The organism is uncultured Mucilaginibacter sp. (assembly GCF_913773635.1).
Classification (GTDB): Bacteria; Bacteroidota; Bacteroidia; order Sphingobacteriales; family Sphingobacteriaceae; genus Mucilaginibacter.
This window is the reverse complement of record NZ_CAJYGQ010000008.1, coordinates 1-56998: the sequence shown is the minus strand read 5'-3', so window position 1 is coordinate 56998 and position 56998 is coordinate 1. Positions and strand designations below refer to the sequence as shown.

General features: G+C 41.0%; 60 protein-coding genes and 1 riboswitch (1 of these 61 cut by a window edge). Of the genes, 29 read left to right on the top strand and 31 right to left on the bottom strand.

Going from position 1 to position 56998, the window contains the following annotated elements; genetic code table 11:
* From QZ407_RS09835 to QZ407_RS09820, 4 genes are all read right to left on the bottom strand, one after another.
* On the bottom strand, positions 1-1298 hold the 5' portion of the coding sequence (locus tag QZ407_RS09835; RefSeq protein ID WP_295770352.1) for a DUF5686 and carboxypeptidase-like regulatory domain-containing protein. 1261 nt of this gene lie to the left of the window's left edge; only the first 1298 of its 2559 coding nucleotides appear in the window; the start codon lies at positions 1296-1298; the stop codon falls past the left edge of the window.
* Positions 1299-1577: 279 nt separating this feature from the next.
* A complete protein-coding gene (locus tag QZ407_RS09830; RefSeq protein ID WP_295770350.1) occupies positions 1578-2375 on the bottom strand; it encodes a polysaccharide deacetylase family protein in 798 nt (265 codons plus the stop codon).
* Positions 2350-3309: a glycosyltransferase family 2 protein gene (locus QZ407_RS09825; protein WP_295770348.1), complete on the bottom strand. Its 960-nt coding sequence runs from the start codon at positions 3307-3309 to the stop codon at positions 2350-2352. Before QZ407_RS09825 ends, QZ407_RS09830 begins: the two co-directional genes overlap by 26 nt.
* The gene (locus tag QZ407_RS09820) at positions 3309-4475 is read right to left on the bottom strand and encodes a glycosyltransferase family 87 protein (RefSeq protein ID WP_295770345.1); all 1167 of its coding nucleotides are present in this window, start codon (positions 4473-4475) and stop codon (positions 3309-3311) included. Before QZ407_RS09820 ends, QZ407_RS09825 begins: the two co-directional genes overlap by 1 nt.
* A gap of 126 nt (positions 4476-4601) precedes the next feature.
* On the opposite strand from QZ407_RS09820, the gene QZ407_RS09815 reads away from it, so the two are divergent.
* Positions 4602-4991 carry a hypothetical protein gene (locus tag QZ407_RS09815; protein WP_295770343.1) on the top strand — a complete coding sequence of 130 codons (390 nt, stop codon included), beginning with the start codon at positions 4602-4604 and terminating at the stop codon, positions 4989-4991.
* Between the two features lie 96 nt (positions 4992-5087).
* Positions 5088-5252 (top strand): lmo0937 family membrane protein, encoded by a 165-nt coding sequence (locus QZ407_RS09810; protein WP_157542684.1) that lies wholly within the window; start codon positions 5088-5090, stop codon positions 5250-5252.
* Positions 5253-5333: 81 nt separating this feature from the next.
* Here QZ407_RS09810 and QZ407_RS09805 read toward each other — a convergent pair whose 3' ends face one another.
* Both QZ407_RS09805 and QZ407_RS09800 read right to left on the bottom strand, forming a co-directional pair.
* Positions 5334-5891 (bottom strand): acyl-CoA thioesterase, encoded by a 558-nt coding sequence (locus tag QZ407_RS09805; RefSeq protein ID WP_295770339.1) that lies wholly within the window; start codon positions 5889-5891, stop codon positions 5334-5336.
* 8 nt (positions 5892-5899) lie between these two features.
* Positions 5900-6871: a hypothetical protein gene (locus QZ407_RS09800; protein WP_295770336.1), complete on the bottom strand. Its 972-nt coding sequence runs from the start codon at positions 6869-6871 to the stop codon at positions 5900-5902.
* 244 nt (positions 6872-7115) lie between these two features.
* On the opposite strand from QZ407_RS09800, the gene QZ407_RS09795 reads away from it, so the two are divergent.
* From QZ407_RS09795 to QZ407_RS09785, 3 genes are all read left to right on the top strand, one after another.
* Positions 7116-7493, top strand: coding sequence for a PH domain-containing protein (locus tag QZ407_RS09795; protein WP_295770332.1), 378 nt, complete (start codon positions 7116-7118; stop codon positions 7491-7493).
* Between the two features lie 158 nt (positions 7494-7651).
* Positions 7652-8371: a pirin family protein gene (locus QZ407_RS09790; protein WP_295770329.1), complete on the top strand. Its 720-nt coding sequence runs from the start codon at positions 7652-7654 to the stop codon at positions 8369-8371.
* Between the two features lie 5 nt (positions 8372-8376).
* Positions 8377-8682, top strand: a complete 306-nt coding sequence (locus QZ407_RS09785) for a hypothetical protein (RefSeq protein WP_295770327.1) — start codon at positions 8377-8379, stop codon at positions 8680-8682.
* Positions 8683-8750: 68 nt separating this feature from the next.
* Here the strand turns inward: QZ407_RS09785 and QZ407_RS09780 are convergent, their stop codons facing one another.
* The gene (locus QZ407_RS09780; RefSeq protein ID WP_295770324.1) at positions 8751-8966 is read right to left on the bottom strand and encodes a hypothetical protein; all 216 of its coding nucleotides are present in this window, start codon (positions 8964-8966) and stop codon (positions 8751-8753) included.
* Positions 8967-9262: 296 nt separating this feature from the next.
* Positions 9263-9598, bottom strand: a complete 336-nt coding sequence (locus tag QZ407_RS09775) for a cupin domain-containing protein (protein ID WP_295770321.1) — start codon at positions 9596-9598, stop codon at positions 9263-9265.
* A gap of 115 nt (positions 9599-9713) precedes the next feature.
* Between QZ407_RS09775 and trxA the strand changes: the two genes are divergently transcribed.
* On the top strand, positions 9714-10010 hold the full coding sequence (trxA, locus tag QZ407_RS09770) for a thioredoxin (RefSeq protein WP_295770318.1): 297 nt from the start codon (positions 9714-9716) through the stop codon (positions 10008-10010).
* Between the two features lie 6 nt (positions 10011-10016).
* Here the strand turns inward: trxA and QZ407_RS09765 are convergent, their stop codons facing one another.
* From QZ407_RS09765 to QZ407_RS09750, 4 genes are all read right to left on the bottom strand, one after another.
* Entirely contained in the window at positions 10017-10481 is a 465-nt protein-coding gene (locus tag QZ407_RS09765; protein WP_295770315.1) for a DUF2147 domain-containing protein, read from the bottom strand.
* Positions 10482-10551: 70 nt separating this feature from the next.
* On the bottom strand, positions 10552-11961 hold the full coding sequence (locus QZ407_RS09760) for a DNA/RNA non-specific endonuclease (RefSeq protein WP_295770313.1): 1410 nt from the start codon (positions 11959-11961) through the stop codon (positions 10552-10554).
* 142 nt (positions 11962-12103) lie between these two features.
* Positions 12104-13807 (bottom strand): M3 family oligoendopeptidase, encoded by a 1704-nt coding sequence (locus QZ407_RS09755; RefSeq protein ID WP_295770311.1) that lies wholly within the window; start codon positions 13805-13807, stop codon positions 12104-12106.
* Between the two features lie 207 nt (positions 13808-14014).
* On the bottom strand, positions 14015-14944 hold the full coding sequence (locus tag QZ407_RS09750; protein ID WP_295770308.1) for an NAD-dependent epimerase/dehydratase family protein: 930 nt from the start codon (positions 14942-14944) through the stop codon (positions 14015-14017).
* A gap of 204 nt (positions 14945-15148) precedes the next feature.
* Positions 15149-15265, top strand: a riboswitch (SAM riboswitch).
* Between the two features lie 268 nt (positions 15266-15533).
* Here QZ407_RS09750 and QZ407_RS09745 point away from each other — a divergent pair.
* The 6 genes from QZ407_RS09745 (at position 15534) to QZ407_RS09720 (ending at position 22214) form a co-directional block, all read left to right on the top strand.
* The gene (locus tag QZ407_RS09745) at positions 15534-16862 is read left to right on the top strand and encodes an O-acetylhomoserine aminocarboxypropyltransferase/cysteine synthase (RefSeq protein WP_295770306.1); all 1329 of its coding nucleotides are present in this window, start codon (positions 15534-15536) and stop codon (positions 16860-16862) included.
* Between the two features lie 65 nt (positions 16863-16927).
* A complete protein-coding gene (gene metX, locus QZ407_RS09740) occupies positions 16928-17983 on the top strand; it encodes a homoserine O-acetyltransferase (RefSeq protein WP_295770303.1) in 1056 nt (351 codons plus the stop codon).
* Positions 17983-19197 (top strand): homoserine dehydrogenase, encoded by a 1215-nt coding sequence (locus QZ407_RS09735; protein WP_295770301.1) that lies wholly within the window; start codon positions 17983-17985, stop codon positions 19195-19197. Before metX ends, QZ407_RS09735 begins: the two co-directional genes overlap by 1 nt.
* Positions 19198-19346: 149 nt before the next feature.
* Positions 19347-19847, top strand: coding sequence for a DinB family protein (locus QZ407_RS09730; protein ID WP_295770299.1), 501 nt, complete (start codon positions 19347-19349; stop codon positions 19845-19847).
* 3 nt (positions 19848-19850) lie between these two features.
* Positions 19851-21272, top strand: coding sequence for an SDR family oxidoreductase (locus QZ407_RS09725; RefSeq protein ID WP_295770296.1), 1422 nt, complete (start codon positions 19851-19853; stop codon positions 21270-21272).
* A 30-nt stretch (positions 21273-21302) separates the two neighbouring features.
* The gene (locus tag QZ407_RS09720) at positions 21303-22214 is read left to right on the top strand and encodes a pirin family protein (RefSeq protein ID WP_295770294.1); all 912 of its coding nucleotides are present in this window, start codon (positions 21303-21305) and stop codon (positions 22212-22214) included.
* A gap of 408 nt (positions 22215-22622) precedes the next feature.
* On the opposite strand, the gene QZ407_RS09715 is transcribed toward QZ407_RS09720, so the two are convergent.
* The 3 genes from QZ407_RS09715 to QZ407_RS09705 form a co-directional block, all read right to left on the bottom strand.
* Positions 22623-23402, bottom strand: coding sequence for a DNA-formamidopyrimidine glycosylase family protein (locus QZ407_RS09715; protein WP_295770291.1), 780 nt, complete (start codon positions 23400-23402; stop codon positions 22623-22625).
* A gap of 8 nt (positions 23403-23410) precedes the next feature.
* On the bottom strand, positions 23411-23650 hold the full coding sequence (locus QZ407_RS09710) for a hypothetical protein (RefSeq protein WP_295770289.1): 240 nt from the start codon (positions 23648-23650) through the stop codon (positions 23411-23413).
* A 269-nt stretch (positions 23651-23919) separates the two neighbouring features.
* Positions 23920-24171: a hypothetical protein gene (locus tag QZ407_RS09705; RefSeq protein ID WP_295770286.1), complete on the bottom strand. Its 252-nt coding sequence runs from the start codon at positions 24169-24171 to the stop codon at positions 23920-23922.
* 101 nt (positions 24172-24272) lie between these two features.
* Between QZ407_RS09705 and QZ407_RS09700 the strand changes: the two genes are divergently transcribed.
* Positions 24273-24506, top strand: a complete 234-nt coding sequence (locus tag QZ407_RS09700) for a hypothetical protein (protein WP_157542664.1) — start codon at positions 24273-24275, stop codon at positions 24504-24506.
* Positions 24507-24598: 92 nt separating this feature from the next.
* On the opposite strand, the gene QZ407_RS09695 is transcribed toward QZ407_RS09700, so the two are convergent.
* A complete protein-coding gene (locus QZ407_RS09695) occupies positions 24599-24889 on the bottom strand; it encodes a YciI family protein (RefSeq protein ID WP_295770284.1) in 291 nt (96 codons plus the stop codon).
* Positions 24890-25029: 140 nt separating this feature from the next.
* Between QZ407_RS09695 and QZ407_RS09690 the strand changes: the two genes are divergently transcribed.
* From QZ407_RS09690 to QZ407_RS09665, 6 genes are all read left to right on the top strand, one after another.
* A complete protein-coding gene (locus tag QZ407_RS09690; RefSeq protein WP_295770282.1) occupies positions 25030-26190 on the top strand; it encodes a galactokinase in 1161 nt (386 codons plus the stop codon).
* Between the two features lie 80 nt (positions 26191-26270).
* Positions 26271-26807 (top strand): RNA methyltransferase, encoded by a 537-nt coding sequence (locus QZ407_RS09685; RefSeq protein WP_295770280.1) that lies wholly within the window; start codon positions 26271-26273, stop codon positions 26805-26807.
* A 92-nt stretch (positions 26808-26899) separates the two neighbouring features.
* Positions 26900-27112, top strand: a complete 213-nt coding sequence (locus QZ407_RS09680; RefSeq protein ID WP_295770278.1) for a hypothetical protein — start codon at positions 26900-26902, stop codon at positions 27110-27112.
* Between the two features lie 134 nt (positions 27113-27246).
* Positions 27247-29886, top strand: coding sequence for a DNA mismatch repair protein MutS (gene mutS, locus QZ407_RS09675; protein WP_295770275.1), 2640 nt, complete (start codon positions 27247-27249; stop codon positions 29884-29886).
* 182 nt (positions 29887-30068) lie between these two features.
* Entirely contained in the window at positions 30069-30551 is a 483-nt protein-coding gene (locus QZ407_RS09670; protein WP_295770273.1) for a C40 family peptidase, read from the top strand.
* Positions 30552-30610: 59 nt separating this feature from the next.
* Complete coding sequence (locus QZ407_RS09665) at positions 30611-30733, top strand: hypothetical protein (protein ID WP_262884876.1); 123 nt, start codon at positions 30611-30613, stop codon at positions 30731-30733.
* Here the strand turns inward: QZ407_RS09665 and QZ407_RS09660 are convergent.
* Both QZ407_RS09660 and QZ407_RS09655 read right to left on the bottom strand, forming a co-directional pair.
* Positions 30730-32634, bottom strand: coding sequence for a DUF3857 domain-containing protein (locus QZ407_RS09660; protein ID WP_295770269.1), 1905 nt, complete (start codon positions 32632-32634; stop codon positions 30730-30732). The genes QZ407_RS09665 and QZ407_RS09660 overlap by 4 nt on opposite strands.
* The gene (locus tag QZ407_RS09655) at positions 32631-34607 is read right to left on the bottom strand and encodes a DUF3857 and transglutaminase domain-containing protein (protein ID WP_295770266.1); all 1977 of its coding nucleotides are present in this window, start codon (positions 34605-34607) and stop codon (positions 32631-32633) included. The genes QZ407_RS09660 and QZ407_RS09655 overlap by 4 nt, the downstream gene beginning before the upstream one ends.
* Before the next feature lie 110 nt (positions 34608-34717).
* On the opposite strand from QZ407_RS09655, the gene QZ407_RS09650 reads away from it, so the two are divergent.
* Positions 34718-35749 (top strand): 3'-5' exonuclease, encoded by a 1032-nt coding sequence (locus QZ407_RS09650; RefSeq protein WP_295770263.1) that lies wholly within the window; start codon positions 34718-34720, stop codon positions 35747-35749.
* 62 nt (positions 35750-35811) lie between these two features.
* Here QZ407_RS09650 and queG read toward each other — a convergent pair whose 3' ends face one another.
* A complete protein-coding gene (gene queG / locus QZ407_RS09645) occupies positions 35812-36741 on the bottom strand; it encodes a tRNA epoxyqueuosine(34) reductase QueG (RefSeq protein WP_295770261.1) in 930 nt (309 codons plus the stop codon).
* Positions 36742-36901: 160 nt separating this feature from the next.
* Between queG and QZ407_RS09640 the strand changes: the two genes are divergently transcribed.
* From QZ407_RS09640 to QZ407_RS09615, 6 genes are all read left to right on the top strand, one after another.
* On the top strand, positions 36902-38518 hold the full coding sequence (locus QZ407_RS09640) for an arylsulfatase (RefSeq protein ID WP_295770259.1): 1617 nt from the start codon (positions 36902-36904) through the stop codon (positions 38516-38518).
* Positions 38519-38574: 56 nt separating this feature from the next.
* Positions 38575-39081 carry a helix-turn-helix domain-containing protein gene (locus QZ407_RS09635; protein ID WP_295770256.1) on the top strand — a complete coding sequence of 169 codons (507 nt, stop codon included), beginning with the start codon at positions 38575-38577 and terminating at the stop codon, positions 39079-39081.
* Between the two features lie 75 nt (positions 39082-39156).
* Positions 39157-39528: a hypothetical protein gene (locus QZ407_RS09630; protein ID WP_295770254.1), complete on the top strand. Its 372-nt coding sequence runs from the start codon at positions 39157-39159 to the stop codon at positions 39526-39528.
* A gap of 37 nt (positions 39529-39565) precedes the next feature.
* A complete protein-coding gene (locus QZ407_RS09625) occupies positions 39566-40387 on the top strand; it encodes a DUF393 domain-containing protein (protein WP_295770251.1) in 822 nt (273 codons plus the stop codon).
* Between the two features lies 1 nt (position 40388).
* Positions 40389-41315, top strand: coding sequence for a TIGR01777 family oxidoreductase (locus QZ407_RS09620; RefSeq protein ID WP_295770248.1), 927 nt, complete (start codon positions 40389-40391; stop codon positions 41313-41315).
* A gap of 74 nt (positions 41316-41389) precedes the next feature.
* A complete protein-coding gene (locus QZ407_RS09615) occupies positions 41390-41878 on the top strand; it encodes an SRPBCC family protein (protein ID WP_295770246.1) in 489 nt (162 codons plus the stop codon).
* 9 nt (positions 41879-41887) lie between these two features.
* Here QZ407_RS09615 and QZ407_RS09610 read toward each other — a convergent pair whose 3' ends face one another.
* Positions 41888-42298, bottom strand: a complete 411-nt coding sequence (locus tag QZ407_RS09610) for a lysozyme inhibitor LprI family protein (RefSeq protein ID WP_295770244.1) — start codon at positions 42296-42298, stop codon at positions 41888-41890.
* 182 nt (positions 42299-42480) lie between these two features.
* Here QZ407_RS09610 and QZ407_RS09605 point away from each other — a divergent pair, with 182 nt between their 5' ends.
* Complete coding sequence (locus QZ407_RS09605; protein ID WP_295770242.1) at positions 42481-43236, top strand: oxygenase MpaB family protein; 756 nt, start codon at positions 42481-42483, stop codon at positions 43234-43236.
* A 25-nt stretch (positions 43237-43261) separates the two neighbouring features.
* Here QZ407_RS09605 and QZ407_RS09600 read toward each other — a convergent pair whose 3' ends face one another.
* From QZ407_RS09600 to nusB, 9 genes are all read right to left on the bottom strand, one after another.
* Complete coding sequence (locus QZ407_RS09600) at positions 43262-43876, bottom strand: class I SAM-dependent methyltransferase (RefSeq protein WP_295770240.1); 615 nt, start codon at positions 43874-43876, stop codon at positions 43262-43264.
* Positions 43877-46597, bottom strand: a complete 2721-nt coding sequence (locus tag QZ407_RS09595; protein ID WP_295770236.1) for an Ig-like domain-containing protein — start codon at positions 46595-46597, stop codon at positions 43877-43879. It abuts the gene before it with no gap.
* A 153-nt stretch (positions 46598-46750) separates the two neighbouring features.
* A complete protein-coding gene (locus QZ407_RS09590; protein ID WP_295770234.1) occupies positions 46751-47200 on the bottom strand; it encodes a MarR family transcriptional regulator in 450 nt (149 codons plus the stop codon).
* Positions 47201-47468: 268 nt separating this feature from the next.
* Entirely contained in the window at positions 47469-48407 is a 939-nt protein-coding gene (locus tag QZ407_RS09585) for an MBL fold metallo-hydrolase (protein ID WP_295770232.1), read from the bottom strand.
* Between the two features lie 17 nt (positions 48408-48424).
* Positions 48425-49012 carry a dephospho-CoA kinase gene (gene coaE, locus QZ407_RS09580; protein ID WP_295770230.1) on the bottom strand — a complete coding sequence of 196 codons (588 nt, stop codon included), beginning with the start codon at positions 49010-49012 and terminating at the stop codon, positions 48425-48427.
* A 1-nt stretch (position 49013) separates the two neighbouring features.
* The gene (locus QZ407_RS09575; RefSeq protein ID WP_295770228.1) at positions 49014-49958 is read right to left on the bottom strand and encodes a YbbR-like domain-containing protein; all 945 of its coding nucleotides are present in this window, start codon (positions 49956-49958) and stop codon (positions 49014-49016) included.
* Between the two features lie 109 nt (positions 49959-50067).
* Positions 50068-50397 carry a preprotein translocase subunit YajC gene (yajC, locus tag QZ407_RS09570; protein WP_295770224.1) on the bottom strand — a complete coding sequence of 110 codons (330 nt, stop codon included), beginning with the start codon at positions 50395-50397 and terminating at the stop codon, positions 50068-50070.
* A gap of 22 nt (positions 50398-50419) precedes the next feature.
* Positions 50420-50890, bottom strand: a complete 471-nt coding sequence (locus tag QZ407_RS09565) for a DUF1573 domain-containing protein (RefSeq protein ID WP_295770221.1) — start codon at positions 50888-50890, stop codon at positions 50420-50422.
* A gap of 2 nt (positions 50891-50892) precedes the next feature.
* Complete coding sequence (nusB, locus tag QZ407_RS09560; RefSeq protein ID WP_157542641.1) at positions 50893-51840, bottom strand: transcription antitermination factor NusB; 948 nt, start codon at positions 51838-51840, stop codon at positions 50893-50895.
* A 326-nt stretch (positions 51841-52166) separates the two neighbouring features.
* Here nusB and QZ407_RS09555 point away from each other — a divergent pair, with 326 nt between their 5' ends.
* The gene (locus QZ407_RS09555; protein ID WP_295770219.1) at positions 52167-53972 is read left to right on the top strand and encodes an ABC transporter ATP-binding protein; all 1806 of its coding nucleotides are present in this window, start codon (positions 52167-52169) and stop codon (positions 53970-53972) included.
* A gap of 9 nt (positions 53973-53981) precedes the next feature.
* On the opposite strand, the gene QZ407_RS09550 is transcribed toward QZ407_RS09555, so the two are convergent.
* The gene (locus QZ407_RS09550; protein WP_295770217.1) at positions 53982-54899 is read right to left on the bottom strand and encodes a DUF72 domain-containing protein; all 918 of its coding nucleotides are present in this window, start codon (positions 54897-54899) and stop codon (positions 53982-53984) included.
* Positions 54900-54905: 6 nt separating this feature from the next.
* Positions 54906-55970, bottom strand: coding sequence for a M20 family metallo-hydrolase (locus QZ407_RS09545; RefSeq protein ID WP_295770215.1), 1065 nt, complete (start codon positions 55968-55970; stop codon positions 54906-54908).
* Positions 55971-56085: 115 nt separating this feature from the next.
* Here QZ407_RS09545 and QZ407_RS09540 point away from each other — a divergent pair, with 115 nt between their 5' ends.
* A complete protein-coding gene (locus QZ407_RS09540; protein WP_295770213.1) occupies positions 56086-56763 on the top strand; it encodes a basic secretory protein-like protein in 678 nt (225 codons plus the stop codon).
* The last annotated feature ends 235 nt before the right edge of the window (positions 56764-56998 follow it).

Genomic DNA, 56998 nt, shown 5'->3' with positions numbered 1-56998 from the left:
TTAGCATATACCTTTGATTGCGGCCCGGTAAGCGTATCTTGCCTTTGTTGCGCCCAAAAGTCGTCGCTGCGATGCTTTACTGCATCAGAGGTTATCTCCTGCGTTCCCTGGTAAGTAGTGTCAGGGCGTGGTACGTTGGTAACATAATTATTAAATATTGCCAAACGTTGCCCAAATAAGCCACCTTTTTTGTTCTTGGACATGCCAAAGTCGGCCATGGTATTACTGCGGCTTAAGTAATAGCGTCCATCAGTATTGCGGGCAAAGTCGAGCATAATATGCATTGATTTTACCCAGTTTAAATTGATTTTACGATTAATGGTAAGGTCGGCTTTTTGTACTGCGTAGTTACCATCTAGCGTTATGTATATGCTGCCTTCAAAAAGCTGGTCGTTAGTATTACGCGGTGTAAAGCTTAGCTCAACCACCTTGTTATTATCGACAACAATGGTGTCAGTAATAAAGAATTTATAGCTTGAGGGTGCCGCGTCAGATATAGGACTTAAAAATTCGTTAGTTACCAAAACGGTACTGTTGGCATAAATATCAACGTTTTGATATAGGTGCTTAAAGTAAACGCCAATACCTTCACTATCCAAAAAGCTACCAAAGTTTACTCCTTTTTCTCCTAATACGGTAGTTTTCTTTCTTTCAGGATTTTTGCTGTAGTAATATTGATATACTTTTTCGTTCAGGTAAACGGGTAAGAGGTTTTTGCCTGGTACGGTGGTGGTATCGCGGTTATCGAGCAGAAATTTATACTTGCGGAAAAATTTCTTATCACTAAAATTTTCTGACACGTTAATGAATGAAAAGTTGAGTCGCTCGTAACCTTTGTACTCTACGTAATTGTATGCTTCGGGGCGGTTCTTTTCTTTGTTAGCTATTACCTTTCTTATAAGTTCAACAGCAGGATTGTCATTATTGCTGTACTTCTTTTTTTTGCCGCGTCTTATAAGTACCGCATCAAGTTCAGTGTTATCAGGTTGTAGTTTAACGTTTACAGTTTGCTCTTTGCCCGGAGTGATATCAATAATTGATGTTTTATAACCTACAAAGGAAACCTGCAGCTTAGTATAGCTGCGATTGGATGTGGAAAGGGTATAACGGCCTTTGCTATCGGTATTTATACCTGTGGTAGTGCCCGGAAAGCTAACCGTTACGTACGATAAAGGCTGCTTGTTTGCAGCATCGGTAACAAAACCGGTTACTATAGTATTTTGAGCATTTACAGCTGCAACAGCAGTAAACAGTAATAAAGCAACTAATAAATATTTAAAATAACCTTTGTAACACATTTTAATTTAAGGACGTCGTAACAAACTTTTGAGTAATAACTAACGGGAAAAGTGTAAAATGCCGTGTTCCTAATAATTTTTTAACTTTTACCGGCCGTTTAAACTCTACCTAAGACGCTGTGTATATTATAATGTTACGTAATTATATAACTATTAAGTTTGCTTATATTTTGCAAAAATACGCAATTAAATAGGAGTATTGTGAGCGAAAAGTAAAAAACTAATCATTTGATTAGTTTTTTGATAATCTGATATACTGTTGATTAAGTGACTTGTAGACTATTTTTTCAGATTAGCGTTATCCTTTATAGCTGCAACGAATGCATCTGTTCGTGAAAATTCAAATCCCTTACCCTTTGCCCATGCTATAAAAGCGCTGAGCCGGTTAATAAAGGCCTCGCCGGTATTACGTACTACGTATTTTGGAAAGTTAAAGCGCTCAGGTTGATCCAAATCAGTAAACTCCCATGGATGAAAATATAGATTCAGATACCCGTCTTTACGATGCGTAGCCGAACTAAGCATCTTAATAACTCCCATAGGCAGGTTGTGAAAGCTTAGCCAAAACAACGGAAAACGTATAAGCGGCGATACAGATGACGGCAACTGTAATACGTTGTGATGATAAAACCATGTTCGCGGCTTATTAAAGTTGTTATAACGGCCTGGCAACCATGTTGGGTTTATCGAAGAATTATACACGTAACCGGCCTTTTCAATCTCGCGTTCATCTACAGGCATCATCCTTGCCATGCGGTAACCTTTTACTGCTACACCGCCAATTTCTTCGAGCTTGGCTTTTGATTGTAAAAGATGCTCGGGCTTAAAATCAGAATGATAAAAACCATGTGATGCCAGCTCATGCCCTTCATCAATTATTTGATGCACAATTTGGGGCTTGTGCATGGCATAATTGGCAGTAGTATAAAATGTTGCCTTAACGCCGGCATCTTTCAAAATTTTTAAAATGCTTGAAGTGCCCTGGGTTGATATGGAAAGCTGCTCATCAAAAGGAATGCTTTTGCCATATTCAAAAGGCATGTCAAACTCTTCAATGTCGAAGCTTAGTAATATCATGAGTTATACGTTGTAAGTTTGTTGAACGGATGATGTAGTTGGGGCGCTGTTTGCTTTGCATAAACAGTTTGCCTAGGTACAAGCCAATTATACCCATCACCATAAGCTGAACGCCTCCAAAAAAAACTATAGTAGCCAAAATAGATGACCAGCCCAAAACGGCTTCGCCATCAAAGTAACTTATTAAAATATAGGGTATGTACAGCAAACTGCAGGCAGCAAAAAAGCCACCGATGCCAATAGCCATGTTAAGCGGCTTAACGCTGAACGCAGTAATACCCTGCACGGCAAAGCGCAACATCTTTTTTAAATTATATTTACTCTTGCCCGAAAAACGTGCGTCGCACTGGTAATGTATGCCGTATTGTTTAAAGCCAAGCCATTTAATGAGGCCGCGAATGAACAAGCCATCCTCAGTTAAACTGCTTAGCACATTGGCTACCTTCCGATCGATCAAGCGGAAATCGGCAGTGCCACGCTCCAGTTTAGTGTCAGACAGGGAATTGATAACCGAGTAAAATAAATCTGACGATTTGGTTTTGAAAAAAGTAGCTTCATCTTGGTATTCGCGGCAGGTATACACAACGTCATAACCGGCTTCCCACTTTTCTAAAAATTGCGGAATCATATCGGGCGGGTGCTGCATGTCACTATCCATGCTGATAACGGCATCGCCATCGGCATAGTCATACCCGGCCTTTAGCGCATTTTGATGCCCGAAGTTGCGTGATAACTCAAGGTAGTAGAGATTTTCATCTAACCCGTTTAGTGTTTTCAGGCTATTTAATGTACCGTCCGAGCTACCGTCGTCAACAAAAATTACCTCGTAATCGTAATTTACCTTTTTCAGTACTTCTACCAATTTGGTAGCTAAAACCTCAATATTTCCTTCTTCATTAAAAGAAGGAATCACTACAGAAATCTTTCTTCTCATTATTGACCTACGTAAACCGGTTTGCGGCTAAAATCACGGGTTAAACTCTCGTAAACAATTCGTAACCATATCACAAAGCAAGGTAAAGCCTTAAGTGCATATGGTTTTATATAGGTTTTATTGATGTATTTTGGAAATAAGTCAGATGGCGACAAGCTGGTTATTATGAAAGCAAAAATTAATAAGCCGATTTCAAATTTGGTTACCGGCCGGTCAAGATTAACATACCAAATGGCAACGCCCAAAAAGGCAATGATATAAGTGGGCGACTCAGACCCCGTACTGAAAATAACCGTGAATATTAAGGTAGATGCCAGAACAAGCAACTGAAAGGAGGTTTGCTTAAAACTGTTGAATCTTAAATAAGCTAGCCCAAATAGTATTAATGCAGGCAGCATTACCAGTAAATTTGATAGTTGCGGATAGTTGAATATGCGCCTGATCATTCCCATTACGCATATATCTTGCATGGTTGAGCCCGCATTTTGCATGTTTTTTTCAACAAGGCTCGTGTACCAGTCATAATAACTTTGAATTACAAATGATGGTGATGAAAACGGCATGGGAAGCACAAACAATACCACGCCCCAAAACAAGAGTGATAGTATGAGCTTGATTTTGTGTTCGGAAAAGAAAAAAAATGCTAAACCTACAACACCATACAGTTTTATGTAAGTGCCGGCTACAATAACCAGCGCTGCCCAAAAATCCTGTTTGCGCTTTATAAGTATATAGCTTAGTGCAATGAGCGCCGCCATCATTGGGTTAAACTGCACATTGAATGACGATGTCATGAGTTCATGAGCGCAAATTAGCAGTACCGCTGTGCGTTGCATAGCCGTAAGTGGCAGGCGAATAACAACGGCATAAAGCACCCATGCGTTTACCATAACCCAAAGTATAGCACCAATGCCATCGGGCAAAAGGGTAAAAGGGGCAATAACCAGTGCAAATAGTGGCCCGTAATGGTTGGTATCTAAAAAATATTGGGGTTGCGGTATGTATAAGTTAACGCGGTGAACCAGGTTTACAAATGTGTACTTATAAATATAATAATTGTTAATGTGCTGGTGCAATACCTGTTTGAGAATAGCAAAAAAGCTGAGTGCAAACCAAAGTATGGTAACAAAAATACGGTTGGTAAACAGCTTTATAAGTTTAGACATTAAGGGTTGCCGTCATTAATTTGTTACAAATATAAAGTTTTAGTTGGCCTTTTAGTCAGTTGCAGCAGCATTGCGCAATAAATTGAAAGACGGTTAAAGTTCATCATTTCTTTTTATTTTAGGCACATGGCTCAGTATAGCATTCCGCTCAGGTATCGCAAAATGGAAAACTTGCACATTGTTTTTTGGTTGCTAAAAGATATAGGCTGGTGCCTTATATGGAAACCTCTTGGTTTGGTGATGATTTTTCCTACCCTTTTAATTGCTATACTCATTGCTTACAATACCCGTCAGTTAGTTTCGGAGCTTTGCCATAACCTGGCTATTGCTTTTTGGATAAGTGCCAACTCCTACTGGATGATTAGCGAATTTTTGCACTTTGATGAGTTAATAGTTTTTGCAGGGGTGACCTATAAGCATCTAGCTTTAATACCATTTTTATTGGGCCTGTTTTGTTTAGTGTATTACTACATATGGTGGAAACCACGGCACCCTGATAGTCTTGAAACGATGTAATACAGGTTTAGAATTTATCCAAAAATTTTAGGTGAAACAGTGAATGGCACGATTTTGAATATAGTTAAGTAACATTTAACTAAAAAAACATTCACTATGAGATCACTATTGTATATCATCGCAGTTATCCTGGTAATAGGTTGGGCGATCAGCGTATTTGCTTATTCAGTAAGCGGTTTAGTGCACATATTAATCGTATTAGCAGTTATATCATTAGTGTTGGGTATGTTCAGAGGACCGTCATCAACTACAACTATTTAATAGCTTATTAATTATACATAAAAAAGCGGCTTTAGGGCCGCTTTTTTATGTATACAATAATGTACAAATTTGTTTATCAGGCTAATTATTTTCAAGTTCTATTCTGCAGCGTTCATTGCTGATTAGTTTCAATGCTTCTTCAATTTCTGCATCGTTCTTTATACGTGCCTGCTCGCTGTTGTAGTATCTTGTTAGCTCCTTACGGTGGTATGCTTCGTAAAAGCGTTTAATTTCCACCGGCGACTTTAAAATCAGGCCCGGAACCTGCGCTGGTTTATGATCATCGCCCATAGCAACCATAGTAAAGTAACTGGAATTGGTATGCTTAACTTCTTTTGTACGTACGTTTTCTGTTTGTACGCGTATACCAATTACCATGGATGAATTGCCAACGTAGTTTACCGAGGCCAGCAGCGAAACTAGTTCACCAACCTCAACAGGCGCTAAAAAGTTAACGGTATCAATAGAAACGGTTACGCAGTAATTACCTGCGTGTTTGGCTGCACAGGCGTACGCAACCTTATCCATCAATCCTAATATAATTCCTCCGTGTACCTTGCCGCCAAAGTTGGAGTAGGAAGGTATCATTAACTCCGTTAAAGTAGTTTGTGAATACTGTACAGTTTTATAATCTTCCATTGCTCAAACTAATCTTGAATGCCTTTTACATTAACCCTTATAAAGCTGGGGTGAGCCAAGCCTAAAGTTTTGCCTGGTGTGGTGGATATATAGTAGGTAAGGTAGCCATCAACAACCCCTTTCATTACTTTTTTCCGGTTCTCAATTTCATCATATAGTAAAACGGTGGGTTTATCAAATATAAGCTTGCCATTTTGATCAACTATCAACTGCATGGAGTGATTGAAATTAGCATATGCTTTATGAATTTCAATATCAAACGTAGGTAAAAGGTAATTATCGGCTACGGTAGCATCTTTAAGCGCATTATCACGCGATAGCACCTGCCGTTTTATTTTAACCTGTGGTACCTTGCTGGTTAAAGTAACCGGCTCGGTGGCGGCAAAAGCTTTTTTTGTAACCTGTGCTAATGATTGCCTCACCAGGTTTTTAATGTAAACACTATCGCGGCGGGGCGGCTTCTGTAGTTCTTCAACGGTAGTTTTAAGTTTATCTTTTATATAGCTATTGCTGTAAAGCGTCATGAAAATTTGCCCGGTGGTATCCATAATACGTTTATTGCGCACATACAGTACCTGAAACTTCAGGCTATCGGGGTGAAGTAATTTAACCTTCAACCATGAGTGTGCAACGTTTACCACCGAGTCATGATCATAAATGACCTCGTTTACTATAAAACGCCCAAGTACCGGACTAAATATGCGTACCGAATCTTTACCAGGTAAAAAGGTTACTTTCCATTCGGGTTGTAAATGATAGCCAAGCGGATTAAAGCCAACACCATTTTCGTACTCACGTCGTATTTCGGTATAGGCAATGCCTTCAATAGGTTTAAAGCTTACGCGCTGGTGTTCGCTATCAGGAGAGGTGCCTTGTACGGCTATATCCTTCGGTGGCTTTTGATTGCAGGAGAATAATATGGTGCTAATAGCAATAAGCCTAACATATAAACCAAAGGTAAACGGGCGTTGAAAAATCATACTCCGCCAAAATAAATCATAAAAGGCAATTAAGCAACCAGTTTGCTACCTACAAGGGCTGCGTTGTAGTTTTTAAATATTTTTATTAGGCAGTCTGATTATTTATGCTTACTCCATAATTAATGTAAGGCACGCTGACAATAAACCGTACTTCATCAGGCTATAATTCTTTTAAAAAGACAGTCACTTGTCTTTTAATTGATATATTTAAGCAATTATTTAACACACTCAATCTAAAACCATCATGAGTTTATTTTCTAAGTTGCTTGGCAACGCAGGTGTGGCTAATGAAGCCGAACTAACCAAAGATTATGCACATTTGTTAGCTGAAAGCGAAGCCATTGAAATTGGCTTTAAACTAATACGCGACGTTTTTATTTTTACCAACAAACGTTTAATACTGGTAGATAAGCAAGGCATTACCGGCAGCAAAGTAGAGTACATGTCAATTGCCTATAAAAGTATTTCAAGGTTCAGCATTACCACAGCCGGCCACCTTGATTTGGATGCGGAGCTTAACATTTGGGTATCGGGCGAGTCTGCAGCCAGCATCACCAAAAAGTTTAACAAACAGGTAAACATTTACGATTTGCAAAGAATACTTGCTCAGCACGTATTATAACCAGGTATGTTACTATTGCGTTTGCATAGCAATTGTTAATATAACACAGTTTAAAGGAGGCATTGCCTCCTTTTTTTTATGAAGCAAAATTTCTTAACCTACATTAAGTGTGAGGTAGGGCAGGGTAGCTAACTTTGTTGTATTAATTACAAACAGTCATGTCAAAGACTATCTTACATAAAGCAAATCAACGCGGCCACGCTAATCATGGTTGGTTAAATAGTTTTCACACCTTTAGCTTTGGCGGTTATTATAACCCCCAGGCAATGAATTTTGGTGTGCTGCGTGTATTAAATGATGATACGGTGAGCGGAGGTATGGGCTTTGGCCGTCACCCGCATGATAACATGGAAATTATTTCCATTCCGTTAGATGGCGATTTAGAGCATCAGGATAGTATGGGTAATACCGCAATTATTCGTAAAGGTGATATTCAGGCCATGAGTGCGGGTACAGGTATTTACCATAGCGAGAAAAATGCACATGAAAACCAGCAGGTAAAATTTTTGCAGATATGGATTTATCCAAACCAGAAAAATGTAGAGCCACGCTACGATCAGTTAACATTGAACCTTAACGACCGCCACAACCGGTTACAGCAGGTGCTTTCACCCAATAAAGACGACGAAGGTATTTGGATATACCAAAATGCCTGGTTTCATATGGGTAAATTTGATAAAGGTGTTGCCACCAACTACACAATAAAAGGAGGTAAAAACAATGGCGTATATGCTTTTGTATTAAACGGTGATATAAGCATAAACCAGCAGCAGCTAAATACACGAGATGGCTTTGGCATTTGGGGAGTAGATGAACTTAATATTACAGCCGATAGTGATGCTGAGTTTTTGCTGATGGAAGTACCCATGATATTTTAAAAAGCATGAACGAAAAGGTTAAAATACTGGCCATTGGGCGCAATAAAGAAATTCTGGAAACAGTTGTACGTCTTATTAACGCCAATGATGCCTGGGAGGGCAAAGGTGCCATTACCGATAAGGAAGCCGTTCAGGCGTTTGACCACGAAGTATTTGACCTCATTTTGTTGTGTAATGGAATCAGCAGTGAGTCGGAAGAAAATTTGCGGGCTTATTTCCTGGCCCACCGCCCTGCTACTAAAATAATACAGCATTATGGCGGAGGCAGTGGTTTGCTGACTGCCGAAATTTATGAAGCGCTTGCTGTTTAGCAGCAAAGCAAAAAAGCAGCCGTATTTATATTATTCGGCTGCTTTTTTTGTTTAAATATGCTTTACAATTACATACGGCTTATTGCCCGACGTATAATTTCGTCTCTTATTTGGGCGCATTTTTCATAACGTTCAGAGCGCACGTTTTCGTCAAGCATCATTTCGAGCTCATATAACGAGCGGCTTACAAATTCAAGATTACTGGTATTAAGCCCCTTCAAGGGTTGAAAAAATCCATCGGCACTATAAAAGCCCAACGAAGCAATGTTTGGGTTTTGTTCCATCTTTTAGTTAAATTAATTAAGGTGAACTTAAGTTAGCTAAAAAGATATAGTGCCTCCAAATTTTGTAGAAAATTTCTTACAACTTTTGGATGTAAATGTGGTTAGCGCCTATCTGCTTTACAAAACTTATCAATTTTTATCTTTATTGGTTTGAAAGGTAAATGAGTTGCGCACCTGAAAGACATTACGTTGTTCGGTCAGCTTGTCTTAATAAATCAATGCCGATTTTACTTTATTCTAAGATTGCTTTATCGCGAAACTTCAACAGCCGATTAGAGCAACCGGCGGTTGAATTTTTATAGATCTCTCAAATCTTCCCTTATGGGGCTAAAAATATCCAGCAGCTTGCAGTTGGTTATAGCCCTGCCACCATGTGGTACGTTTGGAGGAATTACTGCAAATGTATTAGCATCCAGTATTTGAGGTTCTCCGTTTACGGTAAGCTCAAACTGGCCCTCTAAAACAAACGCACATTGGTGATGAGGGTGAGTATGTATAGCCGATATGGCACCTGCTTCAACCTCAAGAAAGTTGAGTGTGTTAACATCGGTGTGAATTAGTTGCGCCATATATCCAGGCGACATTTGCTTGGGTGTAATGTCACTGAATTTTTTAAATATAGATTTATCCATTGCTCCTGTTCAAGTGGTAAATATAGCTATTGTGGTGTAAGTGTTTAACGTAAAATGCTACCCGGACAAAACGTATTGTAAAGCACATTGTTAAACTTGTAAATACTTAACGTTTATGGCAACTTTTTCAGACATAATAAATGCTCCGCAACCTGTTTTGATTGATTTTTCGGCAGAATGGTGCGGCCCGTGTAAGGCAATGGCCCCGATTTTAAAGCAGGTAAAAGACGAGATGGGAGACAGGGTAAAAATTGTAAAAATAGATGTAGACAAAAATCCTTCGGTAGCAAGTGCCTATAATGTACAGGGAGTGCCTACGCTAATACTATTTAAAAACGGGCAAAATAAATGGCGCCAGAGTGGAGTAGTTCAAGCCGGGCAATTGAAGCAAATTATTGAGCAATTTGCGTGATTGCATTTATGAAGAAACGCGATTAAAGATCATGCTGCGGCCAATAAACTTAAAGTGCCAGTAACCGGTTACTTTAAGTTTACCCGGGGCTACCAGGTTTGCAGCAGCATTCCATTTTTTGCCTGTTTGTGCATCGTAAATCATTCCGTTTTCCCAGCTGTTGGTTTTAGACTTATAAACCAGGCCCTGTAAAACGTTCATGCCAACAAGCTTGCGGCTGCGCAGTTTTTTATCGGGGTTATTAGTGTCTAAGCGCGATTCCATTGGTTTTGATGGGTCATCAGAGTCGTCAAACCAAACTAAGCGCGCAACATAGTCGTCATCATCATGGCTTACTTCAACAATACAGTTTTTTTTCTCTGACTGCCATTTTCCGCAAATCATGTCGCATGGTTCAACTGCTTTGTTTGCATTTAGCGAAAAGCATGTTAAACAATAAAAAAGCGTGAGTGTGAGAATCCTTTTAGCCATAACTCTACAAAGTGGTAAAGATTCAACTCAATCAACTTTACATTTGTTTGACACAAGTTACAACTAAATACTATAATCGCATGATATAACCATCATCGGGTAATATTCCCTTATCCATTTTAACTTCAATTACGTCCTGAATTTCCTTCGGAACTTTAGACAGCAAGTTGTAGCCTGTTGCCTTTTCAATTTCGCGTACGGTTGTTATGTATTTTGTCCAGTTGGCATCAACATTATTGTTATTAGGGGTTATTACCGCTATAAGTCTTGTTGCCGTATTAATTCGCTTTAAATCGTTATTGCCTTTGGGCAGCACTACAATAACTTTCCATATAAACGCCGGAACAGCTACCCGCCCTTTATCAATAGTGTTATGAAAACCGCTGGTACCATAGCCGCCGGTACCATAGCTGCCCATTACTACATAAACCTCGTTGCCTTGCTTAACCAGCATGCGTTCGTATCCTTCGAGGTTTCCCCAGGTGTGCTGGTTATTAGCCGGTGCCTGTGGTATCATATTAGTCATCAAAAAGGTTGATGAATTTGCTTTTACAGAGCTGGCCCTATCGGCCGATGGGCAATTGTGTCCGCGTTCGAAACCGCTACCCTGGTAACTTGATGTTTGTACGCGGTACCAGCCCTTTGGTAAAGTTTCATCGGGTCTGAAATCGTTACTGCGGCGGGTATTGCCAAGCCACTCTTTACCAACATACCAGCTTACCCAGTTTGGCGTACCCCGGCTACGATTATAGCTAATGGTATAGTAAGGTTTTTCCATTAAAAAGTTGTCAGCATTTGATGTACTTGCGGTTGCGTTGCTGGGGTTGCCCAAAAGTAAATTGGTATTGTCGCCGGCAACTGCACTGTCTTTAAGCAAAGTGGTATCACTTTGAATAGTAGTGCCCACAGGTGCATTGTTATTGAAACTATATATGGCGATGTTATCAATATTTACGCGGTTATTACCTCCCGAGTTTTTGCAGATTTCGAAACGTACAGCACCTTTATAATTTACAATGAAAGTGACAGATTGTAAGTTGCCTTTATTAGCTACCATGCCTGCACCAACTTGGGTAAACGTTCTGCCGCCATCGACGGACATTTTAAGTTGCCAGCCCGAAGTATTATTATCCCCGTAGGCTGCATGTTCAATAGTTACTTTTGATGCTCCATTAACGTCAAATTCCATACGTAAAACGCCTTTACCTTTTAAACGTATAGATTGGTTGCCGTCTTTAGCATCTTTATCTGTTGATGCTATCAAGGCATCTTTTAAATACCACATCCCGCTTTGAAGTTTCACTCGCCCGGTGGCATAAGATGGTTTTGATCCGGTTTCAAAATCTTCATGTAGCTCCAAGGTTTTAGCTTTTTGCTCTCCCGGGTATGATGGAGATTGCTGTTTATTATTTACAGGCTGATTACAGGCGGCAAGTATTAAGGCAACAATCAGAATATAACACTTAAAAAATGACTTCATGGATAAATAAAAATGTCATTTCGACGATAGGAGAAATCTTTTGCAACAACTGATTTGCCAGTTGAAAAAGATCTCTCACTACCGTTCGAGATGACACAAATGTTTTTTGAATTATATTTAAAGCTTAACTCCTGAATCTGTTTTAGTTTATTTTATCCAATTCGCTTTTTACAAATTCTGCCAGCTCTTTTACGTAACCGGCGCTAAAATCAAACTTAATACCGGCCGTTTCGTAAATTTCTTTTATGGTTTTGGTGTACCCTAATTTAAGCGCATCCATATACTGTTGCAGGCCTTGCTGAGGGTTTTCTTTATAGTTTTTCCAAACTGCAATGGCGCCTAACTGAGCCATGCCGTATTCAATGTAATAAAACGGTACTTCAAAAATGTGCAGTTGTTTTTGCCACAGGTTTTGTTCGGCTTCCGTATGTTCGCTCCAATCAATAAAGCCAGCACCAAAGCGCTCGAATATCTGTTTCCATGCTTCGGTACGCTGAGTGTCGGTATGATCGGGGTTGGTGTATAGCCAATGCTGAAACTGATCAACCACCGCAACCCATGGAAGTGTTTTTAATACATCGATTAACTGGTCGCGGCGGGCACGTTTCAGGTCTTCTTCATTATCAAAATACACATTCCAGTTATCCATCGAAATCAGTTCCATTGACATGGAAGCCAGTTCGGCAACTTCGCTTGGGCAGTGTTTAAAATCATTCAGTTCCAACCCGGCAGTAAGGAAGGTATGTACAGCATGCCCCCCCTCGTGTACCATGGTGGTTAAATCGCGGAAGGTATTTGCAGAGTTCATGAAGATGAACGGTGCACCGGTTTCGGCCAGCGGATAATTATACCCTCCGGGGGCCTTGCCCTTACGGCTGTCAACATCAAACAAGCCGTTAGCCTTCATAATTTCCAGGCGCTCACCCAGGTACGGATCAATGGCATTAAAGCACTGTATTGATTTGTTGATTAAATCATCGCCGTTAGCAAAAGGTTTCAAAGCAGGTTTGCCGGTAATGTCTACATCCATATCCCACGGCTTAAGGCTTTCCAGGCCTAAAGCCTCCTGGCGTTTTTGAGCCTGCTCGCGCAAAATGGGCACAATTTCGGTTTCTATAGCCGCATGGAAATCATAGCAATCCTGCGGGGTGTAGTCAAAGCGGCCAAGCGCCTGAAACATATAATCTCTAAAGTTTTCAAAATTGGCGTTCAGTGCAACTTTATGGCGTAATACCAGCAGCAAATCAAAAAGCTCGTTCAATTGCTTTTTGTCCTGCAGGCGTCGGTCTGTTATTTTCTCCCAGGCTTCCTGCCTTCTTGCACGGTCGGTATCTTTTAAAATAGCGCCGGCCTGTTCCAAGGTGAATTCCTTGCCGCCAATTTCAACCGACATAGCCCCGGTTATGGATTGATATTTTTGCTGTTCAACCTGAATTTCGGTCTGTACAGGTATATTTTCCTCACGGAATAACTCCAGCGATTTTTTTATGGAGCGGAGATATACAAAGTATTTGTCTTCGTTAAGCTGGTCTATGTACTCATTTTCAACAAGCTTCTTATTCAGCTCATTGTTATATGGTGCAATTTTAGGCTCAATTTCGGTAGCAAAATATTGAAACTTCTGCAGTAAATCTTCATCTGCTGTATTACACGTCATCCTAATATATCGCCAGGCAAAATCTTCCTCCAAAGCAGCCTCCAGCTCACTACGATCGCGTAACCATTGTTCCAGTTCGGTAACTGAGTTTATTGGGCGCGATGTGAGCTCTTTATATAATGGTTCAAGATTTTCCCAGTTAATTTCAAGCTGGGCAGGAATGTATGTTCTTTCTTTAGTGTTTATCATTGTAAATATGCTATGTGCAAATGTGCAGATGTGCAGATGATAAAGCAAGTGTTAGGATGAGAATTTACATAAGCCCTAGTTTTATCTAGATTTTGCCATTATAGCTTATTATATAAAACATGGGAGTTCCCCCTCCGGGTCGGGCTTTCCGTTGCAAGTCCTCGTTTCGCTACGCTGCACTGTGGGCTTTCCACTGTAATCCCTAAATCATTTTGACTTAAACAGCGTTGGCGCAAACGCTTTTATTCCATCCTCATAACCTGTGGGCTTAACGTTGAACGCTTCCTCAAACTTGTCTGAATTAAAAATATAATCATGACTGTATTGGTAATACATTTCAACCGTGCCTTGTATGGTTTTACTAAACAATCCCATTAACTGAAGCATAAACTTGTTCACGGTCATGTAGCGAGGTCTAGTGTTAAACACGCGGGCCGCTAGTTCGATGAGCTGGCTACCTGTTAATGGTTTGGCAGTGGGCAAGTGCCATACTTGGTTGTCGCTTTCGGGATGCTGGCCTAATAAATACATGGCTTCACCGGCATCAGGCACGTAAGTGAAACTGTGCAGCGTTTTGGCTTTGCCCATCCACATGGCTTTTTCTTTTTTTGCATATTTAGCCAACACCATCATGTCGTAAAAGCTGTTCAGGCTTTCGGCACCATAAAAATCAGCCGCACGAGCAATGGTGGCCCTAATGTTACCTGCTTTTATTTCATTCATTAACTGTTCAGCAACTTTAGCACGTACTTCACCTTTAACGCTAACAGGGTTATATGGTGTGGTTTCAAGCATTGGGCCGTTTACAAGTCCGTACATGTAAACGTTATCAAAAAATATTAAGTGGGCATTAGCTGACTTGGCTGCATTAATGATGTTCTGCATAATTATAGGCCATTGCAGTTTCCATATGTCTTTATCATAAACTAAGCCTGCGCACATGTAAATAACAGTGGCATCTTTAGTTGCCAGCAAAACATCGTTGGATTGTAACAGATCAGCCTTTTGCCAGGTAACCAGAGGATTCTTAAGATCAACCGGCCGCCTGCTTACCAACTTTACAGGGGTATTTGCTTTAATTAAACGGGCGGTAAGTGCATTGGCTACCGGTCCGCCTGCTCCTAGAATGATATGCATAGATTTGTTGTTTTATGTATCACAAAGGTGAGGAAGTGTTGAGAGTGAAAACGTTAACAAAAGATAACTTTTCATTATAGGGCAGTGCCTGGCAGCGACAAGTGAACAAAAGCGAAATATTTCTTGCATAATTCCTCCTTTAGCATTTACTTTGCAACAACGGTTTAAACACCATTGATCAAAAATTCTCTTCTATGAGGTTTTGATTTATAAAGAAGCGGCGAGAGATCAGGCTCACAGACCCGCTGGCAACCCTCCGATGAACGGAGAAGGTGCCAATTCCTGTCCCGGTTTGGATATTACGGCCGGGGAATATAAGTTAATAGCCATGACACAAGTTAACTACTTTACTACTGCTAACGTATTTACTGCCCACACGGGTGCATTTGTAACCTGCAACGCTGCTGACGCTTGCATGTGCATGTGTTGCTGCTGTTAAAGGCAACGCACGTTAGGCATTCCCTGCAACTTACTGCAATAATGTAACGTGTATTTACGCAACGGCCCTTGCTATACCCTGCGCGTAAGCCTACCTCCGCCTGTAGCAACAAGCAAATTAAGGTTTTAAACTTATTTAACATCAAAAAACATGTCAGCATTAAAATTCGAAACTTTACAATTACACGCAGGTCAGGAAGTTGACCCAACAACAGGTTCGCGTGCTGTACCGTTATATCAAACTACTTCATACGTATTTAACAGTGCCGAGCATGGCGCCAATCTGTTTGCGTTAAAAGAATTTGGCAATATCTACACCCGTTTAATGAACCCTACTACCGATGTTTTTGAAAAGCGCATTGCGGCTTTAGAAGGCGGTGTGGCAGCTTTGGCAACGGCATCGGGCCAGGCGGCGCAATTTTTAGCGCTTAACAATATTTTACAGGCAGGAGATAACTTTGTAACCTCACCCTTTTTATACGGTGGTACATACAACCAGTTTAAAGTTGCCTTTAAACGCTTAGGCATTGAAGCACGTTTTGCCAAAAACGATCAGGCAGATAGCATTGAGCAACTTATTGACGATAAGACAAAAGCTATCTACCTCGAAACCATTGGTAACCCCGGTTTTAACATCCCCGATTTTGAACAAATAGCGGCCTTAGCCCGCAAGTATGATTTACCGCTAATTGTGGATAACACTTTTGGTGCAGGCGGTTATTTATTCCGTCCGCTGGAGCATGGTGCCAATGTAGTGGTAGAGAGTGCTACTAAATGGATTGGCGGCCACGGTACCAGTATTGGCGGTGTTATTGTTGACGGAGGTAATTATAACTGGGGCAACGGGAAGTATCCGCAATTTACCGAACCATCTGAAGGGTACCACGGATTGGTATTTGCTGATGTATTTGGTGTAAATGGTCCGTTTGGCAACATCCAGTATATCATACGCGCACGGGTTGAAGGGTTACGCGATTTTGGCGCATCGCAATCTCCGTTCAATTCATTCTTGTTAATTCAGGGTTTGGAAACTTTGTCGCTACGTGTGCAACGCCATGTAGATAACACTTTAGAACTGGCAACCTGGCTGGAGCAACATCCGCAGGTAGAAAAAGTAAATTATCCGGGCTTGCCATCATCACCACACCACACGCTGGCCAAAAAATATTTAAAAAATGGTTTCGGTGCGGTGCTGTCATTTGAGATAAAAGGTAATAAGCAAAATGCTTCGGCATTTATCGATTCGTTGCAACTGGTAAGCCATCTGGCAAATGTTGGTGATGCAAAAACGCTGATTATTCAGCCTGCAGCTACCACGCATCAGCAACTGTCAGCAACCGAACAAGCATCGGCAGGTGTAACACCTACTTTATTGCGCGTGGCAGTAGGTATTGAGCATATTGATGATATTAAAGCCGATTTTGAACAGGCTTTTACAAAAGTTAAACAACAGGAAGCCGCATTGGCCGAACTAAACTGATTTATTTTTTTGATTAATAGTAAAGTCTTCCCGGCGTTTGCAGGGGAGGCTTTCAGATTTTTAGAATGAGTACACAACACTACCGGTATAACGGCACAGTTGAACTAGAATCGGGCGCACAGCTCGAAGGTATAGATATTGGCTACCACACGTTTGGCAAGTTAAATGCTGCTAAAGATAACGTAGTTTGGGTTTGCCATGCCTTAACCGCAAATTCAGATGTGTTTGACTGGTGGAAAGGTATTGTTGGCGAGGGTTACTTTTTTAACCCGGAGGAGCATTTTATTGTATGCGCCAATGTGCTGAGTTCAAATTATGGCTCAACCAATCCGCTAAGTATAAACCCGGCTACAGGACAGCCCTTTCATCTCGATTTTCCGCAAGTTACCATACGTGACATGGTGCAGGCACACTTACGGCTGGCTAATTACTTAGGGATTGATAAAATAGATATTTTAATTGGCGGCTCGTTAGGCGGCCAACAGGCGCTGGAATGGAGCATTATGGAGCCTGAGCGTATCAAACAGCTTATTTTGATAGCCACCAATGCCAAACATTCACCTTGGGGTATTGCCTTTAACGAATCGCAAAGGCTGGCCCTACAGGCCGACGCTACTTTTAACAACGGCACGCCCGAGGGCGGAAGCTTAGGTTTGAAAGCGGCGCGTAGTATGGCGTTACTCTCTTATCGAGGTTATAAGGCCTACAACATTCGCCAGCATGAGGATGACGATAACATTACTGATAACTTCCGTGCTTCAAGTTACCAAAGTTACCAGGGCGATAAACTGGTAAATCGTTTTAACGCCTATAGCTATTGGTACTTAACCAAGGCTATGGATTCGCACCATGTTGGCCGTAATCGTGGCGGGTTAGAGAAAGCATTGGCTTCTATTAAAGCGCAAACACTGGTAATAGGCATTAAATCTGATATTTTATTTCCTGTTGAGGAGCAGCAATACCTGTTTCAGCACATTCCTAAAGCTGCTTACTCTGAATTTGATTCGTTTTATGCCCATGATGGCTTTTTAATTGAAACTGATACCCTGACTAAAATTATTTCCTCATTCATAAAAACCGACGTTAGAGGAAAGATTATTGAATTACAAAAAATAGCTTAATGAGTAAAAAACTGACTATTGGTTTATTTGGCTTTGGTGTTGTTGGACAAGGATTGCATGACATCATCAGAACCAAGAACCTTAATATAGAGATCAAAAAAATTGCGATAAAAAACCCGGAAAAGTCACGTACACTACCTGCCGAACTTTTTACAACCGACCGTAATGAGATACTGAACGACCCGGAAATTAATACCGTTGTCGAACTCATTAACGATACCGAAGCTGCTTTCGAAATTGTATCACGTGCGTTGTCAACCGGTAAAAATGTAGTATCGGCCAGTAAAAAAATGGTAGCTCTTCATCTGCAGGAGCTGCTTGATTTGCAACGCCAACACGGTACATCGTTGCTTTACGAAGCTGCTGTTTGCGGTAGTATTCCTATCATTCGTAATCTTGAAGAGTATTATGATAACGAATTGCTGCACTCCATCAGCGGTATTTTCAATGGTTCATCAAACTACATACTTTCAAAAGGATTTTTAGAGGGGCTTGATTACGATGCTGCCCTTAAACAAGCCCAGGATTTAGGCTTTGCCGAAACCGACCCAACCATGGATGTTGGCGGTTATGATGCCAAGTTTAAACTTATTATTGCAGCTGCCCATGCCTACGGTGTAATCATAAAGCCGGAGGAAGTACTCAATATAGGTATACAAACTCTTTCGGCTTATGACTTGCAATATGCCCGCGAAAAAGGTATCAAAATAAAATTAGTACCTGTTGCCAAAGAGCTTGACGATAAGCGTGTGGCGTTATTTGTACTGCCTAAATTTGTTACAGAAACTGAGTTTTTATACAACGTTGAATACGAGTATAATGGTGTTACAGTACAAGCAGCCTTCGCCGATCAGCAATTCTTTTTCGGTAAAGGAGCCGGAGGCCATCCAACCGGTTCGGCGGTATTATCAGACATTGCAGCACTGCGTTATGATTATGCTTACGAGTATAAAAAAGCCCATGCACAAAACGAATTGAAATTTACCAATAATATAGAGCTTAACGTTTACCTCCGTTACGAAGATGAGTTTTTGGTGCATGATTTAGGCTTCATTCATATTTATGAGCGCTATTACTCGGGTGATTTTAAATATGTGATAGGGAAAATTAATCTTCAAAATCTGATCACTCACCAGCAACGTATATCTGATAACAAGGCTTTCGTAGCCTTTGCCGATCAGCTAACAGGGGTCAGTTTAGCGTCGGCATACTAACCAATAGTTAGGGATTTTAGTAGATTTTTGCTAACTGTTGAATACATTAAAGGCTTTCCGCAAGGAAGGCCTTTTTGTTTTTAAATTGGCGGCAGGCTTAGTTAACAAACCATTGAAGATGACGCGTGTTCTAACTGAAACTGTTGCTTATGAACGATATCACTTTTGCGCAAAGCTATATCTCCGAACTCGAAGCCGAAACAAACGCTACCCGTAAGTGTCTTGAACGTATACCTGTAGAACTTTTTAGCTGGAAACCGCATCCAAAGTCGATGGAGTTAGGCTACCTGGCTTTACTGGTTGCCGAAATACCGTTGTGGATCACGCACATGATATATAAAGATTATATAGATTATGCCACGTTTGAACACCTTAAACCTACAACAACTCAGGAATTGGTAACGCACTTTGATGAAAATGTGAAAGGTGCACGCAAAGCATTAATGAGTGTAGAAAACGGGCAGTTAGATGCAAAGTTTGATTTAAAAGGCAACGGACAAGTGATGTTTACCAGCACAAAAAGACACAGCCTTGAATCAACCATTAATCATATGGTTCATCATCGCGGGCAGCTTACCGTTTATATGCGGTTAAATGATATTGCTGTTCCAGCTATTTACGGACCATCAGCAGACGATAGAAATTTTTAAACTATGAAGATACTGCTTACCGGTGCCACCGGATATATAGGCCGGCGCCTGCTGCCTGTTTTAATTGAACAAGGACATGAGATTATTTGCATGGTGCGCGATAAGCAACGTTTTCCTGTTGATGCTTACCCGGCGGGTAAAATTCAGCTTGCAGAAGCTGATTTGACAAACGCCGGATCGTTGAAAAACTTACCAACTGAAATTGATGTCGCATACTACCTGGTGCATTCCATGAGTATGAGTGGGGGCGATTTTAGTAAAACAGAGAAAGATTCGGCTCAAAATTTTGTTGAATATATTGATGGTACGCAGGCCCAACAAATCATCTATCTTGGGGGTATTACGAATGAACAGCAATTGTCAAGGCATCTATCATCGCGTAAGGCTGTTGAAGATGAGCTAAGGAAGAGTAGCGTTCCGGTTACGGCCTTAAGGGCAGGTATCATCGTAGGCTCTGGAAGTGCATCTTTTGAAATTATCAGAGATTTGGTTGAAAAACTACCCGTAATGGTAGCGCCTAAATGGCTCAACACGCGGTGCCAGCCTATTTCAATACGTAATGTAATTGAGATGCTGGGAGGAGTGCTTATGCAGGAATATACTTACAACAAGCACTTTGATATTTACGGACCTGATACGCTCACCTACAAACAAATGCTGTTGCAGTTTGCAGAAGTACGCAAATTAAAGCGCCGCATATTTACTGTACCCGTTATGACGCCTAAGCTGTCATCATACTGGTTATATTTTGTTACGTCAACATCTTATCCGCTTGCCAAAAATTTGGTGGAAAGTATGAAGGTTGATGTTATAGGAAAGAAAAATGAATTACCCGAAAAGCTAGATATCCACTTAATACCTTACAAAGAAGCCATAAAGATTGCATTTGATAAAATTGAGCAAAATATGGTGCTTTCTACCTGGAATGACTCTGTAACCACCAATATATTTTCAAAAGGACTATCTGAGCGCATTGAAGTGCCCCAATATGGTGTATTTACCGATAAGCAAAGCATGAAAACCAAAGATGAAGGTAAAGCGCTGGAACGCATTTTTGCCATAGGAGGTAAAAACGGTTGGTATTATGCAAACTGGCTTTGGGACTTCAGAGGGTTTTTTGACCGGCTCTTTGGCGGAGTAGGGTTGCGCAGGGGCAGGCGCAATCAATCAGATTTAGCTCCCGGGGATGCACTTGATTTTTGGAGGGTGATATACTCAAGCAAGCAGGAAAAACGGCTGCTGCTTTATGCCGAAATGAAATTACCCGGCGAAGCATGGCTCGAGTTTAAAATTGATGATAATAATTGCGTAAAGCAAACGGCCACATTCAGGCCGTTAGGTTTGCTGGGAAGATTATACTGGGTAAGTATGCTTCCGTTTCATTACTTCATTTTTAGGGGTATGCTTAGCAAAATTACCGGGTGATACTTATATTTAGGCAACCAAACATAATTTATGCTCGATATTGTAATTGAAGCCCGCAAGGCAGCCGTAAGTGAAGCAGTTGCCGTAAAGCGTATACTGCCTTTCCGTTTGCGCCGTATGGTTGGTCCGTTTGTTTTTATGGACCATGCGGGGCCAATAGCCAATATACCAACGCCGCCTTCAGCTATGGATGTTTTACCTCATCCACATATTGGTCTTTCAACCGTAAGCTATTTATTTGGCGGGCAGGTAACACACCGCGATAGCCTGGGTGTGCAGCAAATTATACGTCCGGGTGAGGTTAACTGGATGACTGCCGGAAAAGGCATTGCGCACTCTGAACGGTTTGAAGATCCGGCAGCATTAGCAGGCGGGCTTGAAATGATACAAACATGGGTTGCACTGCCAGAAGAGGATGAAGAGTGCAATCCGGCTTTTGACAACTACAGCGTTGAGCAACTTCCTGTATACACTGATAAAGGCATATGGATGCGACTGATAGCAGGTACCGCCTACGGATTGAAAAACAGCGTAGAAACCCATTCGCCTTTATTTTACCTGCACGTTGAACTTGATGCAGCTACACCCTTTGCATTGCCTCAAGAGCATAGTGAACGCGGACTTTACATTGTAAAGGGGAGCATTGAAATTGCAGGAAATGTTTATTCCGCCGGGCAGCTTTTGGTATTTAACAAAGAGAACGATCCTCTCATAATTGCAAAAACGCAAACCTCTTTAATGATATTAGGTGGTGAGCCCTTAGGCGAAAGGTACATATGGTGGAATTTTGTTTCATCAAGAAAGGAACGCATTGAACAAGCTAAAGAAGATTGGAAGCAAGGATGCATTGTACTGCCACCAAACGATAACCATGAATTTATACCACTGCCTGATGATAAGTATAAAACTGCCGGTGCGCCCAAGCCTAACCCTTTATCATAAGCATCAATTTGTGAATAGCATCAGCTGATTAAGTTTATAAAAGCTAGTTCAGAAAACCCTATAAAACAGCAAAGCCCCCTGATGGGCAGGGGACTTATACTAACCAATTATAAACCTAAATTATGAGAAGAGCTGTAGGAGAAGGGGTCGAACCTTCAAGGAGTGGTTATCTTATTGCTAAGGTTCCCATGATCTCCGCCACCGGGACAAGGAGGTGTGTTTGCCAAAGTTTCACCATCCTACAGTGTATTTGTTTCTCTTTGTTGATACAAATATAATAGTAGTTCAATTATCTTGCAAATATTATATTCATTAATTTTGTTTTTTATGAATATGTTAATTTTAAATCGATTCCATTGATAAAATGATTAAGTGGATTTTAATTTAGCACATCAAAAAATTAAAATCTCAATTATACACTTTTTGCATATCGGTAAAATAGGTTTTTCGTGATGCTAAATCCTTTTGCCTGATTGTTTCGCCCTTAGCTGTTTTGTCTTCTTTAGGTATATGAACGTTGAAAAAGTCTCTTACTTCGCCGCTTATAATATCGGGCTGTGATTTAAGTATTTCTTTTTCGGCGTGCTCAAGCACCTTCTTCAAGGATGCGTTAAACACTTTAATTACCTTATCAGGAATTTTATTAGCGGCAGAGAAAGGCGATATTTTGGCGTGATAAAAAATTTCATCAGCATAGGCATTTCCAATACCTCTTACAATTTTTTGGTCAGTTAATAGTGCTTTAACCGGCTTACGGCTCTTTGCAAATTTTTCTTTCCAAAACTTTAAGTCTACCTCTTCGTCCAGCGCGTCAGGTACATTTGATTTATCGGGGTTTAGAGTAGGCGTGGCTGCTTTTTGAAAATCTGTAAGGGCTAATCCTTTTCCGTTCTCAAAATGCATTTCAAGTATCGTAAACTTGTGCGGGTTTTCAAGCTCAAACCATTTAAGCTGTCCATGCAGCATTAAGTGAATGCCTAGTACATTACTATTGTTGAACCTGAATTGCAATGTTTTCCCATCCCGAATAACATCTTTTAACTTTGCATTGTTCAGCGCTTCACTAAGCTCATCAGTACTTACGTTAAGCTTTTTGGTTTGTATAACAACAACCTTAAGCAAAGTACAGCCTTCTAAAACTTTGGTTATGTTTTGACTGAATACTTGCAAGTCGGGTAATTCGGGCATAATGGCTTTTATTGTTTATTACGTATGCGGTTGAAAGATTTTTTGAGCATTTGCCTTATTTTAAGCCTTAGCTCGCCCGGGCAGTTTTCATCAAACAACAATTTGGGCATTACGCTACGGGTTGAGCTAACTACCGGATGGGGTGGGTGTTGCACCAAAAAGTAATTAGCGTAATTCTGCCTTTCTTTTTTGCTCGCGTCTTTAACCATGTCAGCAAAGTGCGATAGCCTTTCATAAAATGCATTCATATACAATTAGCTTATGTAATTGTAAATCAACAATTTCTAAGCCAGTGTTAATGCCCTTGATATAAAATGTTTCAACACATTTTTAACAGCAATGTAGCAGTTTATTAACAATTACTGTGGATAATTATGAATACATCGAAGCTATAGTATAAGTATCAACAGTGAAGTAAAATGGCCTAGCTACGATAAAGATTGACTCTTAATGATGCTTTTCCACAATATAATTGCAGTTTATCAGGTAAGTAAAAAAGTAGATAAGTTATAATGGATCAGCTTGCAGAACCTTTGTTTTCCCAGTGATCTTTGATGATATTTCCGTCGTTGTCTGTTTTTAATGTTCTGGCAAATCGCTGGCCTTGAACATTTCCATGTACATCTTTTTTACCCATAAACAAAAGTATGGGCCTTCCGGCTTCATCGGTTTTAAAGGCTAAATCGTAGCGTTTAAATGTTTGCTCAACCATTGTAGTTGGCTGGTAGGTTTTGTTTAAAATCTTAAGTATTTCATCGCCCAACTTCATCGTATTCTGGTATTAATGTTATGAATTACCGCTTATTTAGTAACTTATAAAACAAATAATGAGGTTGTTAGTTTAGCCTAAAACTCTTAAAACAAATTACTATGGCTAAGGCAAAAGATACTAAATCAGATTCAGGAGCAATAACAGCTTACTCTGTTAAAACAAAAACTAAAAATGTACCTATGGTTGATCCGGTTATCGACGTAAAATCAGGCAGGTACATTGCAACCGGTAAAGATGCTGATGGCAACAAAATGGCTGCTATCATGAGCAAAGCAACCGCCGAAGAGCATATCAAAAATGGTAATGCTAAAAAAGGTACAGGCTGGAGTTAATCAGCTTTGTAGTTTGAATGCCCGTTATGTAGTTTTTTGCATGCTACGTAACGGGCATTTTATTTTTATGATATCGAGATTGAGGCAATAGATCACACTATGGCTTGTTTAAAAGGTTTGACATCAATCTTCTCCCACACCTGGCCCATAACATAAGGGTCGTTTTTAAGCCATTGCTGCATTAGGTGCTCCGTTTCAAACTGTACAATCATCACCGAACCCACCATTTGATCCTGTTCGTTAAGTATAGCTCCCCCTGCAATAAAGTTATTGTTCTGTTTTAAAACTTTAACTCCCTTCAGGTGCGCCGGTCGCGCCTCCAGGCGCCTGTTAAGTGCATTGTTGTCTGTAAAATCGTAAGCGGTTACAACATATTGTTTCATATACGAGGTGCAGCTTTTAGTGGTGTACAATTAACACAATCGATTTGAATAAATATTTGGTAGTAAACCTGATAAGTATGTGTTAAAATACATTAAAATTAAGCTGCAAATGTAAAGAGCTTTTTTATTTTTGCCACACCATGACAGTAGACCAACTTAAACAACAATTTCAATCGGCATTTAACCAGCAGGCGTTAGAGACTTACTTTTGCCCTGGCCGCGTTAATTTGATTGGCGAACATATTGACTATAATGGCGGGCTAGTTATGCCTTGTGCTATAAACTTTGGCACCTGGATGCTGCTGGCGCCAAATGAAGATAATGTATTTAGGTTCAGAAGTGTAAATTTTGAAGAAACCTATGATATAGGCGTGCAGGACAGCTACGAAAAAACCGGTCGCGAGTGGTATAATTACCCGCTGGGTGTGCTTCATCACTTTGTAATTGACGGTAAGCAAGTGAAAGGGCTTGATGTACTTTATTTTGGTAATGTTCCAATTGGCTCGGGCCTTTCATCATCGGCTTCTATTGAAATTGCGACCGCATTTGCCTTCAACCAATACTTTAAAACAGGCTACTCTAAACTTGAATTAGTTAAAATGGCTAAGTCGGTTGAGAATAATTTTATTGGTCTGAGCAGTGGTATTATGGATCAGTTTGCCGTGGCTTTTGGCGAAGCCGACAAGGCGTTAATGCTTAATTGTGATACCCTTGAATACAAAGCCGTTGATGCTTACCTAGGCGATAATGTATTGGCAGTAATAAACACCAACAAGCCGCGTAAACTGGCCGAAAGCAAATACAACGAACGTGTTGAAGAATGTGCACAAGCGTTGAAAGCTTTACAACAGGAACTTAACATCAGCTACCTTTGTGATATTGACAGCGATACATTTAGCCGTCATCAGCATTTAATTACTGATGAAGTTGTGTTAAAACGTGCTAAACACGTAGTTGAAGAAAACGAGCGGGTAAAGCTGGCCGCAGATGCGCTTGCGCAGCATAACCTTGCCGAGTTTGGCCGCCTGATGTATGCTTCGCATCAATCATTGCAGCACGACTATGAGGTAAGCGGAGTTGAGCTGGATACTGCTGTAGAATATAGCAAAACAGACAGCAATGTTATTGGCGCCCGTATGACCGGTGCGGGTTTTGGCGGATGTGCCATTGCCATTGTAAAAGCAGATGCATTTGAAACATACAGCAAAAATCTGATTGATTATTATACCGCTAAAATAGGTTATGCACCTTCGGTATACGCCACCAATATCAGTAGCGGCGTACACGAGTTGGTAAATTAAAATAGGCTTTTAGTCAACTAAATAATATTTACTTTTAGTAGTCCATAGTTTTACAGCTATGGACTTTTTTATAGAACATAATGCGCAAATTAAAATTAGATGAGCTGAATCGCGTGTCGGTTGAGGAGTTCAAAGGACAATCAAAACTACCGGTTGTTATTGTTTTAGATAGTGTTCGCAGCATGCACAATGTAGGGTCAGTATTTCGTACTGGTGATGGCTTTGCCGTTGGGCATATTTGCTTATGCGGAATTACTGCGCAGCCACCTCACCGCGAAATTGAAAAAACCGCTCTTGGTGCAACCCAATCGGTAGACTGGAGCTATCACGCTGATACTACTGAGGCTATTGCTGAATTAAGAGACCTTGGTTATACCATCATAGCCATTGAGCAGGCCGAAAACAGTGTGATGTTGCATGAGTTTCAACCGGCTGCCCATCAAAAGTACGCGCTTATTTTTGGTAATGAAGTAAATGGGGTAAGCGAGGAGGCTATGGCCCAAATTGATACTTGTTTAGAAATACCCCAATTTGGCACCAAGCATTCGTTTAACATTGTGATATCAGCTGGCATAGTATTATGGGATTTTATGGCCAAAATAAAGCTGAATAAGTAGACATCTGTTAAGTGAAGGCTATTAAAGAAGGCGTTTGAAAACCGTTTGAGCAAATCGGAAAACATATATTAAAAAATTGATGTATTAGTAACATGACAATTCCCTTTATAGAACTAACAGATAAAAATGATCGTCCGGCTTTAATCAACGTAAATAACATTACGTCTGTTGTGGTTTACACCACGCCTAATGAAGAGGTGCATGTTTATGTAATTGGTGACAAAGAATCATACGTAACCGTTAAAGAAAACTATGACGAAGTAAAACGTAAAATTGCTATGGTTACCGGCGGGGGCGTTTATTAGAATTGGCATACTTAATGCCCGCTTGAATAACATAATTAATCACTAAGTCTTCACACTTTAATAAATTTTCAACACCCTCCGCCAAATCGTCGTTAAACGCTTAATTTTACCCTCTTAATTAAAAAGGATAACGCTTGGGCAAGTCTGCAACCAAAGAAACGCCGCTGATGCAGCAGTACAATCAAATCAAGGCAAAATATCCGGGTGCCTTGTTGCTGTTTAGGGTAGGCGATTTTTACGAAACGTTTGGCGAGGATGCTGTAAAGGCCGCCGGTATATTAGGCATTGTGCTTACCAAGCGTGCTAATGGCTCAGCATCACACATTGAGCTGGCCGGCTTTCCACATCATTCGCTCGAAACTTATTTGCCTAAGCTAGTACGCGCTGGCCAGCGCGTAGCCATTTGCGATCAGCTCGAAGATCCCAAGATGACCAAAACCATCGTTAAGCGGGGTGTAACAGAGTTGGTAACGCCGGGTGTAGCCGTTAGTGACAACATACTGCAGCAAAAAAGCAATAATTACCTGGCATCGCTCTATTTTGAGAAAAACAGCCTGGGTATTGCACTGATTGATATTTCAACCGGTGAGTTTTTAACTGCACAGGGTAACGCCGATTATATTGATAAATTACTGCAATCTTTCAGTCCCAGTGAGGTAATCTACCCAAAAAGCTGCAAACGCGATTTTTTTGAAAAATTTGGCGATCGTTATTATACCTATACACTTGACGAGTGGCCTTACAGCGGCGATTATGCCTATGAAACACTTACCAAGCACTTTGGTGTAAAATCTTTAAAAGGTTTCGGTATAGAAAAACTCGGGTTGGGCATTGTAGCTGCAGGTGTGGCACTGCATTACTTGAACGAAACCGAGCACCGCAATTTACAGCATATTAGCGCCATAAGCCGTATTGAAGAAGACCGCTACTTATGGCTCGACCGTTTCAGCATACGCAACCTCGAGCTGGTGGGTTCATCAAACGATAACGCCATGACGCTGGTTGATGTGCTTGACCATACGTGCTCACCAATGGGAGCCCGCCTGCTGCGCCGCTGGATAGTGATGCCTCTAAAGGAACTCAAACCTATCAATGACAGGTTAAACGTTGTACAGCACCTTATTGATCATGAAGAGCTGCGTAATGAATTGCAGAGCTGCATACGTCAGGTAGGCGATTTGGAACGGCTAATTAGCAAAATAGGATTACAAAAAGCTAACCCGCGCGAGGTTTGCCAGTTGCGCAAAGCTTTGCAGGCTATAAGCAATATACGTACGCTTTGCTTAGGCACTGGCAGTGACGATGCTAACGTTATAACCAAGCCAAACGACGCCCTGATGGCCATCGGCAATCAGCTAAACCCTTGCGAATACATTTGCGAAAAAATTGGTAATGAGTTAAACGCAGAGCCACCGGTACAACTGGTAAAAGGTGGTGTGATGGCCGAAGGTATTCATGATGAGCTTGACCGCCTGCGCAAAATCGCTTTCGGGGGTAAGGGTTATTTGCTTGAAATTCAAAAGCGCGAAGCCGAGCTTACGGGTATACCATCATTAAAAGTTGCATTTAACAACGTATTTGGTTACTACCTTGAGGTTACCCACTCGCACCGTGATAAGGTACCAACTGATTGGATACGCAAGCAAACGCTTGTAAACGCCGAGCGCTATATCACTCCCGAACTTAAAGAATACGAAGAACAAATTTTGGGTGCCGAAGAGAAAATACTTGCTCTTGAAACCCAATTATACAATGATTTGCTGTATTCGCTTACCGAGTATATTAAGCCTATACAGCTTAACGCGCAGCTAATAGCCCGTTTAGATGTGTTGTTGAACTTTGCAACAGTATCTATCAGAAACTACTACGTAAAGCCTCAGATGAACGATGGGCTGCTCATTGATATTAAAGGAGGGCGCCATCCAGTAATTGAAAAGAATTTGCCGGTGGGTGAAGAATACATTACCAATGACGTTTACCTGGATTCTGACAGTCAGCAAATCATCATTATTACCGGTCCGAACATGGCGGGTAAGTCGGCTTTATTGAGGCAAACCGGTTTAATTGTATTGTTGGCGCAAATGGGCTGCTTTGTACCCGCAAAGCATGCGCAAATTGGTTTGGTTGATAAAATATTCACCAGGGTAGGGGCATCTGATAACCTTTCATCCGGCGAATCGACCTTTATGGTGGAGATGAACGAAACTGCCAGCATCCTGAACAATTTAAGCAACCGTAGTTTAATTCTTCTTGATGAGATTGGCCGGGGTACTTCAACTTATGATGGTATATCCATTGCCTGGGCTATTTCAGAGTACTTGCATAACCATCCAACGGCCAAAGCAAAAACTCTTTTTGCTACTCACTACCATGAGTTAAACGAGCTTACCAATATGTTTAGCCGTATAAAAAACTTCAACGTTACGGTAAAGGAAGTTGGCAATCAAATCATTTTTTTGCGTAAACTGGTGCCCGGCGGCAGTGAGCATAGCTTTGGTATACATGTTGCAAAACTAGCCGGTATGCCTGCCAAAGTATTAGCCCGAGCTAACGAAATATTGAAAAAGCTGGAAGCCGAACGTACCGGGGGTGAGGATATCAAGGAAAGTATTAAGAAAGTGCAGAAGCAGGCCATGCAGCTGCAAATGTTTTCGATTGATGACCCGATACTGGTTAAAATACGCGACATGCTGAACAACCTTGATGTAAATACCCTAACCCCGGTTGAAGCATTGATGAAGCTGGACGAGATTCAGAGACTGATTAAAAGTTAATTATTCAGGTAAGGCATTGTGCCGCTTTTTGAAGTAACAACAGCTTGTCTTGGTTTCTTGCTCTTGTCTCTTGGTTCAATAATATCTACCTTTAACTTATGCTATTGAAAAATTACTCCCGGTTAATTTGGATGTTGTTATTGGCTTGCGTGGCATTTACCTCTTGTAAATCTAAGAGGGCCGTGCTTAAAGGCTCGCCCGGCGATGTGGTTAAACCGCAAGCATTTATTGCCGATAAGTATGCCGAAATGATGAACGTTGATACCCGCGACATTACCAACGGAAGGCTATACAGTTTTATTGACCAGTGGTATGGTACGCCATACAAATTTGCAGGTCTTGATCATAACGGTGTTGATTGTTCGGGCTTTACTTATTTACTGCAGCAAGAGGTTTATGGCATCAACATACCACGTAACACGGGCAAGCAAATCAATGTAATTAAACGTAAATACGAAGAAGAGTTGCGCGAAGGTGATTTGGTTTTCTTTGATTTTGACGGGCGAAAATTCAGCCATGTAGGCGTATACCTTCAAAACGGGTATGTAGTACACGCAAGTACCCGCCGCGGCGTGATGATTGTAAGGCTTAAAGACCCGTCGATGTATAAATATTTTTCTCGCGGCGGTTCCATTGAAGGAACCAATTTGGCACAAAACGAATAGATACTGCAATGAAAAAGCCCCGCCTGTAAAGCGGGGCTTTTCTGTATATTTGCGTGCTCATGCAAAAGCAAAAACAAGATTATACTTTTTGGACTAAGTACAAGCAGTTTGCAGGTAATGAAATTATGCTTTACGTAATTATGGTTGTGGGAACCATCTTGGGCATAATTATATTCAGTTAATTCTTTACCAGCGCAACTTTATAATTGTCAGCATCGGCAATTGCCTGAAAGAAGTCAACTAACTCCTGGTATTGTTCTTTAGGGTACACACCGTCCAGCACCTCAAGTTTACGCTTATAAACAACCTGGTTACCAACTTTAACGGCTGTTGCCGTAAAAGTTCCGAATGGTTTCTTCAAGTTAACTAATAGTGGTTTACTATCAAGTTTAAAGCCTTCAGGTACGTTATAAGTAATCTCGTCAATATCAGTATACCCGCGGTTTATGTATACGTTAGTTGTTCGGTTTTTAACCTCACGTGGAACATTGGTGCGCCTGTTGGCCAGGTTGGCCATGAAGTAATATGTGTTGCCTGCCTGCGAGGCATAGTCTCTTGCACTAAACTTTATGGTTTCGTTATTTACGGGCTTTAAGTTTTTAACCGCTTTTAGTTGAAGATTTTCAATCTCCAGATTATTTATGCCGTAATTTTTCTTCGTGTTTTTTATCTCCTCGTTTATATCTCCCGGGTTTACAGGGCGGTTATCAAACTTCCATCCATCAAATATGGTGGTCATACTGCCCGCCAATTCGCCATCAGGTTTAAGCTCAAGTACAGCCTTCCTGATCTGGGTACTTTCCTGGGCACTATACTTGGGTGTACGCATCAGCTTTCCACCCTCGGCAGTGCACGCTAAAACTCTACGGTCATCAGTAAAATCACCCAAATAGCCAAACGGACTATCCTGCCTGGTACATTCCAGCCAGGTGGTATCATTTTTAAATGGCAGGCACAGTATAATATGGTTGCCTTGTGCAACGCTTGCAAAGTCGGGCATCAGGTCTCGCTTTAGGTCGCCTGCCTCAACTATGCAATAGTATGATGGTATATCAGCCGCCGCCAGTAAAGCCTGAGTGTAATTTACCAGGCCTTTACAATCGCCATAACTTAAAGCATCTACATCTGCGGCGGTAAATGGCTGCAATCCGCCAATCCCAACCTGTATGCTTACATACCGGCTTTTACGTTGCATGTATTCATAAATGGCCTTTGCTTTCAACTTCTGATCTTTTATAGTATCGGTAAGGCTTTTAATGTTTTGTACTGTTGCAGGTGGTAATGTGGCTCTCCCGGCCAGTAGTTTGTCATAAACCCATTTGCCAAGTTCATTCCAATTTGTAAATGACCCCTCGTACCCTAAATAATTGAATTTTTGAGGCACTACCTTTACTATAGGCTGGTACATCTCGGGGTGAGGCCCAAAGGGCTCGCTACGTATAGCTTTTACGTTAGCTACCTCCCATGTGTAAGTTTTAAGCCCCTTTTCGGTAATGCTTTCTTTAGGTGCTCCGGCGTAGTTTAATTGCTTGTACCGAATAATAAAATCGGGCTTACATATAAAAGTATAAGTACTTTTTTCAATAGCTGTACCAACCTCTGTAATTGGTTTCCAGTCGCCAACATTTAATGATTGCTTTGAAGATATTTCAAACTCATAGTCTATAGTGTAAGGGTAGTTTACAACTGCCGGCTTATAGTACTTAATTCGGTTGTCAGTAAACATTGAAAAACCATCGTATGAGCTGTAATCATTAAAGTTACGTTCACTGAATTGACTTACCGCCTTTCCAAATTCATCATATACGGTGCCTTTTATATTTTTTATACGGCGATTTTTGTCGTACCATATTTCAATACCCGCGTTAGTATCACCGTTTTTGTTCAGCACCGTAACTACCTCGTGATGCTTGTAAATAGAGGTGTTTAAATCTTTCACCTCAGAGGTTATTTCCATATTGCGTATTACAGCGCTTGCATAAGGCAAAAGTTCTTTGGGTATGGTTGAAGCTTCGTACTTGTTTTGGGCAGCACCTGCAAATCCGGTCAATAAAATACCGGTAATCAGTATATACTTAATCATGATTTTTTTCTGAAAATGATATCTGATTTTTGCTCTTGTATTATTTTGTTGAATAATTCTTTTAAATAAGGATACTCATCAGAAGAGTAGATGGCGTTATTAAGCTGTATAACATGCGAGAACGTAAATGTAGTGGACTGTGAATCAAAAGCTGTTAAAAAGCGTCCTCCGCTGTTAGGTAGCCCTAACGATACGCCCTTAGGTGGGTTTTCAATTTCGTACCCTTCAGGCAAATGCATGGTTAGGATAACCTTTGTATCTGATTGTGCACCCCAGTCAACCGGGTAAGTACGTTCGGCAAGTTTGAAAGGGTTTTCTGAAATTTGGTTTAAAAAGAAAGGATTGAACGCCATGCGATTGTTGTTCATGTTGTCAAATAAATTTATCTCCACTTCATAAACCTCGCTTAGTGGCAAATCTAAACTGTCAACATTTAAAACCTCTGCTTTTAAAATTTTGAGCTTGGTGTTTTTTTCATCCAGATTTTCCACATACTCGTCAATGCTGTTGAATTTCTTGATGGCCTTACGTTTGCTAAGCGCTTCATAACCCATCGAAAAGTTTTTGATTACGCCTGTCAGCTTTCCGTTTGGCTGCAGGGTAAGATCCATAGCATAAGTGCGTGCCCATTTCTGCGAAGCCTTCATGTCAATCCAATACGATGGCTTATTTAGGCTCATTACCCTTCCCTGGTCATTAAGGCAGCGTTCGGGCAGCATGCCAAACGGCAAATAAGGTTCTGTGGCATCAAGCAGGTAAGTTTTGTTGTTAACGTTAACTTTGGCCACTACATAGTTAAAGCCGCCCACTACGGGGTAAAGTTTATTAATAAAGCCATGATCGCGCGTGGCAAGTATAACAGCTTCTGTGTTTAAGCCGGCAGCATTAAGTGCTGTAACCAAACCTAAGTTTATATCAGCAACGCTTCCTGAGTGGGTGTCAAGTGCTTTTCTTACGCCATTGTCTGACCATATGCCATAAATGTTATTACACTTTACGTTTTTTTGAAAGTAGGCGTATATAGCCCTGGCTTTTGAAAGGCTGTCAGTAGCGCCGGTTAGTATCAACGGAAGCTTATCTTTAAAAACACCCGATTTTTTAAGCTGACTACCAAAGCTGTCGCTTTGCTTCAAACTCTTATCAATATCGGTCCATGTTTGGGTTTTAACGTGTTTAGTGCCGTCATAAGGGTCAACGTAATCGTTAAGCTCAAAATCAATTGCGGCAATGAAGTTTTTAGGCGACGTCATATGATCTTCCTCAATAAATGCCGGAACATCGGCCATCCCAAATACCAGTTTTGAGCAATCGGACTTGCTGCCTCTCACCTGGAAACATTCACGCTCTAAATCGCCGGTATTTTTTGTGAGCTTTAAAGGGCCGACCAAAGTAGCTTTGAAATTGAAGAATCCGGGTATGTGTACTTCATACTCCGAATTTATTTTAGGTATATCCGTTTGAAAGGTCCAGTCTTTCATGTTAAGCGTGTACGGCGATTCAATAGTATATTTATACTCAATTATACAACCATCGCGCAGACCGGGCATAGCAAACTTTACTACATCCCAATACTTGTTTTTATTTTCCCTGATGATGTTTGAGGCGTTAAATGCCAGGCGTTGTACACCACCGTTATCATCAGTATAAAAGGTTACCGCTTCAATGTCACGTACGCGCTCAAAGCTGTTGTTATCACTTTTATACAGTGGTATTTCGATGTTTCCTTTGTCAAAGGCTTTGCTGTTGAAGATTTTGATTTTAATATGGTATTCGTGAATCAGCGGTATTCCGTCGCCGCTGCTTATCCAGCTTTTTCCAAATTCATTGAGTACAACGGCGTTGGCTGTTTTGTCTTTTTCGTAAGCTTTAAGGCTCATTTCCTCAACGGTAAAGTTGCCAAAAGGAAAATCACTGGCTAAAACGGGCGTATGCATTAATACAACACCCAATGCCAAGAGCAGGAGTTTTTTCATTGTGAAAAGATCAGGTCAATTATTATTGTAAATAAGTTGCCATAAATATAAAAACTTAATGTCGAAACTTTAAAGCTTTTCCCGACCTTTGCCACAAAGCATTTTATATAATGAAGCTGAATTTAAAACGCCCGCTTGCCTTTTTTGATATTGAAGCCACCGGTACCAACTTAGGTGTTGACCGTATAATTGAAATGGCAGTTATAAAATTATTGCCAGATGGAACTGAAGAAAGCAAGGTATGGGTTTTAAATCCGGAGATGGCTATACCGCTTGAGGTGTCATTAATTCATGGCTTTTATGATGATGACGTAAAAGGCAAGCCGGTATTTAAAAGTGTGGCTGCCGAAGTAGCTGAATTTCTTGATGACTGTGATTTGGCTGGTTATAATTCAAACAAGTTTGATATACCTATGCTGGTTGAAGAGTTTTTACGCGCCGGGGTAGCATTTGATTTAAAAGGCAGGCACTTTGTTGATGTGCAAAACATTTTTCATCAAATGGAGCAACGCACCTTGAAAGCTGCTTACCAGTTTTATTGCAATAAAGAAATACAAAATGCGCACTCGGCCGAGGCCGATACACGTGCCACTATGGAAGTATTACTTGCACAGGTTGACCGTTATAAGGATACCGAGTTTATTGATAAAAAAGGTAATAAAACTATACCCGTACAAAATGAAGTAGCTGCGTTACATGAGTTTACAAACTTGCAGCGCGCTGTAGACTTTGTTGGCCGTATGGTTTACAATGAAGCAGGCGAAGAGTTGTTTAACTTTGGTAAGCATAAAGGTAAACGTGTTGAAGACGTATTTGACGTGGAACCGAGCTACTACGCATGGATGATGAACGGTGACTTTCCTTTGTACACCAAGCAAAAGCTTAAGGAAATATATGAGCGCTGGACGGCCACTAAAGCCACCCGCCCGCAGCAGCCTAAATCAACGCAATCTCAACAACAGCCGGCTGGTTCAGGTAATGTAGATAAAAAGCCTTTTCAGCAAAAGCCGTTTAATAAGCAACCATTTAACAATAACCGCCCACAACAGCAACAGCAGCGTCCTTTTAAAAAGGATGAACCAGCCAAACCTGTAGACGGGGATATGTTGCAGGCATTGGCAAATAAGTTTAAAAAGAGTTAAAAAAACAAATATTTAGTATGATGATAATTCTGTAAAAGCATCTTATCATCATACTAATTTAATTATCCCAAAAACTCAATATTTCTTTTAAGTCCCGAGTATTTGGTACGTTTTACCGCTGATTTTTTAAAAACCGCCTGAAATGTCTCCTGGGTAATTTCCTGCCAGTCGCGGCGGCTCATCTCCAAAAGATCGGGGTGTGGCGTAAAGGCCGGTTCGTTATGGGGTAGCGAAAAACGGTTCCAGGGGCAAACGTTTTGGCATACATCACAGCCAAACATCCAATCGTCGGTTTTTCCTTTAAATTCTTCAGGAATGTTATTTTTTAGCTCAATAGTAAGGTATGATATACACCGGCTGCCATCAACCACGTAAGGAGCTACAATTGCATCAGTAGGGCAGGCATCTATGCAACGGGTGCAGGTGCCGCAATGGTCGGTAGTAGGGGCAACGTCATAAGCCAGTTCCGCATCTACAATTAGTTCGGCCAAAAAAAAGAACGAGCCATTTTTTTTGTTGATAAGGTTGGCGTTTTTACCCACCCAGCCAAGGCCCGCACGTTGCGCCCAAGCCTTGTCAAGCACCGGGGCCGAATCAACAAAAGCCCTTCCGCCAACATCACCAATATTTTCCTGAATGAAGTATAGTAGCTCCTTCAGTTTATCTTTAATTACGTCATGGTAATCCATTCCGTAAGCATACTTGGAAATTTTGGGCGCCAGCAGATCGGTCTGCTGCTTATCGGTATAATAATTTAGGGCAAGCGATATTACTGAACGGGCACCATCTACCAGTAAACGCGGATCAAGACGTTTATCAAAGTAGTTCTCCATGTATTGCATCTCGCCATGCCTGCCCTGTTTAAGCCAGTTTTCTAGTCGGGGTGCCTCTTCTTCTAAAAAATCTGCTTTGGCAATACCGCAAAACATAAAGCCAAGGCGTTTTGCCTCATCCTTAATTAATTGACTGTATTTAAGCAAATTTTGATTCACAAATGCAAAGATAAGCAATTAAATATGCGCCGGTATTGTATAAGAGTGTGAGCTGCCACAATACGCTACCCTGATGCCATCCTGCTCTTAACTGCTTTAATTTAAAAGATTATTCAATTGGCTATATTTACACTAAGCCAATTTTCAACTCAACCTTTATATGAACTTTATTAAAGCTACTTTAATTTTTCCTGCATTAGTACTTGGTTTTTATCACGCACATGCGCAAAGAAAGCATGTGGTTGCAAAAAGGCCTAATATCATAATTATACTGGCCGACGATATGGGCTACTCAGACATTGGTTGTTTTGGCTCAGAAACGCAAACGCCCAACCTTGACCGTATGGCTAAAACAGGTTTGGTAATGACGCAGTTTTATAACGCATCAAGATGTTGCCCTTCAAGAGCATCGTTGTTAACAGGGCTATACCAGCATCAGGCAGGAGTAGGTGATATGGTTAACCACCGGGTTGAGCCTGCGTATCAAGGGTGGCTCAACAATAATTGTGTAACCATTGCCGAAGTACTCAAAGGGGCTGGTTACAATACTTATATGGCAGGTAAGTGGCATGTGGGCACAGCACCTAGCAGGTGGCCGGTTAACAGGGGCTTCGATCATCATTTTGGTTTAATTGATGGTGCGGGCAGCTATTTTGATCCAACAAATCCGTACCGGCCGAATCAAAAATTAACTATTGCTTTAGATGATCAGTCGTACGTGCCACAAAAAGGATTTTATGCAACAGATGCATATGCCGATTATGCGGTAAAGTATATTAAAGACAACAAGCAAAGTGGGAAGCCTTTCTTTTTGTACATGGCGTTTACTACCCCGCACTGGCCATTACACGCACTGCCTGCCGATGTTGCAAAGTATAAAGGTAAGTATAAGGCCGGCTGGGATAAGCTTCGCCTGCAACGCTTTAATCGGATGAAGCAGTTGGGCATTATTAATAGTACAACCGCACTGTCTCCCCGTGACAGCAAAATACCTGATTGGAACTCACTTACAGATGCCGAAAAAATGGTTTGGGATGATAAAATGGCGGTGTACGCAGCCATGATTGACCGCATGGACCAGAATATTGGCCGCATTAAACAGGCGTTACGCGAAAGCGGTGAGGAAAACAATACCGTAATTATGTTCCTGTCAGACAACGGCGCAAGCAGTGAAAGCATTAAAGGGCCGGGCTTCACTCCTGAAATGCTTGCTGCCAACCAAAAATTGTCAAGCGACCCATCATCTTTTACCGCTTACGGTTTTGAGGGAGCCAACGTGAGTAACACACCATTAACGCTTTTTAAACACTGGGTTTACGAGGGTGGTACAGCAACGCCTTTTATAGTAAGTTATCCGGCAGTAATTAAAAAGCATATAGAAAGTAAGCAGCCGGGTCACCTTGTTGATTTAATGGCTACCTGTGTTGATTTATCCGGCGCTAAATATCCGTCAACTTACAAAGGCAATTCAATTAAGCCAACCGAAGGTATAAGCCTGTTGCCTGTAATAAAAGGTAAGCCTTGGAAAGGTCATGATGCTCTTTTTTGGGAGCATGAAGGCAATAGGGCGGTTAGGCAGGGCAGTTGGAAACTTGTATCTGATTATCCTGCTAATAAATGGCATTTATATAATATAGCTGAAGATCGCTCTGAGCAAAATGATTTATCAGTAAAGTACCCCGAGAAAGTAAAAAAGCTTGAGCAATTATACAATAATTGGTCAAACCGTATTGGAGTTGTGCCTTTCGAAAAGTTGAGTAAATCAAAAAGTGAATAACTAAAAAAAACTTTCAATAAGTTTTGAAAGTTTAATAAGTATTGATACATTTGACCATGGAATTAGCGGAAGCCAAAAGTAAGTTTATTGAAGCGTGGGGTAAGCTGGGATCGGAGTGGGGAATAAACAGAACCATGGCTCAGGTGCACGCGCTGCTGCTGACATCACCGGTTGCCATGACCACCGAAGAAATTATGGAGGCGCTGAGCATATCACGCGGAAACGCGAACATGACCTTGCGCGACCTGATAGGATGGGGGCTGATAGAAAAGCAGCACAAAGCGGGCGAGCGTAAAGAGTATTTTTTTGCTGAAAAAGATACCTGGACCATTGCAAGGCAGGTTGCTCAGGAAAGAAAGAAAAGAGAGCTCGACCCAATACTTAAGGTATTGAACGAACTATCTTCCGTTAAAGGCGATGAAAAGGACCCTGAATACAAAACTTTTAAAACATCTATAACCAGCATAAATAAACTTGCAGGAAACGTAAATAAAACGCTCGAAACCATGCTGAAAGCCGAAGAGAACTGGTTCTGGGGTTCAATTTTTAAGATCTTCAAATAGATCTTATTTTTTTAAATCAATCTTTCAAAAAATACTGAAAATTCAATAATTATTATACATTTAATTTATCACATCATGAACTACTTCATTTTAACCTACATTGTTTATTTGTTAATCAGCATTGCTTTAACTGTTTGGGTTGCCAGGGTTTTATTTAGTAACGGGCGCATATTTTTGGTCGACATTTTCCATGGAAATACACTCCTCGCCGATTCTGTAAACAAATTACTGGTGGTTGGCTTTTACCTTATCAACGTTGGTTACATATCACTGGTACTTAAAGAAACGGGAGTAATTGCCGATGCCCGTGTACTCATTGAGGTGTTGAGCCGTAAAATAGGCACTATCATTTTAATATTAGGCGCCATGCATTTTCTTAACCTTACCATATTTTTTAAGCTGCGCAGCCGTGCCCAGCAAACAGGTAGCCAGCCTCATAACCAATAGTATTTGTATTTCATTTCATAGCCAAATTGAATAAGCCATGAAGACGCTCGAAAACCACATCATACTTTACGATGCAAATTGCCCTATGTGCAAGCTGTATACTAAAACGTTTGTAAACGCTGGCATGCTTGATAATAATGGCAGGGCAAGCTATCAAAACATGCCCACCGAGGTTTGCCCTGTGGTTGATCTGCACCGTGCAGTAAATGAAATTGCCTTGGTGAATACCAAAACAGGCCAGGTAAGTTACGGCATCGAAAGTTTATTAAAAGTATTCGGGAATGCATGGCCTGTTTTTAAACCGCTGTTTGGTTTTGCCCCTTTCATATGGCTACTTCGTAAAGTTTATGCATTTATATCTTACAACCGCAGGGTAATTATACCTGCGGTTAATAAGGACGATGATCCGTTACAGCCATCATTTAGGTTGGGCTACAGGGTTGCCTATTTGATATTTACATGGTTGGCTGTTGCCTTGGTTTTAACCAGCTATGCAGTACATCTGGCACTCGTTGTGCCAGTAGGGCATATGTTAAGGGAATACTTTATTTGCGGCGGTCAGATATTGTTTCAGGGCGTTGTAATCTCAGTGTTTATGCCTGCTAAGCGCTGGGACTACCTGGGCAATATGATGACTATATCTTTTCGCGGTGCATTGTTGTTACTGCCGGTTTTGAGCCTAGGTGTTTATATAGCGTTGGATGCCTGGGTTTATACTTTTTGCTTTTTGGGCGTAGCAGGTTTGATGTTGCTTGAGCATATACGCCGCACACGGATATTGAAGCTTGGATGGCTGCTTACCATAAGCTGGATGGCCTACCGATTATTGGTTTTAGCACTTATTTATTTAAACAACTAAAATGAAAAAGTACAATAAAATTGTACTTGCTGGAGGTAACGGTTACCTGGGCACAGTACTGGCAAACTTTTATAGACACGAGGCTAACCAAGTGATTATACTAAGCCGCAAGCCGGCTGCGAGCAACGAAAACATAAAAACTGTTTTTTGGGACGGCCAAAATGAAGGCGACTGGACCAAAGTATTGGATAATGCCGATATGCTAATAAACCTTTGTGGCAAAAACGTAAACTGCCGGTATACCGAGAAAAATAAAAAGGAAATAATTGCATCAAGAGTTGTACCTACAGCTTTGTTAGGTAAAGTTATAGGCAAGCTTTCCCACCCGCCAAAACTTTGGATCAATATAACATCAGCAACAATTTATCGCCACGCTGAAGATTGCGCGCAGGATGATTATACTGGCCAAATTGGTAGTGGATTTTCTGTAGATGTATGTAAACAATGGGAAAAAACATTTTTCGATACCGTTACACCTGCCACACGAAAAATTGCCTTGCGAATGGGCATTGTATTAGGTGCAAGTGACGGCGTATTCCCGAGGTTGCACAACCTGGTGAAATTTGGCTTGGGTGGCAAGCAAGGTAACGGAAAACAATATGTATCATGGATACATGAGCGTGATGTTGCCGGCATAACACAATTTTTACTAGAGCACAATGAGCTTGATGGAGTAATTAACTGCACCGCACCACAAGCAATACAAAACTCAGATTTAATGCTTAGCATACGCAAGAGTTGTCGTTCATTAATTGGGTTACCTGCGCCAGGCTGGTTGCTTGAAATAGGTGCGCTGCTTATTGGAACCGAGACAGAGTTAATACTTAAAAGCCGTTGGGTTACTCCAAAACGCTTACTTGATGCTGGCTATACGTTTAAGTATGTGACTGCGCCACAAGCTGTAGATAAGATTATAAGTAGTCAATAAAATGATTTTAACAGAGATGAGGCACCTGCTAATCAATATTTGCTTATGCTGTGACTATTAAACTCAAAACTTGAATGGCAGTAATCAAACTACAAACATTTATTGAAGCACCGGTTGTTAATTGCTTTTACCTTTCGCGCAGTATTGATTTACACGTTAAAAGCATGCATAGCCACAGCGAAAAGGCAGTTACAGGCATTACCAAAGGCCTGATTTGTTTAAATGATACCGTAACGTGGAAAGCCAGGCACTTTTGCATCCCTTTTAAAATGACTGTAAAGATTATTGAAATGAATGCACCGGGATATTTTGTTGACGCAATGACTATTGGTCCGTTTAAATACATGCGGCATTACCATGCTTTTTGGCCGCAACGTAATGGCACGCTTATGGAAGACGAATTTGTTTTCCGTTCGCCTTTTGGCTATCTGGGGAATATGGTTGACAGGTGGCTATTGAAACCTTATCTTACAAAATTACTTCAGCGTCGCAACTCATACATCAAGCAAGCAGCAGAAGAAGTCATAAATAGTCAATCCTTTGCCTTTACCTGCGGCAGGTAATTATAAGTTTTACGGTTGCCCAATTTTTATCGATCCGCTGCAAACATCTCCCTCGGGTATTCCGGTTATCCAGGCGCGTAAGTATTTGGTACGTTCTCTTGTTACATTTTCAAGGTAAAAGGCCTTACACATTGCTGCCGAACTTCCGCCGGCATCAGGGAACCGGGCAGCCAGATCCGCATTCCGTAATTTGATCCACAAGCGCTGCGCTGCTCTCATTTTTCTTACAAAAACCGGTTTTTTCGAATACTCTTTAACAATTTGTGCAAATACGGTATTTAGCTCCTTATCAGCTTGCTGATATTTTTTGTTGGCATCAGCTGTCATAGTTGCTTGTGACTGCGCCACAGCGGTATGGCTGAAGATTGTAAGAATGGCTATTAATATAATTCCCGGGATTAGCTTTGTAAGACTTGACATGATCATCTGAAATTTATTGCAAAGTATAAGTGCTCATACTTCAATAATGTTTTAATACTTGGTAATTACTATGAGTAATTACTAAGGGGTTTTGTTTAGATATTTATATAAGTAATGTGAAATGTAAGTGAGTTAAAACTTAGTTTAATTGATTAACTTTGTATATAAAAGTACTTTTAACTATGAAATATTTTGTGAGTGAGGATTCGATAGTGCGTAGTATATGGGGGAAGGCTGATACCGTTCTTTTCATATTTGCCGGTGCAGCGGCTGAGTTTGCACTTAATAAGGCGGTAGACTGGCTTTACTTTACCGGTAACTTACCTGCCGATCCGTTAGCACGCTTATTTTCAACCGTTGAATATTCCAAGAAAATATTGTTCTCGAAGTATGATGATGCATTATGGGCTATAGATAAAATTACTGCTATACATAAAGGAGTAGAAACTGCAAGGGGTATGGAAATACCTCAATGGGCTTACCGCGATGTTTTGTATCTTTTGATTGATTACTCGGTACGATCATTTGAACTGCTTGAACGTAAACTTACAGACAACGAAAAACGCGAGCTTTATGATGTTTTTTATCGCCTTGGTAAGCGTATGCAAATACAAGACTTACCCCAAAGCTATAGCGAATGGATTGTAATGCGCGAAAATCATTTAAAGGAAAACTTAGTTTGCAGCACCTTTACAATTGACCTGTACAGGCAGTACCGCAAACATTTGGGCACCGGGCGTTACCTATTATTGAAGCAGGTACAAATGCTGCTTGTACCCAACCAGGTTTTTAAGCTTTTAAATTTCAACAGCCTTCAGTGGCTCGGGCCGGTATTGGGGCTGTACAAGTTAGCTAAGCAATTAAAGCTCGACTGGTTGCTTAAAGAAGCCATATTGCCGCCAAAGTACAAACTGCAAATTAAAGGCTTAGATAACTGACAAAAGTTTAATATAGTTGTGGTGTTTACAGTTTTTGCAAACACCAGGTGGTCATACATCGTAAGTTTTGAACGTTTGTAGTTTTGATGGGCTCATGTAAATAGCCGCCTAATTCGGTAGTGTAATTAAGCAATCTTTCTTCATCCACCAAGTACCGCTCCGAACCATCGGGCAGCAAATAACGGCCGCCGCCGGTGTGCTGCACTAAGTTTTCAATACCTATGTTTGATGCCAGCCGCACAAACAAATAGCCGCCATGCTTTAAAACGCGCCACATTGAACGCAGCATGTTATCAAAATGCTCATGATTGTTGGCAAAATGCAAAACGGCGCTGCAAATGAGCAAATCAAAGCTTCCATCTGCAAATGGTAAGTTTTCTGCAACGCCAGTCTCAAAGTTTTGCAAACTGTTTGAGGTGGCCAGGTGAGCAGATAATTGCTTTACATTTTCAATTGCTTCGCGATTAGGGTCGATGCCGTGCACCTCGTAATTGTTTTGCAGAAACCAAATCAGGTTTCTGCCGCCTCCGCATCCTACATCCAGCACCTTCCGGCAATTATCGTAACGGCCCTTCAATAACTGATCGAACAGATAGATATCAATGTTACCGAAAGTTTGCTGCAAGTTGTTAGTCATCATTTACTGCACTTTGTACCGGTAAACCGACCGGCCTATGTTACCGTCTTTATCAAAGCCTTCAATTACTGCGCGGTAGCTTCCTTTGCCATCGGCGTTGTAAAATTCTACGCTTGTAGCACCGGTAGCCTTATCAGTAACTACCCGGGGGTTCCAGTAAATAGTACTGCGTAAATCCATACCTACAGGTTTGGGCACATCGTACTTAGGCATATAAAACTCGCGTGCAATATTATAACCCTTAGGCATTATATTAACAGTATTAGGCTGTGGAATAAGTTCCTGTAACTCTTGTAAGCTTATTTTTGTGCCTTTTGGTGGTGTTTTAGTGTTAAACACCAATACGCCGTTAGTTTGGTTGGCATTGTTAATCAAGCCTAAATCATCGCGCAAAAAGATTTCAACCGATTCAACATCTGTTGATTGCATGCTCGCAAGGTAATTTACATCAACAGGCATACCGCGTACATAAATAGCCATTGGTACCCTGCGGCCCTGGTTGTAATCGCGGGTTACGTAAAACGCATTAGTGCTTTGATCATAAGTTACACCCATAAGCGTGCCTTGTAAGCAGGTTAGCAACATAGGGCAAATAAAGCGGTCGCCGGTTACTAAATGGTCCGGGATACTGCTTAAGCCTGAAAGGGCAGGGTAAGCCGTATGGTTAATTTTAGCAGTTTTAGGCGCACGTACAACTACTTCTTTAAGCACGTGCATACTGTTAAACTGTTTTTTACTGTTTAGCAGGTAAGGGCGCATGGTGCTGTCAATATTGGCAACCTCATCAGGGTAAAGTTGATTTTTGTTAATGGCCGGGTAGGTGATAGGCTCGAGCATCAACATCAGGTTTTTGCCATTATAATTATTTTTAGCAGTAGCAATTATCTTCATGGAATCAGGGAACGACAAATTGCTAAATTTAAAACGACCCTCCGGATCACTCACTGCATTGGCTGAAAAATACTTATCAGGAATGTACAAACGTACATTCCCACCTTTAAAAGGCATGCCGTTAAGCGTACGTAAAGTGCCTGCTATTTCAATGCCTTGCTCAGGTAAATACGTTATTGGCTGTAACCTGCCTGCTATTACATCAGTATATGAGAAACGACGGTATCCCTGTGTTAACATTAATACATCAAGGTCTGACACGGTTTGATCATTAGCCTTGTTAAAGTAATAGTTTGGTTTCTCAATGTAGCCTTTTAAATCAGATGTTAACAGCAAGCTGGTTAGTATGGTTGTTTCACCATCCTCATCAACAGGCACCTTGCTTTCATCTATTACCGATACAGAGAAGTTTCCGTCAACTGGTCCCGTTTTGTTTTTGGCAGTTACATTAAATTTAACCTTTTGCCTTACACCATACGCGGGCTTATCACTGGTTACGTTGAGGCTAAGTTGATCTTTATGCTGAACGAATATTAAACGCTCACTTACTGGTATACCCGTACTGGTAAATAAAGTAAATTGTACAACTCCAGTAGGAAACTTACTTGACGGAATATTGGCAGAAAAAACCTGCTCTTTCAAAGCTGTTTGCGCTGCGAAGCAGACTGTGTTTGAGCTTTGCGCTATGATATAAAAAACTTTACCCTTATTGGCTTCAAAGAAAGCCGGGCTTGCCAGCATTTTAAGCGTTACATTTTGAGCATCAGCTGTTGTCATGCTCAAATTTATGCCTGAAACCTGCACCTTGGGCAGGTCATAACTTGCTTTCAATCCGTTGGCAAATGTAATGTTTGCTTTATACTGTTTGCCGGTTTCGGGCAGCATGGTGAATGAGCCCATGCCAGCATGTTGTGAGCTGATATTGGCAACTGTGGCTCCGCTGTTATCAGTTATAACACCTGTAAAATTAATTCCGCGTCCGTTTGATGATACGGCTTTTACTGCAACACGCGTACGTGTTCCAATGAGCAATTCGCCTCCTTCAGGAAAGAACTGCACATCGGCATTGCCTAATATTGATTTAAGCGGAAAGCTTCGGCCTGCTCTTTTTCCGCTACCTAAATCAATAAATGCGGTGATTGCTGCACCAGTTAAGTCAATCTGCTTATTGTTGGTAAATGTTACGGTAAGTGCGCCGTTCTGATCGGTTGTGCCTTTGCCTTTGGCTACATCATCAACATTGCTGCTAACCTCCCAGGTTACCTTTTTACCGGCTTGCGGGTTTCCATCGGTATCTTTAAATACTATGCGTGATGTAATTTGTAAAGATTTATCTGAACCGGTTTTTGTGGAGGTAATGGAAGTGTTTATTTGCTTGTCAATAGCATTGCCAACAGGCAGCGTTTTAGTAAAGAAGTACGCGGCATCAAAGTTGGCCATCCATTTACTATAAGCACGTATGTGATAGTTATCCTGTCTGAAAGTAAGCTCTGGCAGTGGTATGCTTCCGTAAGCAACGCCCTCTTTTACAGGCAGCTTCAGCATTTGCACCAATGAGTCGCGGCTATTCATCAGCTCAACGTATATTACCTTACTCAGTTGGGAGGGTTGCTTATAGTTGTCTGTTAAGTATGCTTTAAAAAAAACGGTATCATCAACAGCATAGTAAGGTTTATCAAAATGCAGGTACAATTTTTCAATAGGCCGTGAGCTGGCCATTTTGCCTGTTTTTTCAATAATGCTGTTCAGGCTTACACTATCCTGCTTTTGTGCAAATACAGGAGAGCCAAACAGGGATATGATAAGAATAGATAAAGCGTAACGGTATATCATCAGGAAAACTCCAATGGTGTAATGGTGGTAAATATACTATGCTAAAAACATGCTACCTAACTTAAAGGCATTGTTTAACATTTTTTACATTAACCCCAAAATTGAAAGTTTATTGTTTAATAAACCGTTTGGAAAAACGCAACAGGCAAGTTGCTATCCCCTCAGTTTGTCTAATAAGTCGCTAAGCTGCGCTGCCTCGTCTTCAGTAAGGTTATGCCTGAACAAATCTGATGTTTTAAATTCAACATCCATCTTATCTAAAATTTCAAGGCCTTTGTTGGTGATATGTATATCAACCGCACGCCGGTCAATATTATTGGTGCAGCGAGATACCAACTCCTTTTGAACCAAACGATCAACAATACGCGATGCGTCAGACATCTTGTCTATCATGCGTTCCTTAATCATGTTGATGGTAACAGGTTTGGGCCTTTGTCCGCGTAAAATACGCAGCACGTTAAACTGCTGACTGGTAAGGTTATACTTTTCGAAATTTAAGCGTAGCAAATTACTTAGCCAGCCCGAAGTGTATGATATATTAATTACTGCTTTGTGGTAATTATCTTCAAATTTGCTGCTCTGTATTTCGTCTTCTATTTTCATTCAATTACAATTATAACAAATAAGAGGGTAACATTTACCTGCTTAAATTTTGTTTTGGGTTATAAAACCACTTATTATTTTGTATTGAAGATTTATAATACATCAAAAACCTTGTATTTAAACGAGATATCATTTATCAATCTTCGGCGTAAATTTGCTGTTTAATTTATTAAATTCAAATATTAGTTAATTTTTTAGCTAAGGTAAGAGAAGATTTGCGGTTACGCAATTGATAACTTATATATAAAAAGGCGCGTTACAGGTATGTTTACGACAATGATTTAGTAATCAACTTACCGGCGAAGTGATTTTTTAGATGGGAGCCATCACCATGCAAGGTCCATACTTGTTGGGGCTTTACGTGTTCAATGGTTTGTAAAGCATCATCCCAATCGGCATGGTCTGATATATACAGCGAATCTTTTTCATTCACCTGGAGGTTTTTCCACCCTGAAGCAAACAGTCTTGTAACCCCTGTAGCTTTGTAGTAACTGTCAAATGTAAACGGCGGAACAATGTAAACATACTCGTTTTGCGCTTTCATCAGTTTACGACTGTAAAGCTCATAATTTCCTAAATGAATGTCATGTTTTTCATAAATGGCATTTAGGGGCGCAATACGGAAGTGTACAAGTACTTTTTTTTGCGGAACAAAGTCATTTATCATTCTTATTAGCCGTTGTGCTTTGCCTAAGCCATAAGCACCCAGCAAAATGTTCGTTTTAATATTTTCCAGTTTCTTTATCTCGGCAACAGGATCAGGGTGTAGTGTTTGAGGATTGGCAAAGGTGCTTTCGGTGATAAGTACATCGGCATGTACCCATTCAATAGGTTGGCAGGTAGGGTTGGCCTGTAACTTATAGTCGCCGGTGTACAGGTAAGTAACACCTTTGTATTCCATTACTATTTGAGCCGAGCCAAGCATGTGTCCGGCCGATATGAATTTGATTCGTACGCCACCCACCTCAAAATATTCATGCCATGAATGTACTACAAAGTTTTTGCCGGCATTTTTGCCATAGCGCAAGTGCATAAAATCACGTGTGGGTGCTGTGCAGTGTATGTTGCGGTTGCCAGGCACCGCATGGTCGCCGTGTGCATGGCTGATTATTGCATGTTCTACAGGTTGCTGCGGATCTAAATAAAAGTTACCATAACGACAATAAAGCCCGTTAGCATCAAAGGCAATAAAATCTTCTAAAATCATGAATAAACAGTTGGGCGTTATTGCCGGGTAAATAGTTTATGAAGGTTAAGTACCTGCGGAATTACCGGAACTGAGTTATCATTATTAATAATGTAATCAGCCAATTTTTCTTTTTCTTCCTGCGGCATTTGCTTCGAATTACGTGCTTCGGCTTGTTCAATGGTAATATTATCGCGCTCCATTACGCGCTGTAGCCGGGTTGGGGTAGGAGCTGTAACGAGTATAGTATGATCGCAATCTTTATATGAGCCGCTTTCAAACAATATGGCAGCTTCTTTTAAAACGTATGGGGCATCAGTATGATTAATTATCCAGGCATCAAATGCCCTGAATACAGCAGGGTGTACAAGGCTGTTTAGCTTGTTAAGCTCAGCAGCGTTGTTAAATACAATTGAACTGATAAGCTTTTTATTCAAAGCACCATTGTTGAAGTATGCCTCGTTGCCAAAGTGCTGCTTTAACGCTTCAATAAGTTGTTTATCAGTAGTCATCACTTGCCTGGCAGCATCGTCTGAATAGAATACAGGTATGCCTAAAAGCTCAAAAACACGGCATATTGTTGTTTTGCCGCTGCCTATGTTGCCGGTAATGCCAATTTTAAGCATCTTATTTTTTTACAAGGAAGTTAATGTTACGCGGAACGGTTTTTACAATGCGGCAGTAAGCAGGCACACGGGTTATGTTTACAGGTAACACGGTGTAGCCTTGTTCCCACAAGCCAAAATCGGCAGTGGCCTCAAAAAAGTCCTCATCAAGCTCTGTGTACCTACTCAATGGTACCGTAAAAGTAATGTTAACCCTGTGCGGTACCAATTTTACATTATAGTAATGCACGTTGTTGATAAGCTTAACAGGTATGCTAAGCGTCTTCTCAGTAAACTCTTCAACCGGCACTTTAAGTTGAGTGCTTTTAGGATATATGCTAATGTTGCCCTCTTTTACCGGTTGCAAGCCAAGCGTTGTATTAATTGGTTGATTAACGTTATCAAGCTTAAGCGTATCAGTTTTCCATGATGTGATATGTTCAATTACATTACCAGGCCCATTTAAGGTAACGTAAGCCGGTTTGAGCTGAATTTTTTCTGACTGCTGGTACTGCTGCTGGTAAGTTAAATTTAATACAGGTTCAATTGGTACCCTTTTAACTACCCGATTTGTGAAATCAAAATACAACGTATCGGGTGTGAAGGCAATTATTTTGTGACGCGCGTCCATCACTTTGTTAATTTGCGCAATTTGAGTGTTTAAAGCAATGTAATTGCTATGCTCAAGTGTATGCAAATCAACCTTAACAGGTTCGGTAGATGAACTTACCTTTGAAAATAACACCTGCCAGCCGGTGCCCTGCATTATTGCTTCAACCGTATCGGGCTGCAATGCCCTGAAGGCACGCTTTTGTGGTGCGTTTTTAAAGGTTATTGCCTGCTTAACTGTAAAACTATAAGTGCCCGATAAGGTGGCTAAAATCCACGCCACTGTGGCAATAAGGAAGCAGGTAATAAATACCGACAAACGCCTTCTTTCAGATACAGATAGTTTTATGATGGGCATAGGCAAATACTGCTTTTAGTTATACTGTTTTGCGTAGCTTGGTTTACCGCAAAATTAAAATGCCGTTTCTCTTATTAAAAAAGAAACGGCATTTTCAATATTCTGTTTATTAAGCTTTGGCTTCTTTTTCTTTAGCCGGTGCATTAAGGGCTTTTGAGGCATCAAGTGAAATGGCGGCTTTATCAAAGCGAATTCGGCCGTTATCAACTTCAACCAAAAAGGTGGTTTCATTTAGGTCAACAATACGGCCGTGTATGCCGGCTGTAGTAACTATACGATCGCCTTTTTTTAGTTCCTCAACATATTTTTTCTGGTCTTTTTGTTTTTTCATTTGCGGGCGTATCATAAAAAAATAAAACACCACAATAATCAAAACCATTACCACTATTTGCTGAGTAGCCATACCGCCGCCAGCTTCTAATAAAATTGTTCCTAACATTCTATATATTCTTAAATAAGTACTACTTAGTTTTTACCGCATCTTTTGCCAATACTTCGCCAATGAGGCGTACCCGGTTTTCGGCAGGTACAGTGTTAGCTACTACGGTAATAATCTTCTCTTGCATACCAATTTTACCGGCACTGTCAAACGTAACCTTTATTACGCTTGAGGCACCAGGCGCTATTGGTGTTTTGTCAAACTCAGGTACCGTACAGCCACAGGTTGCGTAGGCATCTTTTATTATTAAAGGCGATTTACCTGTATTGGTATATTTAAACTCATAGGTAACCTTATCGCCCTGTTTAATTTTTCCAAAATCATGAGCCTCTGTTTCAAACTTCATAACAGGAGCCTCGGCTGCATTTAAGCTCTTTGCTACTGCCCCATCGGCAACGGCTGTACTATCAGCAGTTTGCTGTGTATTATTGGTTTGGTTGCAGGCGCTAAGGGCAATTGCCAGGCATAAACCTGCGGTAATTTGTTTAATCATTGTTATTCAATAAGTCCGCGGCCTGTTTTACGAACACGGTTTTGCTCTTTTAATTCGAATAAAATTTTATCTAAAATACCATTTATAAACGAGTTGCTTTTTGGTGTGCTGAATTCTTTGGCTATTTCAAGGTACTCATTTATAGTAACCTTAACGGGTACCGAGTTGAAGTTTATAAACTCAGTAATTGCCATTTTCATTAGCAGAGTATCCATCATGGCAATACGTTCAGGCTCCCAGTTCTGGGTTTTCTGGCCAATCATGCCTTGGTAGTCGGCATCATAACGCACGGCCAGCTCAAACAGGTCAACTATAAAGTCCTGGTCTTCTGCCCAGTTACCTGTAACATCGGCCAGTTTATTCTGCTTCGGATCGTCGTATGAGAAGTTTTTGAAAGTTTTAGCTATCAATGCTTGTAATACGTCTTTATCAACCGGCCAGGCAATAAACTTATCTTCAAAAACCTGCTCAGCTAACTGCGACTTAAGAATTACCTTTTTAAAGATAAATTTGATGATGTCTTTATCGGTTTGAAGGGTATCATCAGTTTTTTGAAGGTACGCGCGGTAGTCGTCAGAGTTCTTCAGCGTGATGAATAATGATTTTGCAAGCTCGGGTTCAAAATCCCACGATACTTTGTATTTTTTGATAGCAGCAATGTAATCTTTGTTTACATGCAGCGAAGCAATGAAGCGGTTTTCAAGAATTTTAAGGTTAGGATTAAGATCCTCGGCGGTAGGAAGGTGCTTGTTAGCGCGTTCCTGGGCATCGTTGGCGGCGTATTGTATTACTTCATCAATTAACGACAGCATCCAGATGTACATTTCGAAAACCTTATCAATGTTTTGCAACAAAAGCTTTTCGTGTTGTTTTTTATCTTTCGGCTCAGATTGATGATAAGCGTATAATGCCTGTAATACTTTAACCCTAAGGTGCCTTCTATTTAACATGGGTAAGAACGGTTTTTTTCGGTGCTAATTAATGTTTCGGTTAACGGTTGAATTAAGTTAAGCAGTTGAGCAATTGTTTTGTTGCTGTAATTGCAAAAAAATAAACGCCAGCTTGCTGCTATTATTGCTTTAATAAACCAGTTAACCAATGCTGGTGCAAAAGTAGATATTTTTTTGATTAAACCTAAACGGCGTTGCCTAAATAGGCACTTGCCTGTATGTAAGAATTCTGTTAAATAGAAATGATCATACCAGGCTAACGTATGTTTTGCACAGTGCCGAACATTTAAGGGTGCTGAGTGTTTTTTACTACCTTTGCCAAGCTTATGAAAAGCCTTGCTTACTTAAATAAGTTTTTTTACAAGTACCGCTGGAGGCTGGTGCCGGGTGTGCTGTTTGTAATTATTTCCAATATTTTTGGGGTACTACCAGCCCAGGTTATACGTATATCCTTTAACCTGGTGGCCGAAAATATACAGATATACCACTTGTACGCAGGCTTTGAGCGGCAAGATGTTATTTACGATATATTTGGAGCAAGCTTGTTACTTTTTGGCGTATTGGTATTGGCATTATCGCTTTTAAGAGGCTTGTTTTTGTTTTTTATGCGTCAAACCATCATCCTTATGTCCAGGCATATTGAGTTTGACCTTAAGAACGAAATCTATGAGCATTATCAGCGCCTGTCGCTGGCGTTTTACCGCAGGCATAATACCGGCGATTTAATGAACCGTGTAACCGAAGATGTTAGCAGGGTGCGTATGTATCTTGGTCCGGGTATAATGTATGCCATTAACACGGTTGTATTGTTTGTGCTAACCGTTTACGCCATGATGAGCGTAAATGCCCGTTTAGCTTTCTTTTCATTATTGCCAATGCCTTTATTGGTGCTGAGTATATATTACGTTAATAACATTATTGAGCACCGTAGCGAGAAGATACAGGAACGTCTGTCTGCCCTTTCAAGCTTTGTGCAGGAAAACCTATCGGGTATCAGGGTAATAAAGTCATACGTTCGCGAAGACTTCGTAAACGAGAAATTTAGTCATGAAAGTGAAAACTATAAAACGCAGTCAATGGAATTAACCAAGGTTCAGGCTTTGTTTTTTCCAATGATGTTATTGCTTGTAGGAATTAGCAGTGTGCTTATTATTTACATTGGTGGAGTAGAGGTAATGAAAGGTAATATAACATCGGGCAATATAGCTGAGTTTATAGTTTACTTAGGGCAGCTTACCTTTCCTGTAATGTCATTAGGCTGGGTGTCATCATTAATACAGCGTGCAGCGGCATCGCAAAAGCGCATTAATGAATTCTTGTTTGAGCAGCCCGAAATATTTTCGCCTGCGGTATTGCCAAAACCAGTTACCGGTAAAATTGAGTTTAATAACGTAAGCTTTGTTTACCCTGATACGGGCATTAAAGCACTTCGGTCAGTATCTTTTAGTGTTGAACCGGGGCAACTGGTGGCAATTATAGGCCGTACAGGCTCGGGTAAATCAACCATTGCCAATTTACTTATGCGAATGTATGATGTTACGGATGGCGAAGTTTTGATTGATGGTTACCCTTTAAAGCAATTGAACCTGGAAGGATATCGCTCGCAGGTTGGGTTTGTACCACAGGAGGTGTTCCTGTTTTCAGATACCATTGCTAATAATATAGCATTCAGCGCCGATGTGCTTGACATCAATGCTGTAGAGCAGGCTGCTAAAGATGCTGCCGTCTACAAGAATATCATGGAACTTGAACAGCAGTTTCAAACGTTGATAGGCGAACGCGGTGTAACCCTTTCGGGCGGACAAAAACAGCGTGTTAGTATTGCCCGTGCTATAATGAAACAGCCGCAAATTCTTGTTTTTGATGATTGCCTTTCGGCTGTTGATACACGTACCGAAGAGGAAATTTTAGGAAACCTAGGGCGGGTTATGAAAGGCAAAACCAGCGTAATTATTGCTCACCGTATTTCAACCATTCGTAATGCTGATAAAATACTGGTAATGGATGAGGGTCACATTGCTGAACAAGGCACCCATCAGGAACTGATGGAAAGGCAAGGCATTTACTTTGACCTTTATGAAAAGCAATTGCTGGAAGAAGAGGAAGTTTCCCCGGCTCCTGAAAATAAATAAAACCAGTAATTACTGATTAAACAATGTATTTGGCTCAGGATTGTTGAATGGCCGGGCAATGCTCATATTAAGTTCGTTGTTTATACGCTCAATAAAATAATCACACAGCACCGGCGCCGCTACCTCGTCAGACTGGTGCATGCCTAAATAAACCGATTTAAGGCCTACTTTACTCCATTCTTTTATACGCTCAATCCACTCATCCATCCGAACGTAATCGGTAGGGTGCAAAGCGTTACCTACAAACCTTAGAAATAAAGCAGGCGTTGGTAAGCCCATATGCACTACATCGCGCCGGCCGGCGGTATCGGTGACAATTGCGCCAATGCCTAAACGGTGCATTAGTTCAAATACGGCGTCGCGGGTTTGTGGTACACCAAACCAATCACGATGACGCAACTCCAAAAATATCTCGAGGTCGCGCGGCAGGCTTTCAAGGAAAGCTTTTAACGCAGGATAGTCCTTAGGGGTGAAATTGTCATTCAGCTGCAAAAACAGCGGACCCAGCTTGTCTTCAAAGGCCAGCATGCTTGTTAAAAAGTCGGTAGTTATTTCGTCTGCACCCTTAAGCCTTTTAATATGGCTTATGAGTTGGTTAAACTTTGGGCAAAACTTAAAGTGAGGGTTGGCAGCCGCTTTGTCTTTCCATTTACGTATGGCTTCTGCATCATACATACGGTAATGGGTAGTGTTAAGCTCAATCATGTTGAAATGCTTAACATACTCCTGCAAAAAGTCAGCGTCCCGCGTTTTTGGTGGATATAAATTGCCTTTCCAAACTTTTTGTGCCCAGCTCGAACATCCAACGTAAACCTCAGGTTGCCCGAAGCTTTTACGCTGTAGCGAAGCCGCGGTTACAGGCATATCGGGCGGCAAAGTGTAATCAATAAAACTAAGCTGTTGCTGTGCTACCTTGCCAAACTCCATATGCTATTAAACAATTTCTTTAAGTAATTTAATGTAAAGCTCTATACCCTCCTCAATCTCCTTAAGGTAAATAAATTCGTTGGCGGTATGTGATCTTGCTGAATCGCCCGGCCCCATTTTTAAAGACGGAATATCGAGCAATGCCTGGTCAGACGTGGTTGGCGATCCGTAAGTGCTTCTGCCAAGCTTTATGCCGGCTTGCACTATTGGGTGGTTTTTATCTATAGATGATGGCTTAAGCCTAATAGACCGTGGCACAACATCACAGCTTACCTGCTGTTGAATAATGTTCAGTACTTCCTCGTTGCGGTAAGCATCGGTAACGCGCACATCTACCGTAAAAGTACAAGTAGCAGGAACCACATTATGCTGCGAACCTGCGTTTATAATAGTAACCGACATTTTAATGGGGCCAAATAGCTCCGATTCCTCAGTGAAACGATAGTTTCGAAACCACTCAATATCTGCCAGCGCTTTATAAATAGCATTTTCGCCCTCCTCGCGGGCAGCGTGCCCCGCTTTACCATGTGCTGTACAATCAAGCACCATCAGGCCACGTTCCGCAATGGCTAATTGCATGAGGGTTGGTTCGCCCACAATGGCAAATTCAAGCTCACCTAAGTCAGGTATCACCAATTCAAGCCCGTTAGTACCCGATACCTCTTCCTCGGCGGTGGTAGCAATGCAGAAATTATATTTTAGATCGGTTTGCTCGTAAAAATGCATAAACACTGCAATAAGTGAAACCAGGCATCCACCTGCATCATTACTGCCTAAACCATAAAGTTTTCCGTCCTCAACCGCAGGCTCAAGCGGGTTACGCGTATAACCCGAGTTGGGCTTCACAGTATCATGATGAGAATTAAGCAAAATAGTTGGCTTTGTCTTGTCATAATACTTGTTGTACGCCCATACATTATTAAGCTTGCGTTGTGTGCTGATATTTTGCTGGTTAAAAAAAGCTTCAATAATATCAGCAGTTTTATCCTCTTCTCTGCTAAATGATTGGGTAGAAATCAGGCTTTTCAACAGGTTGACCGCCTCGCTATATAGGGTTTCAATGGTATTCATAAAGGTGCTTTGGCCTTAAAGGCGTTAACGCATTCGGTGCAAATGTATAGGATTTTTTACATAGTATATGTTAACACTGCTTGTGCAATTTGGCTTTATGACCGTAAATTGCCATATGAAAAAGCATGCACTTTATTTAAGCATGGGTTTAACGGCACTGGTTGCCTTTAACAATACTTATGCTCAAAACAAGGAAACAATTAAACGTAAGGGTTACACATTAGTATTTACAAGCAATGATAACAGCTTTAACCCCAAGGTTAAGCAAAAACTTATCGAAACGTTCTTTGAGGTGTATCCTAAGATTGCCAAAGAGTATAATAATAAAACGCTTAAAGAAGTGACTTTTGTAATTGATACGGCTTACAAAGGGGTGGCAGCAACTTCAAATGGTCGCATTGTTTATAATCCCGGCTGGTTTAAAACACATCCTGAAGATATTGATGTAGTAACGCATGAAGGGATGCACATAGTACAGGACTATAAGCAAAGTGTTGGGCCGGGCTGGCTTACCGAGGGTATTGCCGATTACGTACGGTACAAGTTTGGCGTTAATAATAGCGCCGCAAATTGGAAACTTCCTGAGTACAAATCAACTCAACATTACACAAACAGTTACAGGATTACTGCCAGATTTTTGAACTGGATTGAGCAAAAGCAAAAAGAAGGTGTAGTAAAAGAATTAGATAAGCAGTTGCGGAATCATTCCTACAACGCCGATAGCTGGAAGCAACTGACCGGAAAATCACTTGATGAGTTATGGACGCTTTACAGCGCTAACCCAATGATATAAATGTAAAAGAGGCCGTATCAATTTGACACGACCTCTTGCTTTATTTGAGTTAATAATAGAGTTTCAAATTTTATTTGCTACTTGCAGCTTATTCTCTGCTGGCCAGTACCTGTGCAGGAGTGCTTTGAGCTGATTGTTGTTGCATACCTGCAAAGATCACACCCTCGGTGTACGCATGGCCTTTGATGCTCATGCCGGTGGTGCCTTTGGCTAGTGCTGATACCACTACCTGGTA

Bases quoted from the DNA above. Each gene is read 5' to 3' on its own strand.
- QZ407_RS09830 (WP_295770350.1), bottom strand. From the start codon at position 2,375: ATGATATTACTAAGCTTCGACATTGAAGAGTTTGACATGCCTTTTGAA.
- QZ407_RS09825 (WP_295770348.1), bottom strand. From the start codon at position 3,309: ATGAGAAGAAAGATTTCTGTAGTGATTCCTTCTTTTAATGAAGAAGGA.
- QZ407_RS09820 (WP_295770345.1), bottom strand. From the start codon at position 4,475: ATGTCTAAACTTATAAAGCTGTTTACCAACCGTATTTTTGTTACCATA.
- QZ407_RS09815 (WP_295770343.1), top strand. From the start codon at position 4,602: ATGGCTCAGTATAGCATTCCGCTCAGGTATCGCAAAATGGAAAACTTG.
- QZ407_RS09810 (WP_157542684.1), top strand. From the start codon at position 5,088: ATGAGATCACTATTGTATATCATCGCAGTTATCCTGGTAATAGGTTGG.
- QZ407_RS09805 (WP_295770339.1), bottom strand. From the start codon at position 5,891: ATGGAAGATTATAAAACTGTACAGTATTCACAAACTACTTTAACGGAG.
- QZ407_RS09800 (WP_295770336.1), bottom strand. From the start codon at position 6,871: ATGATTTTTCAACGCCCGTTTACCTTTGGTTTATATGTTAGGCTTATT.
- QZ407_RS09795 (WP_295770332.1), top strand. From the start codon at position 7,116: ATGAGTTTATTTTCTAAGTTGCTTGGCAACGCAGGTGTGGCTAATGAA.
- QZ407_RS09790 (WP_295770329.1), top strand. From the start codon at position 7,652: ATGTCAAAGACTATCTTACATAAAGCAAATCAACGCGGCCACGCTAAT.
- QZ407_RS09785 (WP_295770327.1), top strand. From the start codon at position 8,377: ATGAACGAAAAGGTTAAAATACTGGCCATTGGGCGCAATAAAGAAATT.
- QZ407_RS09780 (WP_295770324.1), bottom strand. From the start codon at position 8,966: ATGGAACAAAACCCAAACATTGCTTCGTTGGGCTTTTATAGTGCCGAT.
- QZ407_RS09775 (WP_295770321.1), bottom strand. From the start codon at position 9,598: ATGGATAAATCTATATTTAAAAAATTCAGTGACATTACACCCAAGCAA.
- trxA (WP_295770318.1), top strand. From the start codon at position 9,714: ATGGCAACTTTTTCAGACATAATAAATGCTCCGCAACCTGTTTTGATT.
- QZ407_RS09765 (WP_295770315.1), bottom strand. From the start codon at position 10,481: ATGGCTAAAAGGATTCTCACACTCACGCTTTTTTATTGTTTAACATGC.
- QZ407_RS09760 (WP_295770313.1), bottom strand. From the start codon at position 11,961: ATGAAGTCATTTTTTAAGTGTTATATTCTGATTGTTGCCTTAATACTT.
- QZ407_RS09755 (WP_295770311.1), bottom strand. From the start codon at position 13,807: ATGATAAACACTAAAGAAAGAACATACATTCCTGCCCAGCTTGAAATT.
- QZ407_RS09750 (WP_295770308.1), bottom strand. From the start codon at position 14,944: ATGCATATCATTCTAGGAGCAGGCGGACCGGTAGCCAATGCACTTACC.
- QZ407_RS09745 (WP_295770306.1), top strand. From the start codon at position 15,534: ATGTCAGCATTAAAATTCGAAACTTTACAATTACACGCAGGTCAGGAA.
- metX (WP_295770303.1), top strand. From the start codon at position 16,928: ATGAGTACACAACACTACCGGTATAACGGCACAGTTGAACTAGAATCG.
- QZ407_RS09735 (WP_295770301.1), top strand. From the start codon at position 17,983: ATGAGTAAAAAACTGACTATTGGTTTATTTGGCTTTGGTGTTGTTGGA.
- QZ407_RS09730 (WP_295770299.1), top strand. From the start codon at position 19,347: ATGAACGATATCACTTTTGCGCAAAGCTATATCTCCGAACTCGAAGCC.
- QZ407_RS09725 (WP_295770296.1), top strand. From the start codon at position 19,851: ATGAAGATACTGCTTACCGGTGCCACCGGATATATAGGCCGGCGCCTG.
- QZ407_RS09720 (WP_295770294.1), top strand. From the start codon at position 21,303: ATGCTCGATATTGTAATTGAAGCCCGCAAGGCAGCCGTAAGTGAAGCA.
- QZ407_RS09715 (WP_295770291.1), bottom strand. From the start codon at position 23,402: ATGCCCGAATTACCCGACTTGCAAGTATTCAGTCAAAACATAACCAAA.
- QZ407_RS09710 (WP_295770289.1), bottom strand. From the start codon at position 23,650: ATGAATGCATTTTATGAAAGGCTATCGCACTTTGCTGACATGGTTAAA.
- QZ407_RS09705 (WP_295770286.1), bottom strand. From the start codon at position 24,171: ATGAAGTTGGGCGATGAAATACTTAAGATTTTAAACAAAACCTACCAG.
- QZ407_RS09700 (WP_157542664.1), top strand. From the start codon at position 24,273: ATGGCTAAGGCAAAAGATACTAAATCAGATTCAGGAGCAATAACAGCT.
- QZ407_RS09695 (WP_295770284.1), bottom strand. From the start codon at position 24,889: ATGAAACAATATGTTGTAACCGCTTACGATTTTACAGACAACAATGCA.
- QZ407_RS09690 (WP_295770282.1), top strand. From the start codon at position 25,030: ATGACAGTAGACCAACTTAAACAACAATTTCAATCGGCATTTAACCAG.
- QZ407_RS09685 (WP_295770280.1), top strand. From the start codon at position 26,271: ATGCGCAAATTAAAATTAGATGAGCTGAATCGCGTGTCGGTTGAGGAG.
- QZ407_RS09680 (WP_295770278.1), top strand. From the start codon at position 26,900: ATGACAATTCCCTTTATAGAACTAACAGATAAAAATGATCGTCCGGCT.
- QZ407_RS09665 (WP_262884876.1), top strand. From the start codon at position 30,611: ATGCAAAAGCAAAAACAAGATTATACTTTTTGGACTAAGTACAAGCAG.
- QZ407_RS09660 (WP_295770269.1), bottom strand. From the start codon at position 32,634: ATGATTAAGTATATACTGATTACCGGTATTTTATTGACCGGATTTGCA.
- QZ407_RS09655 (WP_295770266.1), bottom strand. From the start codon at position 34,607: ATGAAAAAACTCCTGCTCTTGGCATTGGGTGTTGTATTAATGCATACG.
- QZ407_RS09650 (WP_295770263.1), top strand. From the start codon at position 34,718: ATGAAGCTGAATTTAAAACGCCCGCTTGCCTTTTTTGATATTGAAGCC.
- QZ407_RS09640 (WP_295770259.1), top strand. From the start codon at position 36,902: ATGAACTTTATTAAAGCTACTTTAATTTTTCCTGCATTAGTACTTGGT.
- QZ407_RS09635 (WP_295770256.1), top strand. From the start codon at position 38,575: ATGGAATTAGCGGAAGCCAAAAGTAAGTTTATTGAAGCGTGGGGTAAG.
- QZ407_RS09630 (WP_295770254.1), top strand. From the start codon at position 39,157: ATGAACTACTTCATTTTAACCTACATTGTTTATTTGTTAATCAGCATT.
- QZ407_RS09625 (WP_295770251.1), top strand. From the start codon at position 39,566: ATGAAGACGCTCGAAAACCACATCATACTTTACGATGCAAATTGCCCT.
- QZ407_RS09620 (WP_295770248.1), top strand. From the start codon at position 40,389: ATGAAAAAGTACAATAAAATTGTACTTGCTGGAGGTAACGGTTACCTG.
- QZ407_RS09615 (WP_295770246.1), top strand. From the start codon at position 41,390: ATGGCAGTAATCAAACTACAAACATTTATTGAAGCACCGGTTGTTAAT.
- QZ407_RS09610 (WP_295770244.1), bottom strand. From the start codon at position 42,298: ATGTCAAGTCTTACAAAGCTAATCCCGGGAATTATATTAATAGCCATT.
- QZ407_RS09605 (WP_295770242.1), top strand. From the start codon at position 42,481: ATGAAATATTTTGTGAGTGAGGATTCGATAGTGCGTAGTATATGGGGG.
- QZ407_RS09600 (WP_295770240.1), bottom strand. From the start codon at position 43,876: ATGATGACTAACAACTTGCAGCAAACTTTCGGTAACATTGATATCTAT.
- QZ407_RS09595 (WP_295770236.1), bottom strand. From the start codon at position 46,597: ATGATATACCGTTACGCTTTATCTATTCTTATCATATCCCTGTTTGGC.
- QZ407_RS09590 (WP_295770234.1), bottom strand. From the start codon at position 47,200: ATGAAAATAGAAGACGAAATACAGAGCAGCAAATTTGAAGATAATTAC.
- QZ407_RS09585 (WP_295770232.1), bottom strand. From the start codon at position 48,407: ATGATTTTAGAAGATTTTATTGCCTTTGATGCTAACGGGCTTTATTGT.
- coaE (WP_295770230.1), bottom strand. From the start codon at position 49,012: ATGCTTAAAATTGGCATTACCGGCAACATAGGCAGCGGCAAAACAACA.
- QZ407_RS09575 (WP_295770228.1), bottom strand. From the start codon at position 49,958: ATGCCCATCATAAAACTATCTGTATCTGAAAGAAGGCGTTTGTCGGTA.
- yajC (WP_295770224.1), bottom strand. From the start codon at position 50,397: ATGTTAGGAACAATTTTATTAGAAGCTGGCGGCGGTATGGCTACTCAG.
- QZ407_RS09565 (WP_295770221.1), bottom strand. From the start codon at position 50,890: ATGATTAAACAAATTACCGCAGGTTTATGCCTGGCAATTGCCCTTAGC.
- nusB (WP_157542641.1), bottom strand. From the start codon at position 51,840: ATGTTAAATAGAAGGCACCTTAGGGTTAAAGTATTACAGGCATTATAC.
- QZ407_RS09555 (WP_295770219.1), top strand. From the start codon at position 52,167: ATGAAAAGCCTTGCTTACTTAAATAAGTTTTTTTACAAGTACCGCTGG.
- QZ407_RS09550 (WP_295770217.1), bottom strand. From the start codon at position 54,899: ATGGAGTTTGGCAAGGTAGCACAGCAACAGCTTAGTTTTATTGATTAC.
- QZ407_RS09545 (WP_295770215.1), bottom strand. From the start codon at position 55,970: ATGAATACCATTGAAACCCTATATAGCGAGGCGGTCAACCTGTTGAAA.
- QZ407_RS09540 (WP_295770213.1), top strand. From the start codon at position 56,086: ATGAAAAAGCATGCACTTTATTTAAGCATGGGTTTAACGGCACTGGTT.